Source organism: Pelosinus baikalensis, assembly GCF_020819555.1.
In the GTDB taxonomy this organism is placed as follows: domain Bacteria; phylum Bacillota; class Negativicutes; order DSM-13327; family DSM-13327; genus Pelosinus; species Pelosinus baikalensis.
Genome location: NZ_JAJHJB010000032.1, coordinates 1 through 57671 on the forward strand (window position 1 = coordinate 1; position 57671 = coordinate 57671).

51 protein-coding genes, 1 tRNA gene, 1 riboswitch and 1 other annotated feature (1 of these 54 running past the window's edge) are annotated in these 57671 nt (G+C 41.5%); of the genes, 43 read left to right on the forward strand and 9 right to left on the reverse strand.

The window, feature by feature from the left end; genetic code table 11:
• Nucleotides 1-176: 176 nt before the first annotated feature.
• The 3 genes from LMF89_RS18510 to LMF89_RS18520 all read left to right on the forward strand — a co-directional run bounded on the left by LMF89_RS18510 (nt 177) and on the right by LMF89_RS18520 (nt 5554).
• A complete protein-coding gene (locus tag LMF89_RS18510; RefSeq protein ID WP_229536374.1) occupies nt 177-722 on the forward strand; it encodes a GNAT family N-acetyltransferase in 546 nt (181 codons plus the stop codon).
• Between the two features lie 299 nt (nt 723-1021).
• A complete protein-coding gene (locus LMF89_RS18515) occupies nt 1022-5158 on the forward strand; it encodes an NACHT domain-containing protein (RefSeq protein WP_229536375.1) in 4137 nt (1378 codons plus the stop codon).
• Between the two features lie 150 nt (nt 5159-5308).
• On the forward strand, nt 5309-5554 hold the full coding sequence (locus LMF89_RS18520) for a hypothetical protein (protein ID WP_229536376.1): 246 nt from the start codon (nt 5309-5311) through the stop codon (nt 5552-5554).
• Between the two features lie 257 nt (nt 5555-5811).
• On the opposite strand, the gene LMF89_RS18525 is transcribed toward LMF89_RS18520, so the two are convergent.
• Nucleotides 5812-6198: a helix-turn-helix domain-containing protein gene (locus LMF89_RS18525; protein WP_229536377.1), complete on the reverse strand. Its 387-nt coding sequence runs from the start codon at nt 6196-6198 to the stop codon at nt 5812-5814.
• A 148-nt stretch (nt 6199-6346) separates the two neighbouring features.
• On the opposite strand from LMF89_RS18525, the gene LMF89_RS18530 reads away from it, so the two are divergent.
• The 5 genes from LMF89_RS18530 to LMF89_RS18550 all read left to right on the forward strand — a co-directional run bounded on the left by LMF89_RS18530 (nt 6347) and on the right by LMF89_RS18550 (nt 11202).
• Entirely contained in the window at nt 6347-6667 is a 321-nt protein-coding gene (locus LMF89_RS18530) for a helix-turn-helix transcriptional regulator (RefSeq protein WP_229536378.1), read from the forward strand.
• 142 nt (nt 6668-6809) lie between these two features.
• Nucleotides 6810-7826 (forward strand): alcohol dehydrogenase catalytic domain-containing protein, encoded by a 1017-nt coding sequence (locus tag LMF89_RS18535; RefSeq protein WP_229536379.1) that lies wholly within the window; start codon nt 6810-6812, stop codon nt 7824-7826.
• Nucleotides 7827-7912: 86 nt separating this feature from the next.
• Nucleotides 7913-8968 (forward strand): 5-dehydro-2-deoxygluconokinase, encoded by a 1056-nt coding sequence (gene iolC, locus LMF89_RS18540; RefSeq protein WP_229536380.1) that lies wholly within the window; start codon nt 7913-7915, stop codon nt 8966-8968.
• Nucleotides 8959-10278 (forward strand): gluconate:H+ symporter, encoded by a 1320-nt coding sequence (locus LMF89_RS18545; protein WP_229536381.1) that lies wholly within the window; start codon nt 8959-8961, stop codon nt 10276-10278. Before iolC ends, LMF89_RS18545 begins: the two co-directional genes overlap by 10 nt.
• A 69-nt stretch (nt 10279-10347) precedes the next feature.
• Complete coding sequence (locus LMF89_RS18550) at nt 10348-11202, forward strand: SDR family oxidoreductase (protein ID WP_229536382.1); 855 nt, start codon at nt 10348-10350, stop codon at nt 11200-11202.
• Nucleotides 11203-11309: 107 nt separating this feature from the next.
• Here the strand turns inward: LMF89_RS18550 and LMF89_RS18555 are convergent, their stop codons facing one another.
• Both LMF89_RS18555 and LMF89_RS18560 read right to left on the reverse strand, forming a co-directional pair.
• Nucleotides 11310-11819 carry an ECF transporter S component gene (locus tag LMF89_RS18555; RefSeq protein WP_229536383.1) on the reverse strand — a complete coding sequence of 170 codons (510 nt, stop codon included), beginning with the start codon at nt 11817-11819 and terminating at the stop codon, nt 11310-11312.
• An 11-nt stretch (nt 11820-11830) separates the two neighbouring features.
• Nucleotides 11831-12847, reverse strand: coding sequence for a methyltransferase (locus LMF89_RS18560; RefSeq protein WP_229536384.1), 1017 nt, complete (start codon nt 12845-12847; stop codon nt 11831-11833).
• 37 nt (nt 12848-12884) lie between these two features.
• Nucleotides 12885-13056, reverse strand: a riboswitch (cobalamin riboswitch).
• Between the two features lie 31 nt (nt 13057-13087).
• Between LMF89_RS18560 and LMF89_RS18565 the strand changes: the two genes are divergently transcribed.
• Both LMF89_RS18565 and LMF89_RS18570 read left to right on the forward strand, forming a co-directional pair.
• Nucleotides 13088-13633 (forward strand): MarR family winged helix-turn-helix transcriptional regulator, encoded by a 546-nt coding sequence (locus LMF89_RS18565; RefSeq protein WP_229536385.1) that lies wholly within the window; start codon nt 13088-13090, stop codon nt 13631-13633.
• Between the two features lie 47 nt (nt 13634-13680).
• Complete coding sequence (locus tag LMF89_RS18570) at nt 13681-15117, forward strand: ATP-dependent DNA helicase (RefSeq protein WP_229536386.1); 1437 nt, start codon at nt 13681-13683, stop codon at nt 15115-15117.
• 96 nt (nt 15118-15213) lie between these two features.
• Here LMF89_RS18570 and LMF89_RS18575 read toward each other — a convergent pair whose 3' ends face one another.
• Nucleotides 15214-15798 carry a cyclase family protein gene (locus LMF89_RS18575; protein ID WP_229536387.1) on the reverse strand — a complete coding sequence of 195 codons (585 nt, stop codon included), beginning with the start codon at nt 15796-15798 and terminating at the stop codon, nt 15214-15216.
• Nucleotides 15799-15921: 123 nt separating this feature from the next.
• On the opposite strand from LMF89_RS18575, the gene LMF89_RS18580 reads away from it, so the two are divergent.
• A complete protein-coding gene (locus LMF89_RS18580; RefSeq protein ID WP_229536388.1) occupies nt 15922-16398 on the forward strand; it encodes a MarR family winged helix-turn-helix transcriptional regulator in 477 nt (158 codons plus the stop codon).
• A gap of 182 nt (nt 16399-16580) precedes the next feature.
• The gene (locus LMF89_RS18585) at nt 16581-17072 is read left to right on the forward strand and encodes a hypothetical protein (protein ID WP_229536389.1); all 492 of its coding nucleotides are present in this window, start codon (nt 16581-16583) and stop codon (nt 17070-17072) included.
• A 394-nt stretch (nt 17073-17466) separates the two neighbouring features.
• On the opposite strand, the gene LMF89_RS18590 is transcribed toward LMF89_RS18585, so the two are convergent.
• The gene (locus tag LMF89_RS18590) at nt 17467-17985 is read right to left on the reverse strand and encodes a nitroreductase family protein (RefSeq protein ID WP_229536390.1); all 519 of its coding nucleotides are present in this window, start codon (nt 17983-17985) and stop codon (nt 17467-17469) included.
• 182 nt (nt 17986-18167) lie between these two features.
• Here LMF89_RS18590 and LMF89_RS18595 point away from each other — a divergent pair, with 182 nt between their 5' ends.
• The 10 genes from LMF89_RS18595 (at nt 18168) to accC (ending at nt 27967) form a co-directional block, all read left to right on the forward strand.
• Complete coding sequence (locus LMF89_RS18595) at nt 18168-19055, forward strand: LysR family transcriptional regulator (protein WP_007961444.1); 888 nt, start codon at nt 18168-18170, stop codon at nt 19053-19055.
• A gap of 249 nt (nt 19056-19304) precedes the next feature.
• Entirely contained in the window at nt 19305-20069 is a 765-nt protein-coding gene (gene pxpB, locus LMF89_RS18600; RefSeq protein ID WP_229536391.1) for a 5-oxoprolinase subunit PxpB, read from the forward strand.
• A 126-nt stretch (nt 20070-20195) separates the two neighbouring features.
• Nucleotides 20196-21140, forward strand: coding sequence for a 5-oxoprolinase subunit C family protein (locus LMF89_RS18605; RefSeq protein WP_229536392.1), 945 nt, complete (start codon nt 20196-20198; stop codon nt 21138-21140).
• Between the two features lie 235 nt (nt 21141-21375).
• Nucleotides 21376-22140 carry a 5-oxoprolinase subunit PxpA gene (gene pxpA / locus LMF89_RS18610; protein ID WP_229536393.1) on the forward strand — a complete coding sequence of 255 codons (765 nt, stop codon included), beginning with the start codon at nt 21376-21378 and terminating at the stop codon, nt 22138-22140.
• Nucleotides 22141-22163: 23 nt separating this feature from the next.
• On the forward strand, nt 22164-23399 hold the full coding sequence (locus LMF89_RS18615; RefSeq protein ID WP_229536394.1) for an NRAMP family divalent metal transporter: 1236 nt from the start codon (nt 22164-22166) through the stop codon (nt 23397-23399).
• 29 nt (nt 23400-23428) lie between these two features.
• The gene (locus LMF89_RS18620) at nt 23429-24220 is read left to right on the forward strand and encodes a putative hydro-lyase (protein ID WP_229536395.1); all 792 of its coding nucleotides are present in this window, start codon (nt 23429-23431) and stop codon (nt 24218-24220) included.
• Between the two features lie 39 nt (nt 24221-24259).
• A complete protein-coding gene (gene pxpB, locus LMF89_RS18625; RefSeq protein WP_369412643.1) occupies nt 24260-25024 on the forward strand; it encodes a 5-oxoprolinase subunit PxpB in 765 nt (254 codons plus the stop codon).
• Nucleotides 25021-26025, forward strand: coding sequence for a 5-oxoprolinase subunit C family protein (locus LMF89_RS18630; protein WP_229536396.1), 1005 nt, complete (start codon nt 25021-25023; stop codon nt 26023-26025). Before pxpB (LMF89_RS18625) ends, LMF89_RS18630 begins: the two co-directional genes overlap by 4 nt.
• Nucleotides 26026-26079: 54 nt before the next feature.
• Nucleotides 26080-26553: an acetyl-CoA carboxylase biotin carboxyl carrier protein gene (gene accB, locus LMF89_RS18635; RefSeq protein WP_229536397.1), complete on the forward strand. Its 474-nt coding sequence runs from the start codon at nt 26080-26082 to the stop codon at nt 26551-26553.
• A gap of 49 nt (nt 26554-26602) precedes the next feature.
• Nucleotides 26603-27967, forward strand: a complete 1365-nt coding sequence (gene accC, locus LMF89_RS18640) for an acetyl-CoA carboxylase biotin carboxylase subunit (RefSeq protein ID WP_229536398.1) — start codon at nt 26603-26605, stop codon at nt 27965-27967.
• 295 nt (nt 27968-28262) lie between these two features.
• Here the strand turns inward: accC and ilvD are convergent, their stop codons facing one another.
• On the reverse strand, nt 28263-29915 hold the full coding sequence (gene ilvD, locus LMF89_RS18645) for a dihydroxy-acid dehydratase (RefSeq protein ID WP_229536399.1): 1653 nt from the start codon (nt 29913-29915) through the stop codon (nt 28263-28265).
• Nucleotides 29916-29975: 60 nt separating this feature from the next.
• Nucleotides 29976-30235 (reverse strand) — a binding site (T-box leader).
• A 322-nt stretch (nt 30236-30557) separates the two neighbouring features.
• On the opposite strand from ilvD, the gene LMF89_RS18650 reads away from it, so the two are divergent.
• From LMF89_RS18650 to LMF89_RS18685, 8 genes are all read left to right on the forward strand, one after another.
• Nucleotides 30558-31820 (forward strand): methyl-accepting chemotaxis protein, encoded by a 1263-nt coding sequence (locus tag LMF89_RS18650; protein ID WP_229536400.1) that lies wholly within the window; start codon nt 30558-30560, stop codon nt 31818-31820.
• Nucleotides 31821-31986: 166 nt separating this feature from the next.
• Complete coding sequence (locus LMF89_RS18655) at nt 31987-33321, forward strand: GTP cyclohydrolase (RefSeq protein ID WP_229536401.1); 1335 nt, start codon at nt 31987-31989, stop codon at nt 33319-33321.
• Nucleotides 33322-33580: 259 nt separating this feature from the next.
• Nucleotides 33581-34780 (forward strand): M20 metallopeptidase family protein, encoded by a 1200-nt coding sequence (locus tag LMF89_RS18660; protein WP_229536402.1) that lies wholly within the window; start codon nt 33581-33583, stop codon nt 34778-34780.
• Nucleotides 34781-34822: 42 nt separating this feature from the next.
• Complete coding sequence (locus LMF89_RS18665; RefSeq protein ID WP_229536403.1) at nt 34823-36400, forward strand: AbgT family transporter; 1578 nt, start codon at nt 34823-34825, stop codon at nt 36398-36400.
• 203 nt (nt 36401-36603) lie between these two features.
• Nucleotides 36604-37560 (forward strand): ferredoxin-like domain-containing protein, encoded by a 957-nt coding sequence (locus LMF89_RS18670; protein WP_229536404.1) that lies wholly within the window; start codon nt 36604-36606, stop codon nt 37558-37560.
• 10 nt (nt 37561-37570) lie between these two features.
• Nucleotides 37571-38242: a hypothetical protein gene (locus LMF89_RS18675; protein WP_229536405.1), complete on the forward strand. Its 672-nt coding sequence runs from the start codon at nt 37571-37573 to the stop codon at nt 38240-38242.
• Between the two features lie 268 nt (nt 38243-38510).
• Nucleotides 38511-40115, forward strand: coding sequence for a peptide chain release factor 3 (locus tag LMF89_RS18680; RefSeq protein WP_229536406.1), 1605 nt, complete (start codon nt 38511-38513; stop codon nt 40113-40115).
• Nucleotides 40116-40346: 231 nt separating this feature from the next.
• Nucleotides 40347-41885, forward strand: coding sequence for a CYTH and CHAD domain-containing protein (locus LMF89_RS18685; protein ID WP_229536422.1), 1539 nt, complete (start codon nt 40347-40349; stop codon nt 41883-41885).
• 184 nt (nt 41886-42069) lie between these two features.
• Here LMF89_RS18685 and ppdK read toward each other — a convergent pair whose 3' ends face one another.
• The 3 genes from ppdK to ccpN are packed head-to-tail and all read right to left on the reverse strand — an operon-like array spanning nt 42070 to nt 46230.
• Nucleotides 42070-44727 (reverse strand): pyruvate, phosphate dikinase, encoded by a 2658-nt coding sequence (ppdK, locus tag LMF89_RS18690; protein ID WP_229536407.1) that lies wholly within the window; start codon nt 44725-44727, stop codon nt 42070-42072.
• On the reverse strand, nt 44724-45557 hold the full coding sequence (locus LMF89_RS18695; RefSeq protein WP_229536408.1) for a pyruvate, water dikinase regulatory protein: 834 nt from the start codon (nt 45555-45557) through the stop codon (nt 44724-44726). The genes ppdK and LMF89_RS18695 overlap by 4 nt, the downstream gene beginning before the upstream one ends.
• A 37-nt stretch (nt 45558-45594) precedes the next feature.
• Entirely contained in the window at nt 45595-46230 is a 636-nt protein-coding gene (gene ccpN / locus LMF89_RS18700; protein WP_327078736.1) for a transcriptional regulator CcpN, read from the reverse strand.
• Nucleotides 46231-46730: 500 nt separating this feature from the next.
• Between ccpN and LMF89_RS18710 the strand changes: the two genes are divergently transcribed.
• The 13 genes from LMF89_RS18710 to LMF89_RS18770 form a co-directional block, all read left to right on the forward strand.
• Entirely contained in the window at nt 46731-47369 is a 639-nt protein-coding gene (locus LMF89_RS18710; RefSeq protein ID WP_229536409.1) for an ABC transporter permease, read from the forward strand.
• Between the two features lie 19 nt (nt 47370-47388).
• Complete coding sequence (locus LMF89_RS18715; protein ID WP_229536410.1) at nt 47389-48309, forward strand: glycine betaine ABC transporter substrate-binding protein; 921 nt, start codon at nt 47389-47391, stop codon at nt 48307-48309.
• 49 nt (nt 48310-48358) lie between these two features.
• Complete coding sequence (locus LMF89_RS18720) at nt 48359-49336, forward strand: ABC transporter ATP-binding protein (protein ID WP_229536411.1); 978 nt, start codon at nt 48359-48361, stop codon at nt 49334-49336.
• An 18-nt stretch (nt 49337-49354) separates the two neighbouring features.
• The gene (locus LMF89_RS18725) at nt 49355-50002 is read left to right on the forward strand and encodes an ABC transporter permease (protein WP_229536412.1); all 648 of its coding nucleotides are present in this window, start codon (nt 49355-49357) and stop codon (nt 50000-50002) included.
• A 96-nt stretch (nt 50003-50098) separates the two neighbouring features.
• On the forward strand, nt 50099-51151 hold the full coding sequence (locus LMF89_RS18730) for a M48 family metallopeptidase (protein WP_229536413.1): 1053 nt from the start codon (nt 50099-50101) through the stop codon (nt 51149-51151).
• Between the two features lie 368 nt (nt 51152-51519).
• Nucleotides 51520-51861 (forward strand): hypothetical protein, encoded by a 342-nt coding sequence (locus LMF89_RS18735; protein ID WP_229536414.1) that lies wholly within the window; start codon nt 51520-51522, stop codon nt 51859-51861.
• Between the two features lie 307 nt (nt 51862-52168).
• Nucleotides 52169-52891 (forward strand): DUF554 domain-containing protein, encoded by a 723-nt coding sequence (locus LMF89_RS18740; protein ID WP_229536415.1) that lies wholly within the window; start codon nt 52169-52171, stop codon nt 52889-52891.
• A gap of 158 nt (nt 52892-53049) precedes the next feature.
• Complete coding sequence (gene brnQ / locus LMF89_RS18745) at nt 53050-54411, forward strand: branched-chain amino acid transport system II carrier protein (RefSeq protein ID WP_229536416.1); 1362 nt, start codon at nt 53050-53052, stop codon at nt 54409-54411.
• 8 nt (nt 54412-54419) lie between these two features.
• Nucleotides 54420-55283, forward strand: coding sequence for an MBL fold metallo-hydrolase (locus tag LMF89_RS18750; RefSeq protein ID WP_229536417.1), 864 nt, complete (start codon nt 54420-54422; stop codon nt 55281-55283).
• Between the two features lie 202 nt (nt 55284-55485).
• Nucleotides 55486-55833, forward strand: coding sequence for a MerR family transcriptional regulator (locus tag LMF89_RS18755; protein WP_229536418.1), 348 nt, complete (start codon nt 55486-55488; stop codon nt 55831-55833).
• 44 nt (nt 55834-55877) lie between these two features.
• Nucleotides 55878-56663, forward strand: coding sequence for an amidohydrolase family protein (locus LMF89_RS18760; RefSeq protein ID WP_229536419.1), 786 nt, complete (start codon nt 55878-55880; stop codon nt 56661-56663).
• A 112-nt stretch (nt 56664-56775) separates the two neighbouring features.
• Nucleotides 56776-56851 (forward strand) — tRNA-Thr (locus LMF89_RS18765).
• 815 nt (nt 56852-57666) lie between these two features.
• The coding region annotated (locus tag LMF89_RS18770) for a hypothetical protein (RefSeq protein WP_229536420.1) crosses the window boundary (this coding region is incomplete at its 3' end): on the forward strand, nt 57667-57671 show 5 of its 643 nt. Its footprint extends 638 nt past the window's final position.

The window sequence follows — 57671 nt, forward strand, 5'->3', positions numbered from 1 at the left end:
ACAGACTAAAACCAGGAAACAATCGTTGGGCGCTGTTATGAATAAACTATTGCGATTTTTGAAGTGATCATTTTTTTCTAGTGAGGCCTTGACTTTAGTTAGCTGGTCTCGTGTCCCATTTTAGGCTATATTTTTCAAATAATACTAGAAACAAGTTACATAGGAGGAGAAGAAAAATGGAATTGAGAATTTCACACGAACAAGATTTAGAACAAATTCTAGCTGTTCATGCCGCTGCTTTTGGTGGAAGAAAAGGAGAGGAAATTGCTCATCTCGTTAATGATCTATTAGTAGATTCTACAGCCTTACCTCTGCTATCCATTGTTGCAACAGTAACTAATAGTATTGTTGGCCATGTTATTTTTTCTAAGGCAAAACTTACTAATCCGGATCAGGCGGTTTCAACAGTTATACTGGCACCTCTTGCAATTCATCCGGATTTTCAATGCAGAGGAATTGGTGGTAAATTAATAAAATACGGATTAACGAAATTGTTAACAGCAGGGGTAGAATTAGTTTTTGTTCTTGGTCATCCTACATATTATCCAAAACATGGCTTTTGTGTGGCGGGAAAACATGGATTTGATGCTCCTTATCCCATTCCAGATGAACATGCTGATGCATGGATGGTTCAAGAACTACGCTCTGGAGTAATAGGCAGTGTTAGAGGCAGGGTTCAGTGTTCTGACGTACTTAATCAGCCACAGCATTGGCGAGAATAAGGGATAGGATAGATCTTGTAAAGATTTTAAAGAAGGCAAAGAGATAAGATAATGTGATAGAAAGATGAAAGATATATAAGAGTGTTTTAATAAGAAGTTAGCAAGGATAATAGGAATATTTAGAAGTGTGGTTGATAGCAGTTAGTGGGACAAGGAACCTGTCCCCATGTCCCATCTGTCCCCATGTCCCATCAACTGCGAATCTAACTTTTAACAAGTATTAGTGTGAGAGGACGTGAACTCATATGCCCTCTTTGAAATATGAATGGCAACGCTTTTGGTGTCCGCGAGAAGGCAGCGTGAATTTTGATAATGGTTTCCTTCAAAATCCAGATGGCAAGTGGGGTACAATTTTAAATCCTGATGTAAAACGTATTGAAGAGTTTGGTTCACATCCATGCCTAATATTATTAGGTGAACCGGGACTCGGAAAATCGTCTGAGGTCAAACGGAATGAGGAACTCATTAGTGCAGTAGGTCGGAAGGATGTTCAAAGTCTGATTATAAACCTGAGCAGTTATGATAGCGTTGAGCGGTTCGAAAGAAATGTTTTTCAAAGCAATGAATTCAAGACGTGGCGCGCTGGCGGGGATAGCATACTCAATCTGACACTGGAAAGTTTTGATGAATGCCTAATTCGAGCCGAGGCATTAACAAGTTTTTTGTTAGATGAATTCAGTTCACTACCACTCGAACGTCTCTTCTTAAGGATTGTTTGTCGGACAGGCTATTGGCCAGCGGTATTAGAACAAGGTCTATTAACCCTTTACCCGAAGGATACTGTGAAAATTCTAGAATTAATGCCGCTTCGTCGTCAAGATGTTATGCGGGCAGCTACAGATGAAGGCCTTGATGTTAAAACATTTATGGAGGGAATATTTGCTACAGGGATTACAGCTTTCGCTGCTCGTCCGATTACTTTACTGACTCTTATTCATCGTTTCAAAAGAACTGGAGAATTACCTAAGAATCAGGTAGAGATGTACCAACAAGGAAGCCTAAAATTATGTGATGAGGTTAATGAACTAAGACGCGGTAAAAAAACAGCCGGTCAACTCCCGAGCCAACAAAAAATGGTTATTGCTGGAAGAACGGCTGCAACTCTTATGTTCAGCAATAATTCTACCCTGTGGACACTGCCTGACGATGGAAATATGCCCGATGGTGCTATGTCCATAGAAACAATATTTGGTTTTGATGAACTTGATGGCCAACCTATATTAGTTGATCAACGTTCTGTCATGGAAACTCTTGCGACAGGTCTTTTTTCTGCGCGTGGACAAAATCAGATGGGATGGTCTCACCAAACATATGGGGAGTTTTTAGCTGCGGACTATTTGCTTCGTCATTCTGTTGACGAAAATAGAATTCTAAGTTTGATAGCTCGACCTGAAGGTAGATTAATTCCAAAGCTCTATTCTGTTGCCGCTTGGATAGCGGTGATGAACCGCAGGATATTCGAAATCATAATGAAAAATGAACCAGAAATATTATTATTAGGTGATATTACCGCTACTACAGAATCTCAGAAGTTTGCCTTGACCGAGTTATACCTGTCTTGTATCGCAGCTTCGAATGCTGTAGACTTTGGCATGAGAACCAATTTTCGCTATGATCGATTGAAACATGCCGCTTTAGTCGATCAGATTCGACCTTATATCACAAATCGTTCTGCGAATGAGAATGCAAGAATTGAAGCAATGTTTATCACAGAAGCCTGCCACGTACAAGAGTTAGGAACTCTATTGGTGGATATTGCACTTAATTGTGATGAGTCTGTAAATATTAGGGCGATGGCGGCATTTGTAGTTTCTCGAATTGCTAAATCCGATGACCGAGCACGATTAAAACCGTTGATCTGTGATAGTATCATAGATAGAATCGACCAACTAAGAGGTTATGCTCTAACCGCAACTTGGCCAGAGCATTTGACTGCAGAAGAACTTTTCAGCGTTCTAACTCCACCGAAACGGTCTAATTATGCAGGTGGTTATACAGCATTTCTTTCTGAAAAATTAGTTCCAGGTCTCAACCCCAGTGATCTACCGATAGCATTACAGTGGGTTCTCGAACAACCTGAAGAACGCCGGCGGCATTTGGCCCCACGTTTTGAGCAGTTGCCAGACAATATATTGCTCTATGCCTGGGCAAACATAGAAATTCCCGGAGTTCTTGAGCTTTTTGCGAAAGTTGTATTAAGGAGGACCAGAGCACATGAGGATATCATAGGGGACAGGTATAGGGACAACACCTTTAAGTTTAATGCAGAAGATGATACGAAACGCCGGCTACTTGTAGAAAAATTAGTGGTTATGCTTGATCCTGAAAAAGACAACGGCTATGAATTAATTATGTCCCGCCCCCCACTGGTTTCTATTGACGATATCGAATGGTTGTTTATCAAAATTAATCAAACGACTGACGAACCAATAGGGCAGCAACGTTTATGGGCACATCTTCTTAACTGGGTTTGGAACTGGTCAGGAAGTTCGCGTGACATAACGGATAAAATCTATAATATCTACAAAACCACACCGAGTCTTGCGAATATTTTTACGATGAGCTTTGAGGCGGTAGATTTGGCTTCTGATCAAGCGCGGATAGGGAGAGAGCATTATGAATTAGAGAAGAAATATGAAAAGAGAAAGAAGGCAGAAGCAAATGCTTCTAAATTAAAGGTAGATAAACTTATTAAAGAACAGTTAGATCGACTTGAGCAAGGTGAAAATGATGCTTGGTGGACATTAATCCATAAGATGGCTTTTAGGCCGGATGGTAGCCACGCAGATGCACATGCTACTGACATTACCACTTTACCAGGATGGGCTTTGCTAGATGAACCGACTAAAGAGAAGTTTGCAGGCTTTGCAGAATCATATCTTTTGACGCAAAAGCCCAAAGCAAGCAATGATCCTAGGACCTTTTATCAAACTGATAGTGCGGCATATAAAGCCCTGTTTTATCTGAAAATCCATTCTGTAAAAATGTATGATCTATTAACGTTAACTATCTGGGAGAAGTGGGCGACGATCATTGTCCAGTATCCGATATGGGCGGATCGCGATAACATGCCAATGCACCAACAACTTATTCAAAGCGTTTATAATAAGGTGCCGCAAGAAGTCTGTAAATGTTTAGGAAGATATATTAATAATGAAAATAAGCAGGGCGGAAATCTTGATTTCCTAGATAAGTTTGATCTTTGTTACGATAAAGCTCTATGCTCTTTTTTACTTAAAAAAGCGAAAGGAAAGGCAATTACAACTAATACTTTATCGAGCCTGTTATGTAAGTTAATTGACTTAAGATTTGATAAGGCATTGTTGTATTCAAGGAAGCTAGTTTGCAGTTTAAATAAGGATAAAGCAGCATTAATTGCAGCTTCCGCTCTATTATTTCACTCTCCTGTTAGTGAATGGGAGTTTATCTGGACAAAAATAAAGTCTGATGTAGCATTTGGGAAAACTTTTATGCTTCAAGTAGCTGGATATTTTGAGTATAAAAAATCATTTACAGATAAATTATCAGAAATGCAGTTAGCTGACCTTTACGTATGGCTGGCAACGAATTTTCCCCATAAAGAAGATCCATATCATGATGGAGTGTTCAATCCAACAGCTAGAGATCAGATGATTCATTTTCGCGACGGTGTTCTTGAGACTCTTAAATTACGGGGAAATGATCTATCCTGTGAAGCGATTGAACGAATTTTGCGCGAGTTGCCAGAATTGGATTGGTTAGCCTCCTCTCTAGAAAAAGCGAAAAAAATTCGTGTGGAAAAGGCATGGATTCCACCTAGTCCTCAAGAGGTTCTATCTCTGGTTCAGAATAGCAATTCACGACTGGTCAAAGATGGAGATCAGCTACTAGGTGTCGTAACAGAAGCACTCCAGCGAATTCAATCAAAATTACAAGGTGAGACACCACTAGCCCCCTTTCTTTGGGATCAAGTTGTAAAGCGACCGAAGTGGGAGAATGACTTCTCGGACTTCATCGTATCGCAATTGAGGGATGAACTTGCCAATCGGGGTATTATTCTTAACCGGGAGGTAGAAATTCGCTCTAACCGTAGCGGCGTGGAAGGAGAACGCACCGATATTCATATAGACGCCATATCAAGTACTAATTCGCATGATGTGCTAAAAGTCATCGTGGAGGCGAAGGGCTGTTGGCATGATGAACTTACAACGGCAATGGAGACTCAGCTACTCGGAAAGTATCTTAGGGACAATGATTGCAAGCATGGACTTTATTTAGTCGGTTGGTTTAATTGCCCACAATGGGATAAAAAAGATTCGCGGCGACGTAAAGCTTTTCATCATGATCTAGAAAGTCTCACTACGGTACTTAACTCTCAAGCCATAAAGTTATCAGAGGGTGGGAGCAATATTCGGGTAGTTATTCTTGATGCATCATTAAGGCACTCGCCAGTATAGCTAGAAATATGAATATATGCTTTCTGTTGCATAGTTTCGAGGGGAAGACCTTGTAACTAAAGTAAAGGTTATAAAATATGAACAGATAACTACATACTCATTTTAATTTTTAAGAGAAATATTGAGAATGGTTAAATGAGGAGGACAACTATGAGCAATAATGATTATTTGGGTAAAGAAGAACAATTTAAAGAAATTCTTAATAATGAAGAACTAAGCAGAATAAAAGATCCAGAGCTTAGAAATATTCGGTTAAAATATTGGAGTTTATTGCATCAGGCCTTTTTAGATGAACACAAAATACCAGACAGAATGCTTGAGATGGAATTTGATAAAATTAAAGCAGAAGAGATGAAAGAACTTAATGAATATAGACAACGTAAGAATAAAGGTTAAAAATATCCTTTGCATCAAGTATTTTCTTTTCATACCTTTTATACAAAACCCAGTTCCCGCATTCCCAAGCCGTGGGTCGAGAGTTTGAATAATTTCGTTAATTGTTCTATGAAAATAGTGTTCGAATATTAAAGATAAAATAAGCAGGAGAAATCATTTTTCGATTTCTCCTGCTTATTTTACGATCTCATTTAAGAGATAAAGAAGTTTAAAAGTTTAGGGGAAAGAGTTAAAGTTCCTTGAGAGAGACAGTCTATCTAACTCTCCTTAGTTTTTCGATTTGTAAGTTCTTTAGCACGCTTATATATTTTAAGTTCGACTATGTCAAGTATGGCTTGTTTATCTTCATCCGTAAGGGGAGAGCCCTCAAACGTTAGTCCATGCTGTGCAAGAATTTTTTGTAAGTCCTTTGGATTTCCTTCAGCTTTAGGCGTTAAATGGTTATAAAAGAAATCTATAGAGACTTCGAAGTACTCAGCCATTTTTTTTATGAGCTCAGGACTTGGCGTCCTGGCATCGGTTTCGTACTTTGATAATGATGGATATTCTATTTTTAATATATTAGCTAATTCATAACGTGTTAATCCCTTTGATTCTCTAAGTTCAATGATTTTGCTACCAAAGGCGATTTTGTTAACAGCCATAATATCACCACCAATATAAATTATACTATATGTCCAAGAAATATATATAATATTATACAAAATGGATAATTAAAGATTGACATTAGCCATAACGTCTACTATAATGAAAATTAATTAGACGTTATGGCTAATTTTGTGAGGTGATTAAATGAGAAAAGCATTGGAGAAAGCAAGAATAATAAAAAAGTTTTCTGTTGAAGAAATAGCCGAAATGGTTAAAGTATCGCCGTCTACCTGGTATAAATGGGAGGCGGGTACACGTGATCCTTCATTAAAAAACGCTCAGAAGATAGTCGATCTTCTAGGAGAAACTGTTGAGGAACTTTTTTTTACTAACAAATTAGACGAAATGTCTAATTTATATTTCTCTCAAAAGAGAATCAGTAAGGGAGGTGATAATTTGTTCTCTACCAATCAATCATGCCAAAAAAAGAAAGTAACAATCAGAAGTCCTTCCAGTTACAAGTAGTAAAAAAGTAGTCCTTTAAATCCCACTACCTAGATTATACCAGTAATATTTGTAAAATTCTGCATTTTATCTCAAAAAGAAGATTTACATTTAGTCCCGGTACATACCATCGAAATCTTATAGCAAAAGGAGAGACAAAACCATGAAAGTCATAACCCTCGATTCACCTCTCAAAATCGGTATCAAAAACATCCCCATGCCAGAACGCAAAAATGACAGCGAAGTTCTCATCAAAGTCCGTGCCCTTGGCATCTGCGGATCAGACATTGGTGCCTATCGGGGCGTCAACCCCACCGTAAGCTATCCACGAATCATCGGTCATGAAATCGGCGGGGAAGTGGTGTCCATTTCAGATAACAGCAAGGGCATTATCGTAGGGGACCGAGTCGTCCTAGAACCCTATCTGCCTTGCTACCAGTGCTACCCTTGCAGCATTGGCAGAACCAACTGCTGCGAAGAGTTAAAAGTCTTAGGCGTGCAAACGGATGGAGGCATGGCGGAGTATGTGACCCATCCTTTGAACTTGGTGCATCTGGTACCTCGTGAAATGGAATGGCAGGAGGTGGCCATGATTGAGCCCTTGACCATTGCCCTCCATGCCAATCATCGGTCTAGAGTCAAGGAAGGGGAGCATGTTCTCATCATCGGGGCGGGAGCCATTGGGCTATTAGCTGCTCAAGTCGCCATGGTCTATGGAGCGGTTCCCATTGTAGTCGATGTGGAAGAAAAACGGTTAGAGCTGGCTAAAGATATTGGCATACCCCATGCCCTGCATCCCGCACAGGGGAAGGTCATTCAAGACCTTTCTGCCATTACTAAGGGACGTATGGCAGAAGTGGTCATTGAAGCCTCGGGAGCTAAAGGAGCCATTCATGGCATGTTTGACTATGTATCTGCCGCAGGACGCATTGCTTTAGTGGGCTGGCCCAATGGAGAAACGCCGCTCCCTACGGCTGTAATTACCAAGAAAGAACTGGATATCGTCGGTTCCCGCACCAGTGCCAATGAATTTCCCGAAGCCATTGCCTTACTGCAAAACAAGCAAGTACAGGTACGCAAGATCATTAGCCGTGTGGTATCCTTTGACGAAATTCCCGATGCCGTCATGAACATGGCTGCCTTTCCTGACAAGTTTGTGAAAGTGATTGCGGTGCTATAGGAATCCATCAAAACCGTATGTCCTTAATTATTTGTATTTTCATACGATTTTCTTAAAAAAATTAAAAATCATAGGAGGTTATGATCATGAAAAAGTTCAGTTTTGCCCCTGAGAAAGACGTTGACGTCATTGCCGTAGGCCGCATTGCCATTGATTTAAATCCTAACGAGATTCATCGCACCTTAGATAAGGTCAATACCTTTACCAAATATGTAGGCGGTTCCCCTGCCAATATTGCCGTTGGTTTAGCCCGTCTTGGCAAGAAGGTCGGCTTTATCGGCAAAGTGTCTAATGATGCTTTTGGCAAGTACGTTGCCGATTACTTTATGGAAAAAGGAATTGATGTATCCCATGTTACCCCATCCTCAGACGGAGAAGTCTTAGGTTTGACCTTTACGGAAATCTCCAGTCCCACAGAAAGTCAGATTCTCATGTACCGGGAAGGCGTTGCAGACCTTGCCTTAGCCCCTGTAGATATTTCCGAAGACTATATCAAGCGTGCTAAATTCCTCTTAATCTCTGGAACTGCATTAGCCGCCAGTCCTTCCAGAGAAGCCTGCTTTTTAGCTATGACCTATGCAAAGAAGCACGATACCAAGATCATCTTTGACATAGACTACCGAAACTACACCTGGAAGTCCAAAGCAGAGATCGCCGTATATTACTCCTTAGCAGGACAGCGCAGTGATATCCTCATGGGTTCCCGGGAAGAATTTGAACTCATGGAAATGCTGGATAAGGGCAATGACATCCCCGACTACTGCCTGGCAGACAACTATCTTTTCCATGGGAATCAGATTGTCATTATCAAACATGGCAAGAAAGGTTCCCTTGCCTATAGCAGTGATCGCAAAGCCTATAAAGTAGGCTCCTTCTCCGTAAAACTCTTAAAATCCTTTGGGGGCGGAGATGCCTATGCTTCTGCCTTTCTCTATGGCATCTTAGAAGGATGGCAAATGCCCACTTCTCTGGAATTTGCTACAGCCTCAGCAGCACGAGTGGTATCCAGTCATAGCTGCTCGGATGCCATGGCTACCGCCGAAGAAATCATAAGCTTTATTGCCGATAGTAATGAGGCCGGGACGGTCATCGAGGAGATTCCCTGGAACCAGTCCATCGAAGGAGGGAGATCATGCCGTTAGTCATCTTAGCCTTAGGCATTGTCCTCCTATTTATCCTCATTATCGGTGTGAAGCTCAACAGCTTCCTATCCCTAATCCTAGTTTCCTTAGGTGTAGGCTTAGCAGAAGGACTGCCCCTTTTAAAAGTGGTAGATTCCATTGAAAGCGGTGTGGGAGGAACCTTAGGGCATTTAGCCTTAGTCATTAGTTTTGGCTCCATGCTGGGAAAACTCATGGTAGACAGTGGAGGAGCCCAGCGCATTGCCATGCACCTCATTGATCGGTTTGGCAGGAAATATGTGAAATGGGCAGTCTGTTTAACAGGCTTCATTGTCGGCATTGCCTTATTCTATGAAGTAGGCTTTGTCCTTCTCATACCCTTGGTCTTTACCATTGCCCTATCGGCAGGAGTGCCCTTACTGGAAGTGGGCGTACCCATGGCAGCCGCCTTATCCGTTACCCATTGGTTCTTGCCGCCCCATCCAGGGCCTACGGCCATTGCGGTCATCTTTAATGCCGATATTGGACTCACGCTAATTTATGGCTTTCTCATTGCCATCCCGACGATCATTGTAGCAGGACCCTTCTTCTATGAAACCATGAAGGATCTCAATCCTGCTGTACCACAAGGACTGCATAGCCATCAGTCCTTTAAGGAAGAGGACATGCCAAGTTTCGCCTCCAGTCTGTTTACCACCTTGATCCCCGTATTCTTAATGGCGGCAGCTTCTCTTACCAAATTAACTCTTCCCAAGGAATCGTATATCACCCAGTTCTTTGCCTTTGTGGGCAATGCGGATATGGCCTTACTCATTGCCGTTCTCGTTGCCTTTTATACCTTTGGTATCAAACGGGGAAAGACCATGGCAGACATGATGGAGTCGGTGCAGCAGTCGGCTATGACCATTGCCATGATTCTCTTAGTCGTGGGTGGCGGCGGTGCCTTTAAGCAGGTGCTCATTGACAGCGGCGTGGGAAAATACATTGCCTCTTTAATGGCAGGTTCCCAGCTTTCCCCCTTAGTACTGGCATGGATGATTGCCGCTGTTCTTCGTCTTGCCGTAGGATCGGCAACGGTAGCTGCCTTAACCACAGGGGGCATGGTACTGCCCCTCATTGCAGCAACAGGTGTCAGTCCCGAACTCATGGTTCTGGCTACCGGGGCAGGCAGTGTCATGGCAGGACCGCCCAATGACCCGGGATTTTGGATGTTTAAGGAATTCTTCAATCTTTCCGTAAAAGAGACCATACGATCCTGGTGCGTGATGGAGACCGCCATTTCCTTTATGGGGCTGGCTGGCGTACTGTTGATCCATTACGTGATCTCGTAATGGACTGGTATACAGGAAAGACGATGGAACAGAAAGAACGATCGAACGGAAAGAAAGGATGGATGAACGATGAAGTTGCCATTTACGATTAATCTAACGAGTAAAGTAGCCGTTATCACGGGAGGCGGCGGTGTGCTGGGGAGTGCCTTTGCCAAGGCTATTGCCCAATGCGGGGCAAAAGTAGCGATTGTGGATCTCAATCGTACCAGTGCCGAAGAGGTAGCAGCACAGATTTGCCGAGAAGGAGGTGTGGCCATCGCCGTAGAGGCTAATGTACTGGTTAAAGACAGCCTGACAACGGCTCTTGTCAAAATTCATAAGGAATTAGGGCCTTGTGATATCTTGTTGAATGGAGCAGGAGGCAATCATCCCGCAGGGACAACAACGAAAGAATATTTGTACCTTGAGGATGTGGAGAAGCAGGAGAACATTCAAACCTTTTTCGATCTGGAACGGGAGGGGGTAGAGTTCGTCTTTAACCTGAATTTCTTAGGAACCCTGCTGCCCACGCAAGTTTTTACCCGGGATATGGTGGCACGCAAGCAGGGCATTGTCATCAACATTTCTTCCATGAATGCCTATACTCCCTTAACCAAGATCCCTGCCTACAGCGGGGCCAAAGCCGCAGTCAGCAATTTCACCCAATGGCTGGCAGTCCATATGTCGAAGGTGGGCATACGGGTCAATGCCATTGCCCCCGAATTCTTCTTAACAGAGCAAACGAAAGGACTCTTGCAGCGTGAGGATGGTACGTTAACCGAGCGGGCCCAGAAGGTGATTTCTCAAACGCCTATGGGACGGTTTGGTGAACCGCAAGAATTGATTGGAACCTTATTGTGGCTGCTCAGTGAACCCGCTTCCGGGTTTGTCAATGGAGCTGTGATTCCTGTGGATGGCGGATTTTCCGCCTATTCGGGTGTGTAGGAATAGACTGTACAATGTAGAGAGAGTATACCCCTCATGATAAAAGGAAGAAGTCCTGCAGGCAATCACTATGCAGAACTTCTTCTTCATTTGTTATTCTCCAGGATCTACTTATTGATAATATTCGATAATCGTTTTAGCAGGAACGTACAAAGGATTCCTCCAATGATTCCGGTGACTAGCTGCGGCCAGCTCATGAGGGCTTTCAATATAGTAGCCTGCTTCTCTGGAAGAGCAACGATGGAAAAAGCCCATGAGCTTGAGAAATAAAGAATCAGCATTCTGCCGATGGAAGAAAGGGTGATCGCCAGCCAGCGATTGTAAAATAAGGTCATATGGTAAATCAGTACATATGCCATATTGGTGAAAGCCACTGGCAGAATAAAGATGGGTAAGGGTAAGGCTTGCTGAAAGAACGCTACAATGGGAGCGAGAACAGCCATTCCGAGGGCTGCTTTTGGGCCTGTGATTTCCAATGCTATCAGGAGGCATGCGTTGATGGCGCTGCCAACCACAAACATGGATATAAAAGGCGGTACCGGAACAAGGAGTCGAAGAGACTGCAGTACAATCATTAAGGCTAAAAGTAGAGCCATTCGCACAACTTTCTGATGCATGTAAAAATTCTCTACTTGGCTAGCGTATAAAATTCGCCCATTAGATTTTGGATAGCACCATCCAATGGTTTGATTTCCGTTTTCCGAAAACCTGCACTTGTAAGGGCGAGCTCAATGTTCGATCTGGTTTGTAAGATGTCAAGGCCTGCAAGATGACTCGACAGCCAGCCGACAATGGATTCTTTTGGCGATATATAGTCGTCGCTTACTCTATGACTGACCAGATAAAGATAGCCTGAAGGGGTGAGAGCCTGTGCTATTTTCGCGGTCAGCTCTTTTAGATTTGCATTGGCAAAATCTAAGATTCCCGACGCGATAATCAGGTCGTAATTGCCACCGATGGGATCTGTCATAAAGTCACCGCGCATGATGGATAGGCGGTGCTCCAGATGCCCTTCTGCCACACACTCTTCAGGAACATCGGCCACTCCGGGCTGTTCAAAAATGACGCCTGAAGCCAAAGGGAACTGGCGGACAAATTCGATAGCCATCATTCCTGAGCCTCCGCCAAGATCCAAAATCCGAAGGGGGGCAGTGGGCTCTACGAATTGTGCGGCAGCGCGCAAAAATGACTGAACGCGGCCTGTACGGGCCTCTACTGCTGTTAAGCGTGCCAGCTTGCGAAAATCAAATAGCTCTTTGCCTTGATTCTGTTCTTGAATGGCTGGATCGGGTCCGAGGCGAACCAGTTCTTCCACTTGGTCGAGTCCTGTCATCTTGTTCCAGAAGGTCAGATATTCCCCTAAATAGTAAGGGCTGTTTTGACTGAGGAATAACTCTGTTTCTGGTGTATTTCGGAATTGGTGATTGTTTTTTTCGAGTAGACCGATTGCTGCCAGACTGTTCAGAAAGAGTGTAAGGTTTCTTTCATCATATCCGGTCATCGACGCGATTTTTTCTGCCGACGTATCGTGTTTTAGGTAATCAAATACCTTAAGGGAAATGCCAGCGAATAGGAGCTGTGTTTCTCTATATTGCTGCAGCATTCCAAGAAATTTTCTGGGACTATGGGTAGGATATTCCATCATAAACACCTCTTTCAAATTTTGTTTGTATGCCTGGCATACAAATTGGTTAAAAAAAACAGCTTCTACTAAGCCGGGACAAAATGAAATAAAGACTTGCGCTCCAGTGGTACTTTTCGGGTTTGCTCCCCATTACAGTGGCAGGACCGCGCCGGTATTTCACCGGACTTCCCTATTAAGCCCCTGAGGGCACCTATCTCAACAGTATGAGATTCATTCTCATCGTAGCAAATAATAATACGTTTGTCAACGAGATGTTATGATATAGATCATGATCTTTTCTATAATTTGGCAGCGGTAACAGTTGTTATACTTACAGAATTTCGATACAATAAGGTCATGAAGAAAAAATCTTATGCAACGATGAGTAAGTTTATGCGGTTGATTGAAACAATTGCTAACAGCAAAATGAAACAGCTGGATTTTGGTGATGGTATCGTTCTATATCGAGGTGAGATTCACATGATTAGGGCGATCGGCGATCATCCAGGCATGTTTATTTCTGAAATAGCACGATATTTTGGTGTTACCCGGGCAGTTGTTTCGAAAAGTGTTTTGAAGATCGAAAAGAGCGGCTATGTGCGCAAAGTAATAGATCCTTTAGATAAGAAGCGTGTTCAAGTCTACCTGACAGAGCGGGGAGAGGCCGCATATCAGGCTCATAACGCATTTCACTTGGAGAAAGACGATTATATTTTTGCGCATTTGGAGGGCTTGAGCGCAAAAGAATTAGAAGCAGTCAGTGTGTTTTTAGACAAAGCACAGCAGATGATCGATCATCATTTTTGATTAAGAGTTGCCCTCATTCTAAGGGGAACGTCTGGAAGGAGGCCGATATGAAGCAGATTGAACTCATTTCACTGCCATTTCATTCTGAACCGAAACCGCAAAAAAGAGCCAGTGCAAAACCTGCTATTGAAAGGGAAGAACGAGGCAAGGAAGAAATCACCCCACCAAGCATACCACAGGTTGATATTCTCGATCTTCGCAAACATCCTATAACCTATACGGCTCATCAAGAAACAGCCCTCAAGGAAATCGCTTCCTTCTTATGCAGCAGTCAGGAATCGGTATATATCCTTTCCGGTTATGCCGGGACTGGCAAAACGACCATCGCTGAAAACATCGTCAAATATGGACTGGCTCTAGGCAAAGAGTGCATCATTACAGCCCCCACCAACCAAGCCGTCAAGGTACTAAAGGACAAATTCGGCGAAATCAAGGTTCTTTTTAAAACCCTTCACTCCACCTTGTATGGTTCTCCTGATGCTGATACTGGTGAATGGATAGCCAGTGTCAAGTTTAAAGCTTACCATGTCATTCTCGTTGACGAATCCTCCATGATCAGTAAAACCGTCTACGCCGATCTCATCAAGGAGGCCCAGTCTGCCCATGCAAAGGTCATCTTCTTCGGGGACAGCTTCCAACTAGAACCCGTGGGCGATGATCCGGAGATATTGCGCAACCAAAATTTTGAACTCACCGAAGTCAAACGGCAGGGAGCCGGCAGTGAAATTCTGCTTTACGCAACCTGCCTCAGAAATCTAAAGCAAGTCATCATTCCCAATGCGTCCCGAGGAGAAGTACAGATATTAGGAAAGCAAGCTACTGCCAGAGCTTTTCTCCAGTCCGTCATTCATAATGAAAACAGCATCTTCATCATTGGCACCAACAAGGCAAGGCTTATCCTCAATCAAAAAGCCCGTGAGGTGAAATTCGGCAAAGAGATAACGGATGAACCCCAAGAGGGGGATCGAATCCTCTTTATCGGCAATGGCACCTATTTCGTCAATGGCGATAAAATGACTTTGGAGCAAGTCACCATCATTACAGAGAAGGTTCTTCCCATCAAAGGGACTTCCAAAGATTCTCCCAGCTTTGTTCGGGCTTATCTCATTATGAACTATAATCACAAGATTCTTCTCCTACCGGCCATAGAGAAGTCTTCTGTTTACCATGCGCAATTTCTGGAGGTCAATCAGCATTTTCCTGATGACTGGTACAATAAAAACCCTATTACCTACAAATTTGAACTGTCCAAAGAGGTGTCCATCGCAACTTATGGCTACGTCATCACTGCCCACAAAAGCCAAGGCAGTCAATGGGAAAAAGTCTTTGTCCATCAAGATGCGTTTAGGAGTAATCCCCGCTGGCTCTATACCGCAGCGACTCGGGCAGAAAAAGAGCTTACACTGACTAAAGAATCAAGTTCTTGTCGATGGACATGGGAGCAGATCGAGAAGATTGCAAATACTACATGCGAGGAGAAATAAGCATTAGGAATTCAACAAAAGGTTTATTCATATAACCCTTTGTGTACTTTGCGCCTTTGTGGTTCGATTGTTTGGAAGCATTTTCCTAAATTGGATTTACTGTATTTCTGCGATTAGGCGAACGGGCAGGCCGCTGGAATTCTTTAAGGGAAGGGGGAAGCAATAGAACTTGAAGGTATCTTGCTTTAATTGATTGAGGTTGATGATATTTTCAATGACGAAAACATCGTGGTCTGCGCAGTACATATCTGCTTTTGGGTGACCTTCTTTTCTCTTTACTCCTGCAGCATCAATGCCAATAAAATTAACTTCTTTTTGGATTAAATATTCCAGGGTTTTATCAGACAGCTCAGGATGACCTGCCTCAGGATGACCTGTGACATAAAAATCTGTTTCATAATATGTTGGCAGCCAGTCGGTTTTAAAGATAATAAAATCACCTTTTTGAATATCCACCTTATTTTCAAAATCGGCAGGTTCAATTTCACGACTGAAGATATTTTCGACATGGACTACTTTAGCTGGCCCAATAAATCTGTTTATATCTAGATTCGGTACGTTCATAATATCGAGATGGGTGCCTAAATGTCCTAAACGGGCTACGTTGATTCCATCTTTCTGGTTAAAAAAAGGATTGTTCTTGTCTTGTTCATCAATGGGAAGAGTTAAATCGATTAACATAGCGTTCACTCCTTGTTTGCATTTATTTTTGTTTCACAAGTAAACTATAATACGTGGAAACAATAAAGTCAAGAGTTTATATAATATCTTGATTTTATCTGAAATTTGGTGAATAATAAGAATATGAAAAAAGATGATATGAAAGAATTCTTGAATACGTTAAAACGCCTCACGATTAAAATGGGAGAACTGAGCAGACACGCCAGCGATATTGCACCAGTGGGCAAGCTGAGCTTTTCTGAACTGGGTCTTATGACGTTAATTGGGGATTTTGATAATATTAGAGTCACCGAATTAGCATTAAAATATGGCGCTACCAAAGGTGCTATTTCAAAGATGGTTAAGAAATTAGTTCAGAAAGAGTTGGTAAAGAAGTCTAGAACCCAGGAAAATGAGAAGGAAGTACTCTTATCATTAACCGCTATGGGGATGACGATTTATAATGAAAAGGAAGCACATTTTGAAAAATTGTCTACCGACGTTTCGAAAGAGCTTGCAAGCCTGACTGAGGAGCAGCGAATATCTCTGTTCAATATCCTTGATCTTGTGGAAGCTCACATTGATGAGCATCTCAATGAGCCCCATTCTGAGCAGGAATAGCAAGCCGCCCGATGTTTGGTATGCTTGAATAGAAAAAAGAAGTGGCATTGACAAACAATAGGGACCATACTATAATTCAACGAATAGCAATTATTACCAAGTAACAATAAAGAGTATAATTTGACAAACTATAATTAAAAAGTATAAAATTAAAAAGTATAGAGGATGAAGGAGGTTGCATCATGAAAAAAGTATTATTGGGAGTAGGTTTACTTCTATCAGTAAGTGTAGGAACGGGCGCTGCTGCTCCTATTAACGATTTGGACAGAGGACAGACTGCAGTTGGCGTGCTGACTGACACAATTTACTTAGAACACAAAATTGGCAGTAATCTTACAATTGGATATCAAAATGTAGATCGGAAACATGGTAGTGAAATGGATGATTTTTATGGGCAGTATCAATTACCCTTTAGCAGTGTTCGAGCCATTCTTGGTCATCGGGATATTGGCTCTGGTTCAACCTACATAGGATTATCCGTAAGTGAAGGACTGGCTCCTAGACTCAATGGTTATGCTTCTGTGATTGGTAGTGACGATTTTGTTGAATATCAAGTTGGGGCAAATCTGGAATTAACGAGAGCAGTTGACCTGAACCTTAACTATCGCAACTTTAGGCCTGATCATTATGAAAACGAAAGTCGTCTTGAAGTCGGCGCGAGCTACAAATTCTAAGACTATTGTTAAAGAAGATACATGTCACATCTTTTGGAATATAGTCCAAAGTAAATCCTCCTATTGATATGGCTTTTACCATATCAATAGGAGGATTTTATATAAAAACTATATAGTTTTTATCTCTATCCGTCATATTATGGAGATTATTTCCTGGAAATATCAAAAAAATTATAATTTTGTCATTAATCGTTTCTTTATATCGATAATAGGGCTGTTGTAATTTCCTGCTGCACAGAAAGAGAAATTTCGCTGGCTCGTATTCCCGGACCAGTTCATCAGGATCTGCCAAGTTGTCTAGTGCTATGGCTGCGTTACGCTGGAAGTATAAGGAGGATATATGCTATGGACTGTCCATGACATATATCCTCCTTATACATGCCCAAAGGGATCATTACTGCCAGATTACCTGCAGCGGTTTGCGATCAACGAGCCGTTTGTATGTATATTTAGGGTAGCCTACCATAATTCCGCCAGTCACACTCATGTCTTCTGGCAGTTTCAGGAGGTCGAGCAGAGGTTGATAGCCGGATAAAGCACAGGCTTCAAAAAATCCTGCCCAGCAGGTTCCTAGTTCGAGTGTCGGTGCATATAATTCCGCGTAGGCTAGAGAGAAATGTGTATTATCCCGTCCCCGAGGCATAAAGTTTTTTGGGGCGATGGCTGCGATTAGACAGGGAGCTCCTCGCAGAATACCATCATGACCTGTTTTACGATATTTGTTTACGATTGCCTTGAAGTAGGGTGCTATGGGAGAAGCAGTCTTAATGGCTTCTTCTATCCAATCGATGGTAGCGGCAGTTTTTGCGTCTACTACGGTAGCGCTTTCCAAGGTAACTTGATTGGAGAGAGGTGCTTTTACATTATTGTTGCAGGCACAATTAGCTTGTTTCCCTGCTGATGGAATATACATCCGATGAGCCAATGACCAAAATTTAGCTTATGATTACTATAACATATAATGGAAAACAAGAATATGCGGATTTCATACTGGGTAGACTTTATTTGTATTTTACGATACTATTAAGCTCAAGTTGATCCTATTTAATTTTGGTTATAGTACGTTTCTGTTAGTTTGTGAGAGGAAGTGTTGTTTTGGAATTTCGGCAGCTAAAGACTTTTATGAGCATAGTGAAATTAGGGAACTTCTCACAAGCAGCTCAGTACTTAGGGTATACGCAATCGAGTGTAACGACTCATATCCAGCTGTTGGAAAAAGAATTAAATACGATTCTTTTTGAACGATTCGGACATCAGCTGATGCTGACAACAGATGGGGAAAGACTCTATGATTATGCAGAAAAGATTACTAAATTGGCCGAGGATGCTAAAAATGAGTTTGACCATTTCGAAATACCCAAGGGACCGATCGTGATTGGCATGCCAGAGTCATTATGTGTATATTATTTAACGGATTTGCTGCAGGAATATACACTGCTATATCCAGATGTTCAGTTAAAAGTGAATTTTGGCATAGGCAGTGACTTTCGAAATCTGCTGCGAAAAAATATGATGGATCTTGCTTTTTTTCATGAGAAACATTCATCCGATATGGATTTGATCAGTACGTTTTTATGGGATGAGCCAATGGGGATGCTAGCGTCCCCAGATCATGCTCTTGCGGCTTATCCTAAAGTGCAAATCAAAGATCTAGAGGAGCAGCGACTGATTTTTATGGAGTCGGGAACCGCTTATCAAACCGCTTTGGAAGAAGGTTTGGCAAAGGCTGAAATTGTGCCTAAAACCATTTTGGAAATCTGTCATATTCAGACCATTAAGCAGATGGTAATCAATAATTTAGGCATCACGGTATTGCCTTTAGCTGCTGTAGCCCAAGAGATAAAAGCAGGTTTATTGGTCGAACTGCCGTGGCAGGGAGTAGAGCTTGAGACAAATGCGTATTTGGCCTATCATAAGGATAAGTGGCTGTCTCATGGAATACGAGCTTTTATCCGGCTGGTTGAAGAACGATTATTAAAATAGTGCAACAAGTATTGTTTTTCCAATGATCCTATGGTAAAGTATTTAATAATTTAGTGAACGAAATAGCGATGGAGCTATAAATGCATGCATTTATGGCTCTCTTTCTTATAAGTAAAGAAAGCTTTGTAGGTGAGAAAATATAAATTTTATGAACCACAAAGGTACAAAATAGAAATAACCCCCTTTGTGTCTTTGCGGTTCGATTCGTTTTATTGGATAAAATTTTCATGAAATGGAGTTGAGCCGAGAATGACTGAATACATTCATTCGATTCGGATTCTGGTTGCTGGTGAACATGGGTTGGTAATTGAATTTGGCAGTGTTATTGCGCCTGAAATCAATCTGCGGGTTCAGCAATTGGCGAGATTGCTCCATTTCGAGCCTATTGATGGAGTAATGGAGGTAATTCCTACCTATCGATCTGTAAGTATTTATTTTGATCCTTTAGTGATTACACGTCAGGAACTGTCTAGACAGGTAATTCACAAGCTCGGAGGGATTGAGCATCAGGGTGTAGAGGACTTGCTGTCATCTAGAGTAGTGCATGTTCCTGTTTGTTATGGAGGCGTGTTAGGACCTGATTTGGAATATGTATCAAGGTATACAGGTTTGTCGCCTCAGGAAGTGATTTGTATTCACACTTCCAAACCCTATATGATCTATATGTTGGGTTTTATTCCTGGTTTTCCTTATCTGGGGGGGATGTCCAGCGAGATTGCAGTACCTCGTCAGGAAAGGTCCCGGGAGCGAATTCCAGGAGGATCTGTGGGGATTGGCGGCAATCAAACGGGATTTTATCCGATTGAAAGTGCAGGAGAGTGGTGGCTGATTGGACGTACTCCCATAAAAGCCTTTGATCTTACAAGTGATAACCCCTTTTTATTTTCAGTAGGAGATTATCTGCATTTTGAAGAGATTTCCACTGCTGAGTATTTTGCAATTCGCAGATCCGTAGAAAGAGGGACGTATGTACCTGAGGTTTCTTATCTGCAGCCTCGCGGAAAGTCTCATTAGGACGGCAACAGATGAGCATAACTAACGCTTCGCCGTTTTACTTAACCTACGCTTATAGTTATGCTCATCCGTTGCCTGTTTTTGCGTTTTTTGAAAGTACACTATCTGTAATGGGAGGTGAAGATTGTGATTACAACGATAGAGCCTGGTTTGTTTACTACGATTCAAGATCAGGGCCGCTGGGGATTTCAGGCGTATGGTATGCCCATTTCCGGAGCGATGGACCGATATGCCAGCCAAGTGGCTAATTTGTTGGTAGGCAATCGTCCTGATGCGGCTGTGCTGGAAATGACGGGTACAGGAGGAACGTTCAAGTTCGATGAAAAGCAGATTGTGGCAGTTTGCGGCGGAGATATGCAAGGTCTCTTAAATCACATACCTATTTCCAATTGGTCAACTTTTATCGTTCCCAGAAGAGGTATACTTCGCTTTGATACTGCTGCTAGCGGTTATCGAACGTATTTGGCTGTTCGTGGAGGTTTTGAGGTTCCTATTGTTTTAGGAAGTCGTTCAACTTGTACCCCAGTAAAGATTGGGGGCCATGAAGGACGAGTGCTGCGGCAGGGAGATGTTCTGCATGTGGGGCGGGATATGAAGTGTGAAACTCAGCTTGGGAGTCTGTCAGATGGATATATTCCTCAGTATGCTAATGAAGTGCAGCTTCGAGTGATTCTGGGGCCTCAGGATACGATGTTTGGATCAGCAGCCCTGGATACTTTTTTCGGCAGTTCCTACAAGGTGACAACGCAATCGGATAGGACGGGGTATCGGCTGAAAGGTCCCAAGATCAAACATCTTGGTAACGCTGATATTATATCCGAGGCTGTGTGGTTAGGAGCCATTCAAGTACCTGTTCATGGCATGCCTTTTATTATGACGGCCGATCATCAAACGACAAGGGGATTTGCCAAGTTAGGATCAGTGATTCGAGGGGATTTGCCCAAGTTGGTCCAGACCAAGCCGGGTGACTGCATTCGTTTTCTATGCAGTACGGAAGAAGAGGCGATTGAAGCCTTGCAAAAAGAGCAGGAGAGTTATAGAAATATTGCACATGCATGCAAAAAGGAGTGAGTATGGCTTCTCATTTCCTAGTGATAGCGTAGAGTCCAGGGCACTTTCGATAAAATTGAAGTGCCCTATTGTTTTTTTCAATTTTACATGGAAGTTATGGAATGGTATGATAAGTCACAAGTTAATTGTGAGTTCACGACAAGCGATAGAACACAAGAAGCAAAGGCGCTTCAGACAAAGGTAACTCTTTGTTTGATGCGCCTTTTTTTGTCATTTTAGTGAAGGAGGTGCTACTATGCATCGAGTGGATTTGAATTGTGATTTAGGAGAAAGTTTTGGTGTTTATACCATGGGAACAGATGAGTTGATTCTGCCCTTTCTTACATCGGCTAATATTGCTTGTGGCTTTCATGCAGGTGATCCTCGTGTGATGTTTAGTACGGTGAGGCTTGCAATGGAGAATGATGTAGCGATTGGTGCCCATCCAGGACTGCCTGATCTCATAGGCTTTGGCAGGAGGAACATGGATATATCTCCTCAAGAAGCCTATGAGATGGTTGTCTATCAAATCGGAGCACTTTATGGATTTGTGAAAGCAGCCGGCGGAAAAATGCAGCATGTAAAACCTCATGGTGCCCTTTATAACATGGCGGCAAAGCGGCAAGATCTTGCCGAGGCGATTGCAGAAGCTGTATATAAGGTCAATCCAGAGCTTATTTTATTTGGTTTGTCTGGCAGCGAACTAGTTGCAGCAGGGGAGAAAATCGGTCTTACAACGGCTCATGAAGTATTTGCTGATCGCACTTATCAAGTGGATGGAACCTTGACGCCGCGAAGTCAGCCAGGAGCTTTGATTACTGACCAAGAACAAGCCGTTTCTCAAGTTGTACGTATGGTCAAAGAAGGCAAAGTATTGTCACTGCAAGGACAGGATATTCTCATCAAAGCAGATACGGTCTGCATTCATGGTGATGGTTCTCATGCATTAGCATTTGCTCATCTGATTCGAGAAATTTTTGAAAAATCTCAAATTGACCTTCAGGCAGTCGGTTTTAAATAAAGGGAAAATTAGGAGGAATAGAGATGGAAACAAATAAAAAGATAACAAATACAGAGAAGCAATCACCTGTGGGGGCACAATCCAATTTGAGCTTATTATTAGGCGCCGCTTTTTTGATGGCAACTTCTGCGATTGGTCCTGGTTTTTTAACGCAGACCACAGTATTTACTCAAAAATTAGCTGCAAGCTTTGGCTTCGTGATTGTGATGTCTATCATCTTAGATATTGGCGCTCAAATGAATGTATGGCGGATCATCGCCGTTTCAGAAAAACGCGGGCAAGATATTGCAAATATGGTTTTCCCAGGGCTTGGTTATCTGGTAGCATTTCTGATTGTATTGGGAGGTCTTGCTTTCAATATTGGTAATATTGGAGGCGCAGGTCTTGGTATGAATGTTATGTTTGGCGTCACACCCGTAACTGGTGCGATCATTAGTGCCGCTGTTGCGATCGCTATTTTTCTGATCAAAGAAGCAGGTAAGGCAATGGATCGAGTTACTCAGATAGCTGGGTTTGTCATGATTGGTCTTACTGTATATATTGCCATTTCTTCAGCACCGCCTGTAGGAGAAGCGATCATGAAAAGTTTTGTTCCCGACCAGATTGATATGTTTGCAATTATTACACTTGTTGGTGGTACTGTTGGTGGATATATTACGTTTGCCGGCGGGCATCGACTCTTGGATGCAGGAATTCGTGGTGTTAAAGCGTTGCCGCAAGTAACTAAAAGCTCTGTTTCAGGTATTTTGATTACTTCCATTATGCGCGTGGTATTATTTTTAGCAGCTCTTGGTGTTGTATCCCATGGTTTAGCGATTGATCCGGCAAATCCACCTGCATCTGTATTTAAATTGGCAGCCGGGAATATCGGTTATAAAGTATTTGGTGTAGTTATGTGGGCGGCTGCTATTACCTCTGTAATTGGTGCTGCTTATACCTCTGTATCTTTTATTAAAACCTTTAGTACAAGTATTGAAAAACATGAAAAAAGCATCATTATTGGATTTATCTTAGTATCAACCTTAGTATTTTCTTTAGTTGGACAGCCTGTTAAAATCTTGGTTCTTGTTGGATCGCTCAATGGTCTTATTCTTCCTATCACATTAGCTACAATCTTGGTTGCTGCCTATCGGAAAAGCATTGTTGGCGATTATAAGCATCCTCTATGGATGACCATTTTTGGTGGTTTGGTAGTTGTAATGATGGCCTATATGAGTGGGTACACTTTGATCAATACGTTGCCTAAAATGTTTCAATAATCTAGAGAGTTAATGGGAGGGTGTAGAAAATGAAGGATACTGCAAACATGAGTCCGGCAGAAATTCGTGCCATAATTCGGAACAACGAGTGGATAAAGCCAACATCGGGGATGGCAAAGGGGTTTACCCAGGCAAACTTAGCCATCTTAAAAAAGGATCTTGCTTTTGAGTTCCTCTTATTTTGTCAGCGCAATCCTAAACCTTGTCCGATTCTTGATGTAACAGAACCAGGTTCCCCGATTCCAAGGCTGATCGCACCTGGGGCTGATATCAGAACTGATATTCCCAAATACCGGATCTATCGATCTGGAGAATTAACGGAAGAAGTAACGGATATCATGAAATATTGGGAAGACGATATGGTTGCCTTTCTGATTGGGTGCAGTTTTACCTTTGAGCATCCCTTAATGAATAATGGAATTCCTGTTCGTCATATTGAGGAAAATTGTAATGTGGCAATGTATAAGACCAATATCCCTTGCGTAAAAGCAGGTCGCTTCGAAGGACCGATGGTTGTGAGTATGCGTCCGATTCCTGAGAAGGATGTGGTTCGCGCGGTTCAGATTACGTCTCGCTTTCCCGCGGTTCATGGAGCACCTATTCAGATTGGCAATCCAGGAAGGATTGGTATCAAAGATATTAATAAACCTGATTTTGGTGACCGAGTCACGATTAGGGAAGGGGAGGTACCTGTTTTCTGGGCATGTGGTGCTACTCCCCAAGCCATAGCGATGGAAGTGAAGCCGGAACTGATGATTACTCATGCTCCTGGGCATATGTTTATTGCTGATGTATTAGATGAGCAGTATAGTGTTTTTTAAAGATGTACTAAAATAAAAAGGTTCTTTCAAAAGATAGAGGTGATAAACTTGCATCCAAAAACTAGTAATATGGAATGTAGTGCAACAATGCTTCCCCTAGGAGAATCGGCTGTTTTAGTTGAATTTGGCGGAGGAATACATCCTGATACACACCGAAAAGTGAAAGCGTTTACAAAGTACCTTGATTGCCATTGCCTGCCGGGGATGATTGAATATGTATCGGCCTTCTCCAGTGTTACGGTATTTTATGATTCTCTTATGGTGAAGCAATTACACCAGGATCATGTAGAACTAAGAAAAGAGCCTTCTTATCGGATTATTTCTGTAATCCTGCAGAAGATTGTTGCAGAGCTTAGGACTGGAGAGGGTCAGGAATCGAGAATCGTTGAAATACCAGTCTGCTACGGCGGGGAACTTGGACCTGATTTAGTATATGTAGCAGAATATAACAAACTTACTGTGGACGAGGTGATCGACATCCATAGTATGGGCGATTATCTGGTATACATGGTTGGTTTTGCTCCAGGATTTCCTTATCTAGGCGGCATGTCAGAAAAAATTTCTACGCCAAGGCGTCAGTCACCGCGCATGACCATTTCAGCAGGGTCTGTAGGCATTGCAGGTATGCAAACCGGTGTTTATCCAATCCCAACGCCAGGAGGCTGGCAATTGATTGGTCGTACCCCTTTAGCACTTTTTCGTCCGAATGAAAATCCGCCCAGTCTCCTCCAAGCAGGAGATCGGATACGCTTTTATCCTATTTCCCAGCAAGAATATGAAGAATATAAGAGGGAACCTATATGAGTATAAAAGTTCTTCAGCCGGGTCTTTTGACAAGTATGCAGGATTTAGGGAGATATGGGTATCAAAAACATGGGGTTATTGTTAGTGGGGCAATGGACACTTATTCCCTGCGCATCGCCAATATTTTAGTGGGCAATCAAGAGGGCGAAGGAGCATTAGAAATGGCTTTGCTGGGGCCATCTCTTGAAATAGAAAAAGATAGTCTGCTAGCTATTACGGGCGGAAACTTATCTCCTACTATCAATGGTAAAGTAGTTCCAATGTGGAGGCCTGTTTATGTGAAAGCAGGCAGTATCCTGCAGTTTGGCGTTTGTAAGTCAGGCTGTCGCTCCTATTTAGCCATTGCAGGGGGCTACGATCTCTTGGAAGTGATGGGCAGTAAAAGCACGTATTTACGGGCTGGGATTGGAGGCTTTCAGGGACGGGCCTTGCAGCGAGGAGATGTGGTGGCAGTAAAGTCACTCCACGGAGCTTCTCTAGAGCAGATGGAATATTTCAAAAGGAAAAATTTATCGGAATCCTTTGTTCCATCATCCTGGTACGCAGGCAGACCGCCAATTCCCCAGGATTTGCGCCTCACTACAATTCGAATGACCCGAGGCCTCCAGTTTGAATACTTTACTGTAGAGAGTAAACGTCAATTGCTGAATGCTCCTTTTCAGGTTGCTGCTCAATCTGATAGAATGGGATATCGTTTGTCAGGGGTAAATTTGCAGTTGGAATCACCTTTAGAAATGATTTCGGAGGCTGTAGCTCTAGGGACTGTTCAGGTACCGCCAGATGGAAATCCCATTATATTATTAGCAGATCGACAAACTGTAGGGGGATATCCTAAGATTGGGCAGGTAGCGATTGTCGATGTTCCGATTCTTGCACAAGTTAGGCCAGGAGCAACAATTCAGTTTCAGGAGATTACTTTGGAAGAAGCAGAACGGCTTTATATTGCACGAGAAAATTATATACAAGAGTTAAAAACTGCAATCCAATTGAAATTTTTATAGCCTATGTCTGAATGTAAAAGACTAGGTTACCGTATAATACGAGGGGTGAAAGTCATGCTTACATTTGATGAAATAAGAGAAATTATAAAAATGATAGACCAGTCCTCTATACAGCATTTTGAATTGAATCAGGACGGGACCCAAATTGTTGTTGGGAAGTATGCTGTATCGTCACAAAAAAATATACCATTAGACTCTGAGGGGGTTAAAGAGACTGTTTCACAACGATCTACTGCAGCGATAAAGCAAGAATCTGTGAAATTTATTGCGGAATGTGAAGACAGCCATTTGCACAAGATCATGTCTCCTACTGTAGGGACGTTTTACTCCGCTCCAGAACCAGGTGCAGATCCATTTGTGAAAATTGGTCAGCAAGTGGGTCCAAGCACTGTGGTGTGTGTGCTAGAAGCTATGAAGCTGTTTAATGAAGTTGAAGCGGGTATTAGTGGAGAAATTGTGGAGATTTTGTTTAAAGATGGAGAGTTTGTTGAATATGGGGCACCTCTATTTCTGGTGAAACCAGAGTAAAAGCTGGTGATAATGAGGGAAATAGAATCATAACAAAGGGGCAGAAAAGATGTTTAAAAAAGTGATGATTGCCAATCGAGGAGAAATTGCGGTGAGAATCATCAGGGCTTGCCGCGAAATGGGCATTGCAACCGTTGCTGTATACTCAACTGCAGACCAGCAAGCATACCATGTAAAATTGGCAGATGAAGCATATTGTATTGGCCCTGCCTCTTCCAAGGACAGTTATTTAAATATTAGCAGCTTGTTGAGTATTGCTCAATTTACCCAGGTGGATGCCATTCATCCCGGATATGGTTTTTTGGCAGAGAATCCAGAGTTTGCTCAAGTTTGCTCTAACTATCAGATTACCTTCATTGGTCCAGAGGCGGATGCCATTCGTAAAATGGGGGCGAAAGCGATTGCCAGAGAAACGATGAAGCTGGCGGGTGTTCCCATCGTTCCAGGTACGGATGGACTTATCGAGGAAGTACAGATGGCCATTAAGGTCGCTAAAGATATTGGTTATCCTGTTATTGTCAAGGCAACCGCTGGCGGTGGCGGCAAAGGCATGAGAGTGGCCCAAGATGAGGAAGCATTAATCAAAGCCATTCGCCAAGCCCAGAAGGAAGCTCAGATTACGTTTGGCAATGCAGGTGTATATTTGGAAAAGTATTTAGAAGAACCCAGGCATATTGAAATTCAGCTTATGGCTGACAAATATGGAAATGTGGTATATCTTGGTGAACGGGATTGTTCCATTCAGCGTCGGCATCAGAAGCTGGTGGAAGAAGCACCTTCGCCTGCTCTTGATCAAACGTTGCGGGAGCAAATGGGAAATGCTGCCGTATTGGCAGCAAAAGCCGTGAATTATCATGGAGCAGGGACGGTAGAATTTCTGCTGGATAAGCATGGTCAGTTTTATTTTATGGAAATGAACACTCGCATTCAAGTTGAGCACGGAGTCACAGAGGCTATTACGGGTATTGATCTCATTAGGGAACAAATTGCTGTTGCTTCAGGAGAGCCTTTATCCTTTGGTCAGGAAGAGGTGAAAATCAATGGCTGGGCCATTGAGTGTCGAATTAATGCGGAAAATCCAGCAAATCATTTTATGCCGTCCCCAGGGAAGGTAGAAACGTATTTACCCCCAGGTGGATTTGGTGTGCGAATTGACAGTGCGGTATATCCCGGATATGAGATTTCTCCTTTCTATGATTCTATGGTGGCGAAGGTCATTGTTTGGGGGAAAAATCGGCAAGATGCGATTAATCGGATGCAACGAGCATTAGGGGAATTTGCAATTGAAGGAATTCATACTACCATCCCTTTTCATCAAAAATTGCTGAAACATGGCATGTTTATTCAGGGAGAATTTAATACTGGTTTCTTAGAAAAGTATAAAAGTGAATTTGATCCAGAATGTTATGAGTAAGTACTTGCAGGGATCAAATACGATAGGTGAGGTGAAATAAAAGAAGCCCAAAAGATCGTTGTCAGCCGGATGCTGTCAGGATCTTTTGGGCTTTTGTGTCCTTTGCGCCTTTGTGGCTCAATTCGTTCAGCCTTTCAAAGGTTTAATTTTTACAGTGCTTTAACTTTTAACAGGTAAATCACTTCTGTTTTTTCCTTTTTAAAGTCCATTTAATGACTAAGTCCCATACCCAGCATAATGAGTCCCAATAAATAGGGGATATAGGTTCCAAGAGGTTTGAAGGGGGCTGGCCTCCTTATTCTAATACGGCACCCTTATTGGCTGATGTGACAAGACGGGCGTAGCGAGAGAGATAACCTGTTTTGATTTTTGGCTCAGGTTGTACCCAATTTTGACGACGCTTTGCCATTTCTTCATCGCTAATGTTTACGATGAGGGAGCGCTGAGGAATATTGATGGAAATCACATCGCCATTTTCTACTAAGGCGATGGGGCCTCCCTCCATGGCTTCTGGCGACACATGACCAATGCAGGCTCCTTGAGTAGCACCGCTGAAACGTCCATCAGTAAGCAGAGCAACCTTTAATCCCATGCCAGTAATAATAGCTGTTGGATTTAGCATTTCTTTCATACCGGGACCGCCTTTGGGTCCTTCGTAGCGGATAATCACCACTTCGCCATCTTTTACTTGTTTTGCTAATAGAGCTTCAATGACTTCTTCTTCTGAATTAAAAACATGGGCAGGGCCTTCAAAGACCAGCATGTCTTCCTTTACGGCACTTTCTTTTACAATGGCATTGTCGGGAGCCAGATTGCCGGCAAGAACAGCGATACCGCCAGTTTTCCGATAGGGATTATCAATCGTGTGGATGACATCTGCGCGTGTAATTTCAGCTTGCTCTAGGCGTTCAGACAATACTCCGGTTACTGTCAAAGCATCCGTATGCATGACACCAGCTTTAGCAAGTTCTTTCATGACAGCATTGATACCGCCTGCTTCGTTTAAGTCCTGCATGTGGTGGGTGCCGCTAGGACTTAACTTGGTAATGTAAGGAGTTTTGGCACTGATTTCTTCAAAGAGGGAAAGGGGCAAAGCAATTTGGGCTTCATGAGCAATGGCTGTTAGGTGTAAAACCGTGTTAGAAGAACCACCGATTCCCATATCTACGGCAATGGCATTTTCAAAGGCTTTACTTGTCATGATATCCCGAGGGCGAATGTTATTCTTGATTAAGTTCATAATAACAGCGCCAGCTCTCTTGGCAAGGGTTTTCCGTGCTCCTGTATAGGCGGCAGGAATGGTGCCGTTGCCGGGAAGTCCCATGCCCAGAACTTCTGTTAAACAGTTCATGGTATTGGCAGTAAAGAGACCAGCACAGGAACCACAGCCAGGGCAAGCGGATTGTTCCATGGTGTCAAGTTCTTCAGCACTGATTTTCCCTGCTTCAAATTTTCCCGCTGCTTCAAACATCGTACTCACACTAATGTCTTTTCCTTGGTAGCGTCCTGCGAGCATTGGACCACCGCTTACCACGACACAGGGAATATTGATTCTCGCAGCTGCCATGAGCATAGCGGGCACGATTTTATCACAGTTGGGGATTAGGATCAAACCGTCAAAGGCATGACCTCCAGCCACGGCTTCAATAGAATCGGCAATGAGTTCACGGCTAGGTAGGGGATACTTCATGCCTTTATGTCCCATAGCAATTCCATCACAGATACCAATAGCCGGGAATTCCATAGGTGTCCCGCCAGCGGCAGCAACACCAAGTTTAGCTGCCTGTACAATGTCTTTTAAGTGTCCATGACCGGGAATAATCTCGTTGAAAGAATTGACAATACCAATGAGGGGTTTATTCAAGTCGTCCTTGTCATACCCCATGGCATAAAATAAGGAACGATGGGCTGCTCTGGTTGAACCTTTTTTTACAATGTTACTATGCATAATAATAATAATAATAGCCTCCTTCATTTTGGTAAAAAAAATAAACCCACTGCCACCCTAAAAAGGGGCAAGAGGTTTCTCTCGCGGTACCACCCTTGTTGTATTCAAAAAGTATGAATACATCTCTCATCAGGTCTATTACTAAACCCTAGAAATTAACGGCTGCGTTCCATTACGAACTGATTCCGGCGCGGCCTACTCAATGTTTTCAGCCTTGCAGTTCAGGAGTGACTCAAGAATATACATATGTTACCGGCTCCCACCTTACCCGGCTCTCTAAAAACATAGGGGTATTTCTCTTTCTCCATCATCACTTTTAAAGTGTAAAGTTGTAAACTTATTGTTAGATTTATTATAATAGAATTTTCGAATATGTCAACAGTAAAAATACAAAATTACATATTGAGAATACTTCCCATAACAATCGATGAAAAAAAGATAGAAAAAAGGCGCATTGTGTTACTTGTAGTTTGTTGTTGTTTATTATATAGATTTTGTCATTCTTGACTTATTTCGACAAAAAAAGCACGAAAAGATGTATATAATTAAGTGAATAATGAAAAAATTCACGCAGTATTCTAGTAGTTGTACTGCGATAAAGGAAGAGGGAGTGGAAAAGTGGATAGGCGAGGTTTTTGGGGAATGAGAAATCGGTTAATTGCAGCTTTTATAGGGGTTATACTAGTTCCTTTAGTACTGATTAGTTTTTTTCTTGGGATGACGATAAGATCGCAGAAGCAAGAAGACGCTAGCAGCGTAATCATAGCAGTAGCATTGCTATCCATACTGTTGGCACTTGTTGTGGCGTTTTTTGTATCAAGACATTTCTTACGGCCTCTTATTGCCGCCATTAATCATATTGGTGAATTTGGAGCTGGTAACTTTAAGACGAACTTGGTACAGCAGTTTAGCACTCGTACTGATGAGCTAGGGGAATTGTCTAATGCAATAGTGAAGATGCAAAAGGATATGATCATCTTACTGAGCCAAGTACAGCAGATAAGTCAAGGTGTTGAAATCAATTCGGATAAAATGAAAGCCGTTGCAGAAAAAAACAGTCATTCCATTAAAGAGGTGGGTCTGTCCGTCGGGCAGATTGCGAGTGTATCAGTGAATCAATCTCAGGAGATGGAGTCTGGTGTGGGGCGTATGCACGAGCTTGTAGATCATGTTAAGGCTGTGCAGGTTTATACTGATGAGATGGGGCAAAGCTATGGGGAGATGTGCAGCTTAAATGACAAAGTAGCAGGGATTATATGTTCTTTAACGGAAAAGATGACAGAAGGCAGGCAGGCTTCTCAGGATGTGGACAGTGTAGTACGAAAAGTAAATGAAATGATTGGACAAATTGGTTCGATCACTACGGTGATCGAGCAAATTGCTGCACAAACTAATTTGCTGGCTTTAAATGCTTCTATTGAAGCCGCGCGAGCGGGAGAACAGGGACGGGGATTTGCTGTAGTGGCGGAAGAGGTTAGGAAGCTGGCGGAGCAATCCGGCAGTGCAGTTAAAGATATTAAGGTATTGATTCAGGATGTTCAGCAGCAGTCTAAAGTTGCTGTGTCTTCTATCGAAAAGGCTCAGCAGGTTGTGAGTGATCAGGAAGAAACAGTGAATGCGACATGGACCATTTTCGAGGAAATTGCCGTAGCCGTTGAGTCTCTCACGGATAAAATGTCTGAAATGCAGAACCGATTTACGGTTATGAGTGGTAAAAGTGAAGAGATTGTGAATGTATTTAGCAATATATCAGCAGGATCAGAGGAAACCTCTGCTATTACCCAGGAGGTTCACACGGTCACAGAAAAGCAAATACTTGACATGAATGAAGTAACAGTTGGTATGAGTGATCTGCATGATATGGTGGGACAACTTCAGGAGAAAATATCCAAATTTTCCATATAGTAAAAAAGAGAATGCTTTTATGGATAAAGCCATAGGAGCATTCTCTTTTTTATATATAGAAGAATAAAATATTTAAGGCTGCAACTTGTCTTAACAAAAGTTTTTTGATGGATTAGGATTTTATGCTATAATTGCTGTGAATAAGCTGGTAGGTAAGGTGAAAATAGTGAAAAAAATTAATCTTGCAATCGTGGGGCCATCTGATTCTGTTGCATTGATCAGCGAGACTGTTTCTGAACGCAGTGATGTTGTGGATATTTTGCCTGTGGTGTATCAAGATGCTTCTGAAGTGCCTGATATCATTACTAAAATGGATAATCGTATTGATGCATGGTTATTTTCAGGAAAAGTTCCTTACATGTATGCCAAGAATTCTCAGAGAACGATAAAGCCGTTGTATTATCTTCCCCATACTGGCTCTAGTTTATATCGTGCTTTGTTGCAAATATTACATATTGAAAACTTGAAAATTAATAGAATTAGTTTTGATACTTTTTATAGAAAAGAAATTGAGGAATCTTTTGGAGATATACCTATCCCTGTTCCTCCTTTTTATGTAAAAGACTATGATAACATTATTTCTGCTAATGAGATTACCCAATATCACTATCATTTATGGCAAAAAGGTGAAACAAACATTGCCGTAACATGTTTCCTCTCTAGTTATCAAGAATTAAAGAAACTTGGTGTTCCTACCTTTCGTATATGGCCGACCCGGGATAGTATTCGCACTACGTTGGCAATCGCAATTAGTAAAGTTGAAGCAATCCGATCCAAGGGGAGCCAAATAGCAATTCATCACATCGCGATCGATAATTATGAAACCTTTATTTCAGAATCTTCTTCCAGTTATGGAGTAAAACGCATTGAATTACAACTTTATGAGATATTAATACACTATACGGAAATGTTAAGAGGTTCTATTTTGATGCAGGGAGATGGACATTATATTATCTACTCTACTCGCGGCATCATAGAGAGTCTGACTAAGGAATTTACCATCATGCCTTTATTAGAGGAAATTACCTATAAAATGAACATCAATGTAAGTGGTGGAATCGGCTTTGGTCCTACTGCCTATGCAGCAGATGAAAATGCTCGTATTGCATTAGGATTAGCAAGGCAAGCTGGTTCTTCGAAATGGATGGTTGTTCTGGATGATAAGTCAGCAATTGGACCACTTAGTTCGAACACTCATTTGCAATATGCTATAAGATCAGATGATTTAGCAATGCAGAACTTGGCTGACAAGTTAAATATAAGAATGACAACTGTATTTAAAATGATTGCTGCTTTTAAACAATTTGACAATGCAATCGTTAATGCAGATGATCTTGCACTTTACCTTTCGATTACACCTCGCAGTGCTAGACGATTGCTTAGCAATTTATTAAACAACGGTTTAGCCGTTAATTCGGGAGAAGAAGGCGCGGGTAAAGGTCGACCCCGAAAATTATATCGTATCCTGCTGGATAAAATCGTGGCTCCACCTAAAGAATAATTATTAATGTGTTAAAAAAGGTCTGAAAAAAAAGACTTTCCAAATCTGCAATAGTAAGATATAATTATAAACAAGATATTGATGATATGGTTTCTAAAAATAATAATATGATTGAATAGAGCAATGAGGCTTTGTGCATAGGGCGCAAAGTCTCATTTTATTTTTAACCATTAAAGGAAATTTCCATAAATAGACCGAATTGCAGAATGAATAAAGAATTCTGTATCAATGATACAGATGAAATGAGGGTGATAAATATATGTGGGATCATAGACAAGAGATTGAATTACAGCAAATAGTTACTAGTTTGCGGCAAGACTTCCATCGCCATCCTGAACTAAGCGGTAAAGAAAAACGTACACGAGAAACCATTGAGACATTTTTAAGAAATATTGGAGTAACAGTTCAGACCTTTGTTAGTCAATATGGTCTGTGTGGTGTTATTGAAGGTGATCAACCTGGACCTATTATTGCTTTACGGGCAGATATGGACGCATTGCCCATAATTGAAGAAAACAACGTTCCTTATCAATCTCTCTATAAAGGAAGCATGCATGCTTGTGGTCATGATGGACATATGGCTATTTTAATGGGAACCGCCGTTATGCTGATGAAGCATCGCCACCAATTAAAAGGTACTGTGAAGCTTATCTTTCAACCAGCAGAGGAAGCTGCTCCCTTAGGTGGCGCAACAGCGATGATGCAGGAGGGTGTCTTAGAAGATGTTGACGCCATATTTGGATTACACCTATGGCCTGACATCCCTTATGGCACCATTGGTATTAAATCAGGTGCTTTTATGGCGGCTTCCGATCGTTTTACCATCAATATTCTGGGGCGTGGTGCCCACGCGGCACAACCTCACAAAGGTATCGATTCCATCACCATGAGTGCTGATATCATCCAAGGTTTTAATCATATTATTAGCCGGCAAATAGATCCACTGGAAGTAGCAACGATATCCATTGGTGCAATTCATGGCGGTGAGCGTTATAACGTAATAGCCAAAGAGGTGATGGTGGAAGGTACTATACGTACGTTGAATGAAACTACCAGACAAGAAATCCCAAGACGAATGGCTGCGGTTTTGGAAGGAATTACGAAGTCTCAAGGGGGCGATTATGTATTTGACTATCAGCAAGGCTATCCCGCTTTAAGGAATTGGACGGAACCTACAGAAATTGTAATTCAAGCGGCCACCAAAGTGATTGGGAAAAACAATATATGTACTGATATAAAACCTGTTCTAGGTGCTGAGGACTTTGCCAATTATCTTACTAAAATCCCAGGAGCCTTCTTTTTCCTTGGCTGTGCTAAGGCTGGAGAAGATACTCCGATTTTACATAATTCACGATTTGACATTGATGAAAATGCTTTGTTAATAGGGTCTAAGCTTCTATATCAAATTGTATTAGAGGTAATGAAGTCTTACAAAGCGATAGGAGGTGAAGCTTACTAAACTGCACGATGGCACTTATCACCAAAATATAGGAGGTACATTATGAGTCAATTAGGATATGCCCCGCAAAAAGATAATTCTTCTGGTACGAGTACTTTTCAAAAAATCTTAGATGTAATTGAGTATGTTGGCAATAAGTTCCCTTCTCCCTTTATTTTATTTTCGATGCTAGCCTTGGTGGTACTCGTAATTTCAGCCATTTTTGAAGGAACTGCAGTTTCTTATATTGGTAAAGGTGGAAAAGCAGTTGATGTTAAAGTGCTTAGCCTGCTAAATGCAGATGGTTTTCGTTATATTATGACCGATATGGTTAAAAATTTTATTAATTTTCCACCATTAGGACTTGTTGTCGTCATGATGCTAGCTATGGGTTTAGCAGAGGCTACTGGGTTTATTGGGACTTTAGTTCGTAAAATCATGCTTGGAGTGCCCTCCTGGGCTATCACAGCCACCATTTTTTTTATTGGTATTAATGGAAACTTGGCATCTGATGCAGCTATGGTTTTTGTGCCTGCTGCGGCGGCTGCTGTCTATGCCAGTATGGGAAAAAATCCAATACTAGGTATGTCTATTGCCTTTGCGGCAACGGCGGCAGGATTTAGTGCAAATTTTATTCCTGCAGGAACAGATGCACTGGTTGCTGGTATTACTCAGTCGGTCATTGGAAATGTTGCCGCTACTGCTAATTCGCCAGCTCATCCTCTCATTAATTATTATTTTATGAGTTCCTCAGTTGTTCTTTTAACCATTGTAGGAACCCTCGTTGCTGAGCAAGTAGTCTCACCTCGTTTAGATAAGTTAGAAATGAAAGAACTACAAAATGGAATTAATGAACACCTAGTCACCCCAGAAGAAAAGAAAGGGTTAGCGTATGCTGGTTGGACTGCTTTAGCCTATATCCTATTATTACTAATACTACTTGTTCCAGAATACGGAGTACTTCGTGATCCTAAGACCCATCTGTTGATTCCTAAATCGCCATTTTTAGATGGCATTATCCCCATCTTGTTTTTCTTCTTTTTCTTTATTGGCATCGCATTTGGTATTGGAAAAGGAGTCATAAAAAAAGAAAGTGATATACCTAAGTTCTTATCTCAAGGTCTCTCAGGATCTCTTAGCTTCATAGTTACTGCTTTTTCAGCAGCACAATTCATTGCATGGTTTAATAAAACGAATATTGCAACTGTTATTGCAGTTAAAGGGGCAAACTTATTACAGAGCTTAGATTTTACAGGTGCCGCTCTGGTCATTGCGTTGATTTTACTTTCCGGCTTTGTCGACTTATTCGTAATCAGCGGTTCAGCAAAGTGGTTAGTTTTGGCTCCTATTTTTGTTCCTATGTTTGGTTTATTAGGATATGAACCAGCTTTAACACAAGCCGCTTATCGAATTGGTGAGAGTGCAATAAATTCAGTTACACCATTAAACTATTATGTACCAGTCATGCTTGGAATTATGGCTCATTATATGAAATCAGAAGAAAAAGTAGGTATGGGGACCCTCATGGCAACTCAGATTCCATATGCTCTTGCCTTCTTAGTAACATGGACATTGTGGCTGTTGTTATTTATGGCTCTTAACCTTCCCCTTGGACCAGGCGCAAATATATTTCTTAAATAGAATAGTATTAAAGTTAGATCGCTCTTTTCTTTATCAAATGAGTTACTGTAAATAGTGAAGAATCCTGTTATGCAACAATAGCAGGATTCTTCACTATTTTATTTATGAGAAACTTTCAAATATTTTTTATAAACTTGATATAGATCACAGTTAAGATGCGAATAATGGGGTATGATAAAGATAATATTTGAGGAGGTGGCACAATGTTACCTAAAGGTGCTAATTTACAAAAGATTCATAATGGCAATCGTACGTATGCAATCACACCCCATTTGCCGGGAGGATTTATCAAACCTGATTTAATGAGAAAATATGCGGATATAGCCGAGAAATACCATGGTGTTATGAAGTTGACTTCCGCTCAACGGATTATGATTACAGGTCTTAAAGCGGATGATATTGAAAAAATTTGGGAAGAGCTTGGTATGCAGCCGGCTATGGGTTTTGCCAATTGTGTACGTAGTGTAAAAATATGTCCTGGTAATGTTTTTTGCAAAAGAGGCAAGCAGGATAGTATTAAACTGGGTATGGAACTTGACAAGCTGTACCATAAAAAAGAAATGCCGTCTCGCATGAAATTTGGTGTAGCCGGCTGTGCCAATTCTTGTTCAGAGGTGTATGTAAAAGATATTGGCGTCATGGGAAGCGATATTGGCTGGGATATTTATGTGGGCGGTACGGCTGGTGCCCATCCTCGTTTGGCGGATCTCTTAATTGAAGGTTTGGAATATGATGAAGTTATACGTATCGTACATGTTATCGTTGAATATTATCAAAAGAATGCTGATATTGAACGTGTGGGACAGTTTATTGATCGAATTGGTATGAAAAAATTTAGAGCGGATGTATTGGCTGCTTTCTATCAAGGCGTGAGCCAAACGACAGAACCTTTGGTGCCTCAATCCCAAGAAGGACGAGAAATCGCTCCTGTAGCAGGCGGGCTTACAGAAGGAACATTGGTATTTGGTGATAAAATTACAGAAGAGAGCGTAATTAGTGATATTATCAGGGTTTATCCTCAAACGGTTCCTGTATTCCGGTCCTTTGGCATGGGATGCTTAGGATGTCCATCAGCCACAGGAGAAGCTTTACACAAAGCAGCCGGAATCCACGGGCTTGATGTAAAGGAAATTTTAGCAGGATTAAATAATGTAATTTAGGAGGCTCATCATGAGTGCATTTTTAGGTCATATTCATTACTGGTTATATCATAAAATCGGGCGGGTAGTAGAACGCGAGCAGCTGATCTTTCAGAAGGCTGAAGAAATGTGTGGAGCTACGGCAGAGGAACTGCAGTCTCAGGTTTGGCAGATTTATGGTCAGCCTTTACCGGATACGGAGCTTGGTGAGTTAATTGATCATACGAATATTCATGGCTGGCTGCAGCGTCAGATTACAATTGCAGAAACGAGGGAAGCTGCTTTCATTAAAGAATTGCTGGATACTTGCGGTGGTGCCGCTCAGGATATTGTATTATCCGCCTACGCTGAACATGGTAAGCTGTGTGGTGAACATGCCAAAGCTCAGGGGAAATATGATGGACAAAGAGCAGCCGGGATTTATCAGGCAGTGAATGACTATGTACTAAATGGCATGCCTTGTGATCAGGGCGATGTAGTAACGGTAAATGAAGATGATAAAGTGATCTGGGAGGGTGAAATCTGCCTGCAGGAACGAAATTGGACGAAAGCTGGCGTGGATAAAGCCTTTATGAAAGAATGCTATCAGAAATGGTTTGTTGGTTTTGTGAAAGCTCTAAATCCTGCATTTGTTTATAGCCAAAAAGCTGATACTTTAAAGGGGAGTCCGGTGAATCGACACCAGATTTTGAAAGAAGCATAGTACAAGAAAAACATAAGGGCTGCCAGATTGTTGGCAGTCCTTGTTTTGGTGCCCTTTGTGTACTTTGCGTCTTTGTGGTTCGATTCGCTTTATATGCTTCTCTTTAACCTTCGCGTCTTCGCGGTTCAAAACTTTTTTTAAAAAAAGCATGAGAAATAGGAGTATAGGGTAGGATAATATTTGACATTTTAGATAGGTAAACATATAGTAATAGAAGAGTAATTTTGTATAGTGCAGGTATGAGTGTAGGGGGTTTTTTACGATACATATGGAAGAGTTAGAATTGACGATTAATAAACGACGAACATTCGCGATTATTTCCCATCCGGATGCTGGGAAAACGACATTAACGGAGAAATTATTATTGTACGGCGGTGCCATCCGTTTGGCAGGATCAGTAAAATCTCGTAAGGCAGCAAAACATGCTGTGTCTGACTGGATGGAAATTGAAAAGCAAAGAGGTATTTCTGTAACTTCTAGTGTGCTGCAGTTTGATTATGATGGATATCGGGTGAACATCTTGGATACACCTGGTCACCAAGATTTTAGTGAAGATACATACCGTACTCTTATGGCCGCAGATAGTGCTGTGATGCTAATTGACGTGGCAAAAGGGGTAGAGGATCAGACGAAGAAACTGTTTCATGTATGCCGCCAGCGGGGGATCCCTGTATTTACCTTTGTCAATAAGCTGGATCGCTATGGCAAGAATCCTTTTGAGCTAATGGAGGAAATTGAACAGGTATTAGGGATAAGGGCATATCCTATGAATTGGCCTGTAGGTATAGACGGCAGTTATGTTGGTGTTTATAATCGCCAGCAGGCGCAAGTGGAATTGTTCGCCAAAGATGGCGCCCATGGGCAGTCTGTATTGCCTTCCACGATGGGGAGTGTTAGTGACCCTGCTTTTCGTGAATTGTTAGGTGAGAGTGTTCATGCTGCGTTGTGTGAAGATATTGAACTTTTGGATATGGCTGGAGATGCTTTTGATTATGATCTCGTAGCTGCTGGTGAACTTACACCTATGTTTTTCGGTAGTGCCATGACCAATTTTGGTGTAAGACCTTTTCTGGAAGAATTTTTGAAACTGGCACCTGCACCTGTAGCACGTATTTCCAGTGAAGGGGAAATTAATCCTGCAAGTGAGGAGTTTTCTGCCTTTGTCTTCAAAATTCAGGCGAATATGAATCCTGCTCACCGTGATCGTCTCGCATTTATTCGCATCTGTTCCGGTAAGTTTACCAGAGGGATGTCTGTGTATCATGCTCAGTCAGGTAAAGCCATTAAGCTGGCTCAGCCTCAGCAGTTCCTGGCTCAGGAGCGTACCATTATTGATGAAGCGTATCCTGGTGATATTATCGGTTTATTTGATCCTGGAATTTTTGGAATTGGAGATACGTTGTGCCAGGAAGGGGCTAAATTTACGTTTCAGGATTTCCCGGTATTTCCGCCAGAGCAGTTTGCCAAGGTCCAGCCCAAAGATACAATGAAGCGAAAACAATTCGTTAAAGGGATGACCCAATTGACCCAAGAGGGGGCTGTTCAGGTCTTCCGCCAGAGCGAGTTTGCATCCGAGGCCTTTATTATTGGTGTAGTTGGCTCGCTGCAATTTGAAGTGCTGGAGTATCGATTAAAAAATGAATATGGTGTAGAGCTGCTTATGGATCGTTTATCCTTTAGTGTTGCTCGCTGGTTAACCGGCGATGAACAGGCTATTAAATCGATGAAGAGCATTGACAGCGGTATGATGATCCGTGATATCAAAGATCGCCCAGTGCTTCTACTCAGCAATGAATGGGCAATTCGCTGGGTTAGTGAACGAAATCCCGGTGTGGAATTCCTAGAAATTCCACCAAACTCTGCATCCTTTTAACAAAACGCCTCAAAGTCAGCAAAGTGCTGGCCTTGAGGCGTTTTCTATAATCGCCTAGAAAGTATAAGTTCCTTAAAATCCCTTTGTGTCCTTCGCGTCTTTGCGGTTCAAAGATTTTTTAAGAACTCTGGGTGTTTTTCTTAAAGCAAGAATCTTTTATGGAGGACATTGACAAGCTATGGGGCATGCTATACTCTGGGATAAAGAGAATATGACGATTTTGGTAGGATGGTGATAGGATTGCCTAATCATATGGAAACGGAATTGAAGCTGAGTTGTGCCGATGAGAGTGTATGGGAAAAAATCATGACAGCAGAGGCGTTGGCAGCAGTGACTGTTTCTGGATCAGAGATTACCCAGCAATTAGAAGCTCGTTACTTTGATACACCTAGTCATGCATTGCAAAAAGCACAGTTGGCTTATCGTCTGCGCCGAGAAGGCGAAAATTGGATTGCCACTGTCAAAGGTGGTGGTTCTTCTAAGGGAGGGCTGCATGCCAGGTTAGAATGGAATGTAGTTGTTTCCGATAATGAACCCGATGTACGAGCCTTTGCTCATACTGAAATTGGTGAACGATTGCAGGAAGTAGTAGGTGATGAAATATTAGAGCCTATTTTAATTACTTTCTTTGAGCGGCGAATAGTAGAGGTTGTTATGCCTGATAGCAGTACGATTGAAGTAGCTGCTGATAAAGGTGCTATTATTGCAGGAGAGAAGACATCGCCTATTTTAGAAATCGAATTAGAATTACAAACAGGAGAGCCTAAAGCATTATTTATGCTGGGCGCTGCTTTATCCAGGGAGTTTCCTTTGCTGCCAGAACCGGATAGTAAGTTTTATCGAGGGCTCTTACTGGCAGGTCTAGCGACTGTACAGCAAAAGAAAAATTCTGTACCTCAGGTGGATACAGCCAAGCCTGTTAGTGAGGCTGTAGCTATATTGCTGATAGACCTGATTCATCATATTCTAACGGCACAGCGGGCTTTTCTTGAAAATCCCCAGCTGCCGGAATTAGTCCATGAACTGCGTATTTGCTTGCGGCGTCTGCGATCGGTATTGGAGTTTGCCGAACCCTTGAACGTAATCAAACAGAACACTTGGTATCAGGATGAATTAAAAAAGTTTGGTCAAAGGCTGGCCAAAGTGCGAGAATTAGATGTAGCCTATGCCAGCTGGCGTCAATTACAGGACTATCAGTCTAAGGAAAGAGGCGCCAAAGTCTGGTTAGGAGATGTTCTGGCTGAGAGTCGCAATCAGGAAATGGAGAAGATTGTAAGTGAATGCAGCTCCGGTTTGGCAACGCCCTTATTATTAGGTTTGTGGGGCGAACTTTTAGATAATGACTGGCAGCAATCTATCGTTTCTGATCATACAACGGAAAAGTTTGTTAGCAATGGTTTAGTCAGTTGGATCAAGAGGGTGAGAAAAGAAGCCGAATCTGTGGTTTGGGCGGATGTCAACGATGTTCATAATTTACGATTAGGAATCAAGAAACTTAAGTATGTAGTAGAAGTAATGCAGCCGTTGCTAGGTGATAGAGCCTCTATTGCAGAACAACTGGAAAAACTGCAAGATACCCTGGGGATTATAACAGATGCTCGTAGTACGGAGATTTTGCTAAAGGCATTATTACGGAGCAAATCCAGCAGGGCAGTACATTTAGAGGCAGGCATGCTGATCGGCTGGCAAATGCGCGAACAGCTGCAGCTGCAAAAGAAAGCAAATAAAAATTGGAAGAAATTCAACCGTGCAGCGAAAAAGTGGAAATAGGAAAAGAACCCCTGGCGCATTTTATTTTGCCCCAGGGGTTCTTACCTATAAGATCAAATTTATGAGTTTTGTAAGTGAAAAAATATAAGTAATTATCAACCACAAAGGCACAAATAAAACCCTTTGTGTACTTTGTGCCTTTGTGGTTCGATTGTTTTATATGTTTTTAAAGGACGCTTTTTTCTTATTTTGTTCCGTAATTTTCGCCTTTGCTGATGGCAGCTTGTGCTGCGGCTAAGCGGGCGATGGGGACTCTATAGGGAGAGCAGCTGACAAAATCAAGACCAATTTGGTGGCAGAATTCGATGGAGCGAGCCTCGCCGCCATGTTCGCCGCAAATACCAATTAGAATATCCGGTCTGGTTTTGCGCCCGCTTTCTACAGCAATTTCCATCAGTTTTCCTACGCCTTTGCGATCGATGGTGATAAAGGGGTTATCGGGTAAGAGTTTCATATCTAAATAATCATTTAGGAATTTACCTTCCGCATCATCACGGCTAAATCCTAGGCAGGTTTGTGTTAAATCATTGGTACCAAAGCTAAAAAACTCCGCTGCTTCTGCTAATTCGCCAGCTAAGAGGGCTGCCCGCGGCAGTTCAATCATAGTACCGGATGTATAATGGAAGCTTACTTTATATTTTTCCATAGTATCTTTAGCAATTTTATCAATTTTCTCTTTGAAGAAATTCATTTCTGCGCTGCCGATGGTTAATGGAATTTCAATTTCAGGTAAGACTTTGTAACCTTCGGTGGTGAGTCGGGCAGCTGCATTGCAGATGGCTTGTATTTGCATTTCGTATATCTCTGGGAATGTAATGCCAAGGCGGCAGCCCCGATGCCCTAACATTGGATTGGATTCATGGAGAGCGCGAACTTTTCTAAGTAGGGCTTCTTTTTGTGCTAGCAGTGTCATATTTTCCTGGGTAATTTGGAGGGTAGTCGTTTCAATCAGCAGTTCGTTCATACTTGGAAGGAACTCATGAAGTGGTGGGTCTAAGAGACGAATGCAGACGGGATAGCCAGTCATGACTTTTAAGATACCATAAAAGTCTTCTTCCTGCATTGGCAGTAAATGAGTTAAGGCGGTTTGGCGTTCTTCAAAGTTCTCTGCCAAAATCATTTGCTGTACATGTGGCAGGCGATCCTGACCCATAAACATGTGTTCAGTACGAGTTAATCCAATGCCCTTGGCACCGAACTCTAAGGCTTTTTGTGCATCTGTAGGATTGTCGGCATTGGCTCTAACTTCTAGTTTCTTATATTCATCGGCCCAATGTAATAGGGTTAGGTATTCCGTAGATAGTTCAGGATCTTTCATGGGGACAACGCCTGCGATGACCCGCCCTGTTGCGCCGTCAATGGAGATTAGATCTCCTTCTTTTATGATCGTTTCTCCAATTGTGAAGGTCTTAGTATGATAGTTGATTTTTACTGCTTCACAGCCGCATACGCAAGGTTTCCCCATACCGCGAGCTACTACTGCTGCATGGCTGGTCATGCCTCCCCGGCTGGTTAAGATACCTTGTGCGGCAATAATGCCATGAATATCGTCAGGTGTAGTTTCCGTTCGCACCAGCATCACTTTTTGTCCTTTTTTGCCCAGCTCTTCTGCATGATTGGCATCAAAGACGACGGCGCCGGAAGCGGCACCGGGCGAGGCTGGTAAACCCGTAGCCATAATATCCAGTTTGGCGTTAGGGTCAATCTGGCGGTGAAGCAGCTGATCAAGCTGGCCCGGTTCGATCAATAACAGGGCTTCTTGTTTGCTGATCAAGCCTTCTGCCGCTAGATCATGAGCGATTTTAATACTTGCTTGGGCAGTACGTTTGCCATTTCTAGTTTGCAGTATATATAAAGTGCCCTTTTCAATGGTAAATTCAATATCTTGCACATTTTTATAATGTTTTTCTAAGATTTTAGCCGTCTTAGCAAACTGAGCATAGACTTGAGGCATTTCTGCCTCTAATTTTGCAATTGGCTGGGGAGTGCGAATGCCCGCTACGACGTCTTCCCCTTGGGCATTTGTTAAGTATTCTCCATATAATAGATTTTCACCATTGGAAGGATTTCTGGTAAAAGCCACACCAGTACCGCAGTCATTGCCCATATTTCCAAATACCATAGACTGAATATTAACAGCAGTACCCAGGTCATGATCAATCTTATTCAGATTGCGATAGATAAAGGCTCGTTCATTATTCCAAGAGCGAAACACCGCTTCAATGGATAAAAATAATTGTTCCATTGGATCTTCAGGGAATGCTGTGCCTGTTTTTTCTAATACGAGTTCTTTATAACTGTCGATTACTGCCCGCAAGGTATCTGCAGACATTTCTTGATCAAAGGTAACACCTTGCTTCTTTTTGTGCTGCGTCAAAAGCTGTTCAAATTCATATTTGTGAATTTCCAATACAACATCACCAAACATTTGGATAAAGCGGCGATAGGAATCATAAGCAAACACCAAATTGTTCGTACTTTTTGCTACCACTTGTACCGTTTTTTCGTTTAAGCCAAGGTTTAAGATGGTATCCATCATACCTGGCATTGAAAATACGGCTCCAGAGCGAACGGAAACTAACAGGGGATTTGTTACATCCCCTAGCTTTTTACCAATGGTTTTTTCCAGATGAGCCAAATTCTCGCGCACCTCTTCTATGATCTGACTTGGAAGCTTTTTGCCATTTTCATAGTATTCTTTGCAGGCGGCTGTGGTGATAGTCATACCTGGTGGTACAGGCAGACCAATATTGGTCATTTCTGCCAGATTCGCTCCTTTTCCTCCTAAGAGTGAACGCATATCGGCGTTGCCTTGATCAAATAAATATACGAATTTTTTCATTGTTCAACGACTCCTTTACGGTAAAAATCTAGAACTCTCTCAGCAGTTTCTTCTGTTGCTTTATTTGTAATGTCAATGACAGGGCAACCGACTTTGCGCATAATATCCTGGGCATAATCGAGTTCTTCAATAATACGTTCTAAATTGGCATAGTTGCTGGAAGGCTGTAGTCCCATTGCTTTTAGCCGTTCTCTACGTATTTCAAATAATAAAGACGGTTTGATAGTAAGTCCGACAATTTTATGAGCAGCCACCTGAAACAGTTCAGACGGCGGCGGAATTTCTTTTACTAAAGGTACATTAGCAGCTTTAATGCCTTTATGTGCAAGGTACATGCATAAAGGTGTCTTTGAGGCCCTTGATACACCTGTAATGACAATATCTGCTTGTAAGAGACCGCGGGGATCTTTTCCATCATCAAATTTTACGGCAAATTCAATGGCTTCAATTTTAGTGTAGTAAGCTTGATCTATTTTGCGAATGAGGCCCGGTTCGTTGCGAGGGGACAAGCGAGTAACTGCTTGCAGACCATCGATGACAGGTCCCATAATATCGACATGTGTTATTCCTAAGGCGTGAGCTTTGGTTTCTAAAACCTCTTTTAAATCCGGACGAACTATGGTATAGAAGATCGCTCCGTTTCTTTGGGCTGCTTTTTCTAATATGGCATCAATTTGTGCAGCGGATTTTAAATAAGGCTTGCGTTCAAGCTCAATGTTTGCACCATTAAATTGACTAATCGCCGCTTTTACAACCAATTCTCCTGTTTCACCAATGGAGTCAGAAAGTATATATACAACGGGAACTTGGCTGTTATGTAGAGTATTCAAAGAGGGCCTCCTTCGTTTTGGGATTTTGAATAAACGATTATTTTTCTGCCAATTGAACAAAAAGTCGTGTGATGTTGGTTTTGGTAAAACGACCAACTACCTGATATTTTGTGGTTTCACCTTCTTTTATGATTTTTACTACCGGCAGGGCGTCTACTTGGTGATATAAAAGCTTCTGAGCGGCTGACAACACCGATTCCTCTGGCGTTGTTAAGATGATTTTTGGCATTCGTGTCATAATAATATTGACGGGAAGATCGTTGTTATTTTTGCCTCCCATCGCTGCCTTTAACAGATCTTTTCGTGAAAGGGCCCCTTCTAAGAAATTGTCTTCGGATACTACGAAAATCGTTCCCACGTCTTCTGTAAATAAGGTAACGATAGCGTCATAGACGGTGCTGTTTTCTCTTACCACAATGGGCGAAGAAAGAGTATCGGCAATGAGAATGGCATCAAAAGACATGGTATTTAGCTGCTGCAAGTCGCGGCCTGTAAAATAATAGCCAACTTTCGGTTTCGCGCTGACAAGCTTGGACATCGTCAAAATAGCTAAATCAGAACGAAGAGCTGCCCGGCTGAGGTTTAGTTTTTCTGCAATTTGATTGCCGGTAATTGGACCGAGGGTTTGTATTATTTCTAGAATATTAGTCTGTCGTATGGTAAGTTGTATAATAAAATCACCTTCTACATTATATAGTGCGCACTATATGTGGAATTTACATTATATAGTATACTACATTGATCCAATAATACCTGCTTATTTATGCACCAAAGTATAATTTTTTTTATTAGGTATTTTAGAAAGTTTACGTTTTATAGGTGAAAAAATATAGATATTACGAACCGCAGAGCCGCAGAGTGCGCTGAGGGGGAATTATTTTCGGTTCTTTTATATCCTTTAGATATATTTACTATTTATATGCAGATGCCAGTACAAATACTATCAGTATTATATCCACTGTTGTTGGAGTGGAAAGTGTAAAAAAATTTTCTCTTTTATGCAGGGGAATTTGCTTAGTCTTTTTATTTTTTTATTTTAGTGAGATCGAAAATAGGCGGTCTATAAAATGGTCTTGCTCCATAAAGAATGATAAGGAAAACATAGGGGACCTGAGTAGATCGTAAATAAGTAATGCAACAAGAAATTCATGCTGCATGAGAAAGGGAAATAGAATGATAAATGAGAGTATTGCATATCTATTACTCAATATTGATAAATATTATGAAGCTGTCATTGTACACGTTGAGATTAGTCTGGCTGCGATTGCTGTCAGTTTCATGATCGCCGTACCTTTAGGAATCTGGTGTTCAAAAAATGGCAGTGTATCCTATTCTGTGATTAACGCTTTTACCATTCTGCGCATTATACCCAGTTTGGCGGTACTTGTCATCGCCATGCCCATATTAGGTACGGGTTTTGTACCTGCTCTGTTCGCACTTACGTTACTGGCAATTCCGCCAATATTGATTAATACGTATTCGGGTTTTAGAAACATTGACCCTTCTGTGCTGGAATGTGCAGCAGGTATGGGGATGAATACTGAAAAGATTCTTTTTGGTATCGAAATTCCTTTAGCAATGCCTCTCATACTCACAGGATTGCGGACCTCTGCTACGGAGGTTATCGCTAGTGCCACATTAGCATCCTACATCGGTGCCGGCGGACTAGGCGATTTTATCTTTACTGGTATTGGAATGAATGATGTAAGGATATTATTGATTGGAGGGATGTCAGTAGCATTGTTATCTGTTTTGACAGAGGTATCCTTAACAGCTGTGCAGCATATGGTTACGAAGTATCAACGGGATTAGAGCAATAGGAGTGTGGAAAATGATTAAAAAGATATCGAGATTCGGAATGTTTTTGTTGTTATCCATGGCAGCCGTACTACTGGTTGTAGCGGGATGCAGCAGCAACTCTGCCAGTTCTGATCAAGCAAAAGAGAATAAGGTGACGATAAAAGTAGGCTCAAAGGATTTTACAGAATCCCTAATTCTAGGTGAGTTATATAGCTTAGCCTTGGAACATGCGGGCTATAAAGTTGAGCGTAAGTTAAACCTAGGCAGCGCGATTGTTCATAACTCGCTAATCAATGGTGATATTGATTTTTATCCTGAGTACACGGGGACAGGTTTATTAACAGTATTAAAAGAAGCTCCTAAATTTGATTCGAAAGAAGTCTATCATGAAGTTTCTGCTAAATATAAAGAAAAATTCAAATTGATTTGGCTGGACCCTTCTGCCGCCAATGATTCTCAAGGTCTGGTGATGAGTAAAAGAGCAGCGGAGCAATATCAGATCCGTACGATCTCTGATTTGCAGAAACATGCAAGTCAAATCCGGTTTGCTTCCCAAGGTCAATTTGATGAGAGAACGGATGGACTGCCAGCATTAGTCAAGGTATATGGTCCTTTTGATTTTAAAGATCGCAGGCTATATGACAACGGTATTAAATATGATGTACTTCACAATGATAAGGCAGATCTGGCGGTAGCATATACCACAGAAGGAGAGCTGAGCAAGGATGAATTTGTTGTATTGGAAGATGACAAGCATGTATGGCCGCCTTATAACATTGCTCCTGTTATCAGGCAGGATATGGTGGAGAAACACCCTGAGATAAAGGATATCTTGAATAAAGTTACGGCAAAGCTCGATAACAAAGCGGTGATTACTCTAAATGCTGAGGTGGATATTAAGAAACGGGAATACAATGAGGTAGCAAAGGAGTTTTTTAATACGATCAAATAGATTGGACTGCGGTGCCGAGACTTGGGAAGCGAGAAAAGGAGGTAATAAAGTGGCTAGAACTGCAATTGAGTTTCGTAATGTAAGTAAGCAGTATGCCAATACGTCTCAATACGCTGTAGCAGGGGTCAATATGCGTATTAGCGAAGGAAGCTTTATTACTATTTTAGGAACTTCGGGATCTGGCAAGACGACTCTTCTAAAAATGGTGAACCGAATTTATGAGGCAACATCCGGGGAAATCTTGTATTTCGGAGAGCACATTAAAAACTTAAAATTAGAAGAGTATCGACGTAAAATTGGGTATGTCATTCAGCAGGTTGGTTTATTTCCTCATATGACAGTTGAAGAAAATATTGGAACCATCCCTCAAATTTTAAGATGGGATACAGAGACAATTGCCAATCGGGTGGATGCGCTCTTAGAGCTGGTATGCCTTTCGCCCCGGGATTTTAAGAAGCGGTATCCAAGACAATTATCGGGAGGGCAGCAGCAACGAGTCGGTTTGGCCAGAGCGATGGCAGCTGATCCGGACATTATGTTAATGGATGAACCTTTTGGTGCGATTGATGCCATTACGCGGCAGAACTTACAGGAGAAGTTAATTCGCATTCAAAGGAAGTTGAACAAAACCATATTATTTGTGACCCATGATGTTAGCGAAGCATTTAAGCTGGGGGATAAAGTGGTGATCATGCATGAGGGGACAATTCAGCAATTTGATACACCTTATGGGATTATTTCAAAACCGGCTAATGAATATGTTGCTCGCTTGATAGCAACTCAGGATATTGTGCAGCGATTAAAAGTACTAAAGGCACATTCGGTAATGCTGCCTGTTGATACCCAGGTCAGTGATCGTGCTTTTCGTGTGGGTACAGAAGAATCCTTGCACAACATATTGACTTATTTTTTAGAACATGAGCAAAATCATGTACTGGTAGAGGATGGTGGAAGAGGCGTGGTAGGAAAAATCACATGGGAGCAGCTTAAAGTTAGTACTAGGCAGGGTAAAATTTTATCTGCTTAATGAACAAGGTGGCTAAATATGATTACGTACCTAGTAAAATATTATGATCAAATGTTGATACTGCTATTGGAGCATTTGTATTTGGTTTGTTTGAGTATGCTGATTTCTCTCTTATTGGCAGTACCAGTAGGATTGTTAATTGCAAGATCAAAATGGCTGTCCACGGCTGCATTATCTTTCTTTGGCGTTGTTTATTCCATACCCAGCTTAGCCTTGTTTTCTTTTTTGCTTCCAGCATTCGGATTGGGAAAGATGACTGCTATTGCCGTGTTAGTCATCTACAATCAATACATTTTGGTCAGGAATACAGTAACGGGCTTTCAGTCGATCGATGCTTCTATTGTTGAGGCCGGATATGGGATGGGGCTTAGTGCCAGGTATATGTTTTTTAAAATACAGCTGCCTCTGGCCTTGCCGATTATTTTAGGCGGTATTCGTATTGCAACCGTTTCTACCATTGGTATTGCAACCATTGCAGCCGTGATTCATGCAGGGGGATTAGGCGTCCTGCTGTTTGATGGGTTACGGATGAATTATTTGCCGAAGATTCTCTGGGGGACGGTTTTGTCCTCTCTTTTGGCATACCTGGCCAATCATATTTTATTGTCACTTGAGACAAAAGCCATAGAAAGGGCCAGGGGCGAATGCAGGGGACATACGGTATAGACGGCTAGGAAATTATTTCTGTGAGTTATTTTGTGCCAGATATGATAGAATATTCATGAGATGCTACATCATGATGTATTCGATTGGAGGGCTCAAATGGTACATAGAATTATACTTCGCGTAGGAGTGGTTTTTGCTGCAATTGTTTGCATTGTTACCCTTTATGGGGTACCGTGTGCTCAGGCCGCTATGATTAGCACGAAGAGTGAAATCAGTATTGGCCGTGATGTGGGCAAGCAGCTTGAGAAAAAATATGGCGTGGTGGATGATCCAGCACTGCAAGAACGGGTAACTAAAATAGGTATGAACATGGTAGCTGTTAGTGACCGAAAAGATTTACCCTATTCATTTAAAGTTTTAAACTCCAAAGATGTCAATGCCATGGCAGCACCTGGCGGGTTTATTTACATATTTAAGGGTTTAGTGGATCTGATGCCATCTGATGATGAATTAGCTGGTGTTATCGGACATGAAATAGGACATGTGGTCAAACGGCATTCGGTAAAACAAATTGAAAAAAATCTACTGCTCAATATCGGTTTCATTGCAGTATTTGGTGATAAGGCTGCGATACTTCAGAATTTAGCCATGAATGCGATTATGGCCGGCTATAGCCGATCTGATGAGAGAGAAGCCGATTATCTGGGATATGTTCATTCTTCTAAGGCGGGTTATAATCCCTATAGTATGAAGATGGGATTATTGAAACTTTCCAGTTTGGAAAAAGGTTCGCAGAGTGATCTGTTTTCCGATCATCCTGAGAGTAAAGAGCGAATTGCTCTGGTGCAAAACTTCCTGGATAAGGACAAAATCCATCCTAAAGCTCAATTAGCGCCAGATGGAAAATCAGGGCTGGTTGTAGATGGTGCTTGGCAGTTGCCGACGATTAGTGCGGAGTATGGCGGCTATAAGCCATTGTATCGAGCTTATTTTGTGGCTGGTTCCTTATATCGTATCAGCCAGTTAACAAACTATAATCCGGATAAATATATTTTGGATTATGACGGGGAAAATGTCATTTTATTTTATGATGACATTCAGATTCTCACCATTACTCCTGAGGACGCTATGTTCCATGGTATGAGTGTCATGGATCTGGCTGGTTCCCATGTTGACAAGTTAAAGGAATGGAATCCTAAAGCATTATAATTGTGAGTTTCATTGAACTAGGCAGTCATCGATCTATGACTGTCTAGTTTTTTTATAAGTATAGAGCGATAAATTCTTAATTGCGAAAAAAAATTATGAGCTACCCTTTGTGTACTTTGCGCCTTTGTGGTTCAAATGTTTTATTTTTCTAAGATGCTAAGTGCTTTTCTTATCGGATGTAGAGATATTTGAATGAATTATCTACAAATTGTTATACAGTTGTTACGAAGTTGTCACATTGGCAGTTTATAATTAAGATACGTATTAGAGGAGGAGGCGGTAAAGGCTAACGAAATCATACTAAAAGGCTTACTAAAAAAGTGCATAGAGACGACACATTTTTAAGATAGATAAAGGTGGAATGGTTTATGAGAAGCATAACAAAGAAAATGATGATATATTCCCTTGCAGGCATGCTGCAGCTTGGTTTTGGTGCATCCATAATCGAGGCTTCGCCGCTACATAATGATAATCTGCCTCCTGTAGGGCAGCAATATGATCAACGTGGTCCGGGATCCAATCCCCATGAACGTGATCGCATGGAACGTGAAAGACATGAGCGAGAACGGGTTGAAAATGAACGACATGAACACGAGATGAAACGACGTCCTCATGAGAGCAAAAAAACGTGGCATAAAAGGCAGCAAAAAGAAATCGAACGCCATGAAAGAGCCTTGCGGGAAATACGTGAACATCGCGAACATCGGTAAGAAATGCAATAGAATAAAGAGTCGCCCAATTGGGGGACTCTTTATTTGTTTTATCTTGTAAACCTGTTATTCTGCAGGAAATATACTTGCACATAGTGGTTCTAGAAGGTTACAATTTATGGGATGGGTAAATTAATACATTCGATCTTACCTGTAGCTACTGGTAAGAGTAAAGGAATAAAAGCAGCATTGAACTGTTATTGCGAGCAGCGCGAAGCAATCCGGCCATTCGTGATTAAGGAATCTCTTGCAAACGATGTTTGATGGCACAGTACCATTTCATATTTTACTTGAGAGGAGATTCATAATGCCTATTGGTGTAATTGTTAATAGCTTATCTGTACTACTTGGAGGAATTATTGGCGCATTTTTAGGGGATAAGGTTCCAGAGAGAATTAAAACCAGTTTACCTTTGATTTTGGGTATAGCTTCTATGTCCATGGGGATCACCAGCATCGTTCAAATGAATACCCTGCCGGCTGTCATTTTAGCAGTCATTGTTGGAACAGCCATTGGGGAACTGATGAAATTTGAAAAAGGGATTGAAGTTTGGGCCAATAAAGCTAGAGGACCTGTAGAAAAACTGTTTTCCAGTAAAGCAGGAGTAGAGAATCAAAAAGAATTTATGGATCAGTTTGTTGGTATTGTAATTCTGTTTTGTGCAAGTGGTACAGGCGTATTTGGTGCTTTGCAATCGGGAATGACGGGTGATCATACGATTTTATTAGCGAAGTCGATTCTTGATTTCTTTACAGCAGGAATTTTTGCTGCAGCCTTAGGTTATATGGTTGCTGCAATCTTTATCCCACAATTTATCGTACTTCTGATTTTGTTTTTGGCTGCATCCTTCATCATGTCATTAACAACACCAGTGATGCTTGCTGATTTTACTGCATGTGGCGGTATTCTTATGCTGGCTACCGGGTTTCGCATTTGTGGAATCAAATCCTTCCCCATTGCGAATATGCTGCCTGCCATGGTGATTGTTATGCCATTGTCTTGGATTTGGATCACGTATTGCAAATTTTAACGCATTGAGTACTGGGCTCAGAAAGGCATTCGCTGACATAACATTGAAGAAATATCTTATGTAATTGATAATTTTTTCGAAACGTTATATACTTCAATAATGTGCTAGCCTAAGACGCGGCAGAATAAAGATATAATTTAGAAAGTAGGAGTGATTTTATGGATAAACGTTTGACGTTATCATCCTATATATTGATCGGTTCCATGTTGTTTGGGTTATTTTTTGGTGCCGGTAATTTGATTTTCCCTGTACATATGGGACAAGAAGCTGGTAGTAATGTTGTGAGTGCAACTATTGGATTTCTCGTCACAGGGATAGGATTGCCCTTTTTAGGGGTTGTAGCCATTGGCGTCTCAAAAAGCAGTGGCTTGTTTGATTTAGCCAGTCGTGTCCATCCTATTTATGGATACATCATGACGGTCTTATTGTATTTAACCATCGGTCCTTTTTTTGCACTTCCCAGAACCGGGACCGTTTCATATGAAATTGGGCTGGCACCCTATATTGCAAATGAATACCAGACACTAGGGCTGGCTGTTTTTACCATCCTATTCTTTTTCGTTGCATTACTTTTTTCATTGAAGCCCAGTAAAATTTTAACTTGGGTAGGGAAGATTTTAAATCCTTTGTTCTTAGCTTTTTTGGCTTTTTTGGTAATCGTGAGTTTTTTAAAGCCAATGGGCAGTATCTCTGATGCTGCGATCCATGGGATCTATGCTACAGATCCTTTTTTCAAAGGATTCACCGAAGGGTATAATACTATGGACGCGTTGGCCTCCCTGGCTTTTGGCATTATTGTTGTTCAAACAATTAAAGGGCTCGGGGTTCAAAGCCCCCGTAATATTGCGATTGGTACGATTAAAGCAGGAAGTGTAAGCGTTCTTTTGATGGGATTAATCTATGGCTGTCTGGCTTATATTGGAGCAACAAGTATTGGTCAATATAAGCTGTCAGAAAATGGCGGGATTGCATTAGCGCAAATTGCCAATTATTATTTTGGATCCTTGGGAAGCATTCTGTTAGCAATTATTGTAACCCTTGCTTGCTTAAAAACGGCTATCGGTTTAATCACTGCCTGCTCGGAAACCTTTCAGGAACTATTTCCTGCTTCTCTTAGTTACAAATCCTATGTAGTGTTATTTACCATTTTGTCTTGCCTAATTGCAAACATTGGATTGACACAGATTATTTCTTTATCCATTCCGGTATTAATGTTTTTATATCCATTAGCCATCACCTTAATACTCTTGGCGTTATTATCGCCACTTTTTAAAGACCGACAGATTGTATATATGATGACAACTCTATGTACCTTGTTGGTCAGTATCGCCGATGGGATCAATGCAATGCCGGAGAGTGTTAAAAATCAAGAGAGTGTTCAGGGGTTTCTTATCATCTATCGTAATTTTCTGCCATTCTTTGATATTGGAATGGGGTGGATTATACCGCTGGTAGTTGGCTTAGGGATGGGATGGATTATTAGCTGTTTTTATGGCCCAGTAAATACAAGGAAGGTATAAAAAGAGTAATGGATAGAATTATAGATGTCACAGGCGGAAAAGGCGGTAATGCTTTTTTACTATTGGGAGCGAAAAAAACGGCATTAATTGATTGTGGCATGGCCTATTGTGCGTCAAATCTCATTAAGAATATTAAGCACGTACTATGTAAAAGAACGTTGGATTATATTTGTATCAGTCATTCCCATTATGACCATATCGGTGCCATTCCGTATTTAAAAGCACAATGGTCTAATAGTGAGGTATTAGGGACAGAATATGCAAAACAGATTTTAAATAAGCCAAATGCTTTAAAGCTAATTCGAAGTCTTAGCATGCAAGCGGCTCAAATTTATGATCCAGATTTGATAGTGGACTATGATGATGCAATGATGAAAGTAGATCGGATCATTTGTGACGGAGATGTGCTGGATCTAGGAAGTCTGAGCATTAAGGTAATTGAGACACGAGGTCATACAAAATGTTCATTATCATTTTTAATTGATAATGATACCCTATTTCCTAGTGAATCAACAGGATATATGAGTAAATCGGGAAAAATTTATCCTGCGTTTTTAACCAGCTGTTCTGAAGCAATCGATTCAATCCATAGATGCCAAAAACTAAATCCTCAATTTATCATTTCACCTCATTTCGGCCTGGTGAATGAAAGTGATACGCTAAGCTACTGGGAAAATTGTCTCTTGGCTGTGAAAGAAACCAAGGAGTTTATACTTCGTCTCGCCAGCCAGGGATATGATGAAGAGCAGATTTTAACTGAATATGAAAAAGTGTTTCGAGATGAGCAGAGCAGGTTAGAGCAGCCAGCTCAGGCGTTTCTATTAAATGCACGGAGCATGATAAAAACGGTGTTGCGAGAAGAAGTTCTTTGAGCAAAGGGAGGGTCTGGAATTTTTCCAGACCCTTTTATGTTGTTATTATGCTATTTATCATGGTAAGCTGCCTGTGATATGAAATATAGTTGTGGCAGTGTGACCGATGAAAGCAATATGAATTAGTTTAGATACTGCTCTTGACAATAACATAGGTGTCATACTTTATAATGTAATTACAGATGCCAGAAAGGAGAATGCCGTGTTAATTAAAGAGTTATCATGCCAAACGGGTGCAAGTATACGGTCAATAAGGCATTACGAATCAAAAGGGTTACTTTATGCCAGGCGATTGGCAAATGGTTATCGGGATTATGATGGTGATGCAATTGCCAAAGTAAAGACAATTCAGTTGTATCTCAGCTTAGGGCTTACAACCGAGAGCATTGCGCAAATCATTGATTGTCCGATGTTGCCGCAAAATGATCGTCCATTATGTAAAGAAGCTTATAAGCTATATCAAGTTAAACTTAATGAAGTGAATAAGCAATTGGAAATATTGCATTCTATTCAGCAGCGGCTCCAGGAAAAAATAAAAGAATTTGAATAGTGCCTGACAACGAAAGGATGCAGAATAAGAGGAGGATTTTATCGATGATTATTGATAGTCATGCTCATGTTATGCTTCCGCCTGATAAGCAAATAAAACTGATGGCAGAAGCTAAGATTGATCTAACGATTCTATTTACCACTATAGTTCATCCCGAAACAACAACCAATATAACGGCCTTTGAAGAAGAAATGAATAAATTATATGATGTCTTAAATGGAGTAAAAAATCCACGGGATGAAAGAATCCGGGGAATTGAGGAGCTTGCTAAAGTAATTAAAGAAAACTCTGGGAAATATATCGGCTTTGGGTCGATTCCCTTTGGTTTATCCTATTCCGAAAATCTGGACTGGATAGAAAAGTACGTAATTGCTAATGACTTTCGGGGGATAGGGGAATTAACACCAGGTTCAGGGCAGATTTCTCAGATGGACGCATTGTTTCGTGCATCCCAAGAGATGGGTAATTTACCGTTATGGGTGCATACGTTTTTTCCTTTGAAGCTTGAAGATATTAAGGAATTGTTGATGTTGGCAAGACGATATCCTACGGTGCCGACAATCATGGGACATATGGGTGGGATACATTGGTTAGATACGTTAAAAGCAATCAAAGAAATACCAAATGCCTATTTAGACTTATCAGCTGCTTATACGACAATAGCCCTGTCTTTTGCAATTAGAGAATTCCCGGAAAGGACTTTTTTTAGCTCGGACGCTCCTTATTCTTCGCCATTCATAGCTAAAATGGTCATAGAGGAACTAGTGACAGATCCATATGTTTTGGAACGGGTACTAGGAGGAAATGTAGCAAAGTTTTTACAATTATAAATGCTTTGCTAGAAAAATATATTCAAGGAATACTATAGAATTTTACCAAATTAAGTACGTGCAGCATTCTTGACTATGAGGTTGTATTGAGATAAAATAGTAGAGGTAGATTGCCGGTATAGCTCAGTTGGTAGAGCAACTCATTCGTAATGAGTAGGTCTGCAGTTCGAATCTGCATATCGGCTCCAGTAAAATCAAACAGGTGTGCAATGGAATGAGTTGCTCAAGTGTGCAACCTGTTCTAAAATGAAGGCGTGTAGCTAAAAACTACGCGCTTTTTTTAATGCAATAAATGAGGTACCTCAGAGATACCTGTTTCTTCGACCTGCGGTATAGTGACAGGGTTTTCTTCTTTGGCCGATATTGGAGTAATAACATTGTTATAGTGCTCATCTTCTGCGAAATTATACAAGGCATAACGTGATCACGGCGGGCGCGATGTTCACTAAAGGTAAGATTGAACCAGGTGCTGGTTATACTGGCAGTATTAGCAAAGTTGGTGCTTATCAATTAGGAAGTCAGTCGGCTGCTTATGTTGGTGCAGGGTTTAAGTTTTAACACGTCTCTGGTAGGATGTTACAAATCACATATAGTTTCCAATCAAAGCACCGTCTTACCTTAATTAATAGGGCGGTCGCTTTTTTATTTTGTTCACATAATCGTCGTCAGTTACGTAATTTATACTGGGAGGTCTGATAATATGGAAATTTTATATGGATTAATAGCTATTGGTGCGGCCGCTATTGGGTTACTTGTTGTTATGTTTTTTCGATTGCCACAATAAATTTAGGTTTAGCCGTCTTAGTGAGACGGCTTTTTTTATTTTATACCTATCCAAAATTCAACTTACATGTACGGATAAAGAATAACAAATAAATTCACATTCGGTAGTTTAATTTTTAATTGCCACGGAATGTGTATTAGTGAAAGCCGATATACAGGAGCACACAGAGTTTCTTGGTTATGTTGGTTTTAACAAATAATAAAATTTGGAGGTAATATAATGAA

What these genes read in the sequence shown, in the direction of transcription:
- LMF89_RS18760 (WP_229536419.1), top strand. Translation starts at nt 55,878, where the DNA reads ATGATTATTGATAGTCATGCTCATGTTATGCTTCCGCCTGATAAGCAA.
- LMF89_RS18590 (WP_229536390.1), bottom strand. Translation starts at nt 17,985, where the DNA reads ATGTATATTCCATCAGCAGGGAAACAAGCTAATTGTGCCTGCAACAAT.
- LMF89_RS18740 (WP_229536415.1), top strand. Translation starts at nt 52,169, where the DNA reads ATGCCTATTGGTGTAATTGTTAATAGCTTATCTGTACTACTTGGAGGA.
- LMF89_RS18535 (WP_229536379.1), top strand. Translation starts at nt 6,810, where the DNA reads ATGAAAGTCATAACCCTCGATTCACCTCTCAAAATCGGTATCAAAAAC.
- LMF89_RS18530 (WP_229536378.1), top strand. Translation starts at nt 6,347, where the DNA reads ATGAGAAAAGCATTGGAGAAAGCAAGAATAATAAAAAAGTTTTCTGTT.
- LMF89_RS18710 (WP_229536409.1), top strand. Translation starts at nt 46,731, where the DNA reads ATGATAAATGAGAGTATTGCATATCTATTACTCAATATTGATAAATAT.
- LMF89_RS18560 (WP_229536384.1), bottom strand. Translation starts at nt 12,847, where the DNA reads ATGATGGAATATCCTACCCATAGTCCCAGAAAATTTCTTGGAATGCTG.
- LMF89_RS18570 (WP_229536386.1), top strand. Translation starts at nt 13,681, where the DNA reads ATGAAGCAGATTGAACTCATTTCACTGCCATTTCATTCTGAACCGAAA.
- LMF89_RS18650 (WP_229536400.1), top strand. Translation starts at nt 30,558, where the DNA reads ATGAGAAATCGGTTAATTGCAGCTTTTATAGGGGTTATACTAGTTCCT.
- iolC (WP_229536380.1), top strand. Translation starts at nt 7,913, where the DNA reads ATGAAAAAGTTCAGTTTTGCCCCTGAGAAAGACGTTGACGTCATTGCC.
- LMF89_RS18680 (WP_229536406.1), top strand. Translation starts at nt 38,511, where the DNA reads ATGGAAGAGTTAGAATTGACGATTAATAAACGACGAACATTCGCGATT.
- LMF89_RS18660 (WP_229536402.1), top strand. Translation starts at nt 33,581, where the DNA reads ATGTGGGATCATAGACAAGAGATTGAATTACAGCAAATAGTTACTAGT.
- LMF89_RS18550 (WP_229536382.1), top strand. Translation starts at nt 10,348, where the DNA reads ATGAAGTTGCCATTTACGATTAATCTAACGAGTAAAGTAGCCGTTATC.
- accC (WP_229536398.1), top strand. Translation starts at nt 26,603, where the DNA reads ATGTTTAAAAAAGTGATGATTGCCAATCGAGGAGAAATTGCGGTGAGA.
- LMF89_RS18585 (WP_229536389.1), top strand. Translation starts at nt 16,581, where the DNA reads ATGAAAAAAGTATTATTGGGAGTAGGTTTACTTCTATCAGTAAGTGTA.
- LMF89_RS18510 (WP_229536374.1), top strand. Translation starts at nt 177, where the DNA reads ATGGAATTGAGAATTTCACACGAACAAGATTTAGAACAAATTCTAGCT.
- LMF89_RS18525 (WP_229536377.1), bottom strand. Translation starts at nt 6,198, where the DNA reads ATGGCTGTTAACAAAATCGCCTTTGGTAGCAAAATCATTGAACTTAGA.
- LMF89_RS18545 (WP_229536381.1), top strand. Translation starts at nt 8,959, where the DNA reads ATGCCGTTAGTCATCTTAGCCTTAGGCATTGTCCTCCTATTTATCCTC.
- LMF89_RS18675 (WP_229536405.1), top strand. Translation starts at nt 37,571, where the DNA reads ATGAGTGCATTTTTAGGTCATATTCATTACTGGTTATATCATAAAATC.
- LMF89_RS18615 (WP_229536394.1), top strand. Translation starts at nt 22,164, where the DNA reads ATGGAAACAAATAAAAAGATAACAAATACAGAGAAGCAATCACCTGTG.
- LMF89_RS18725 (WP_229536412.1), top strand. Translation starts at nt 49,355, where the DNA reads ATGATTACGTACCTAGTAAAATATTATGATCAAATGTTGATACTGCTA.
- ppdK (WP_229536407.1), bottom strand. Translation starts at nt 44,727, where the DNA reads ATGAAAAAATTCGTATATTTATTTGATCAAGGCAACGCCGATATGCGT.
- LMF89_RS18630 (WP_229536396.1), top strand. Translation starts at nt 25,021, where the DNA reads ATGAGTATAAAAGTTCTTCAGCCGGGTCTTTTGACAAGTATGCAGGAT.
- LMF89_RS18670 (WP_229536404.1), top strand. Translation starts at nt 36,604, where the DNA reads ATGTTACCTAAAGGTGCTAATTTACAAAAGATTCATAATGGCAATCGT.
- LMF89_RS18715 (WP_229536410.1), top strand. Translation starts at nt 47,389, where the DNA reads ATGATTAAAAAGATATCGAGATTCGGAATGTTTTTGTTGTTATCCATG.
- LMF89_RS18665 (WP_229536403.1), top strand. Translation starts at nt 34,823, where the DNA reads ATGAGTCAATTAGGATATGCCCCGCAAAAAGATAATTCTTCTGGTACG.
- LMF89_RS18730 (WP_229536413.1), top strand. Translation starts at nt 50,099, where the DNA reads ATGGTACATAGAATTATACTTCGCGTAGGAGTGGTTTTTGCTGCAATT.
- ilvD (WP_229536399.1), bottom strand. Translation starts at nt 29,915, where the DNA reads ATGCATAGTAACATTGTAAAAAAAGGTTCAACCAGAGCAGCCCATCGT.
- LMF89_RS18750 (WP_229536417.1), top strand. Translation starts at nt 54,420, where the DNA reads ATGGATAGAATTATAGATGTCACAGGCGGAAAAGGCGGTAATGCTTTT.
- LMF89_RS18620 (WP_229536395.1), top strand. Translation starts at nt 23,429, where the DNA reads ATGAAGGATACTGCAAACATGAGTCCGGCAGAAATTCGTGCCATAATT.
- LMF89_RS18735 (WP_229536414.1), top strand. Translation starts at nt 51,520, where the DNA reads ATGAGAAGCATAACAAAGAAAATGATGATATATTCCCTTGCAGGCATG.
- LMF89_RS18580 (WP_229536388.1), top strand. Translation starts at nt 15,922, where the DNA reads ATGAAAAAAGATGATATGAAAGAATTCTTGAATACGTTAAAACGCCTC.
- pxpB (WP_229536391.1), top strand. Translation starts at nt 19,305, where the DNA reads ATGACTGAATACATTCATTCGATTCGGATTCTGGTTGCTGGTGAACAT.
- pxpA (WP_229536393.1), top strand. Translation starts at nt 21,376, where the DNA reads ATGCATCGAGTGGATTTGAATTGTGATTTAGGAGAAAGTTTTGGTGTT.
- brnQ (WP_229536416.1), top strand. Translation starts at nt 53,050, where the DNA reads ATGGATAAACGTTTGACGTTATCATCCTATATATTGATCGGTTCCATG.
- LMF89_RS18575 (WP_229536387.1), bottom strand. Translation starts at nt 15,798, where the DNA reads ATGTTAATCGATTTAACTCTTCCCATTGATGAACAAGACAAGAACAAT.
- accB (WP_229536397.1), top strand. Translation starts at nt 26,080, where the DNA reads ATGCTTACATTTGATGAAATAAGAGAAATTATAAAAATGATAGACCAG.
- LMF89_RS18555 (WP_229536383.1), bottom strand. Translation starts at nt 11,819, where the DNA reads ATGCATCAGAAAGTTGTGCGAATGGCTCTACTTTTAGCCTTAATGATT.
- LMF89_RS18520 (WP_229536376.1), top strand. Translation starts at nt 5,309, where the DNA reads ATGAGCAATAATGATTATTTGGGTAAAGAAGAACAATTTAAAGAAATT.